This window comes from Streptomyces silvae (assembly GCF_016745505.1).
GTDB classification, from domain to species: domain Bacteria; phylum Actinomycetota; class Actinomycetes; order Streptomycetales; family Streptomycetaceae; genus Streptomyces; species Streptomyces silvae.
Genome location: NZ_JAERUC010000069.1, coordinates 1 through 56255, shown reverse-complemented (window position 1 = coordinate 56255; position 56255 = coordinate 1). Strand labels below are relative to the sequence as shown.

At 72.8% G+C, this 56255-nt stretch carries 54 protein-coding genes (1 of these 54 running past the window's edge); 28 read left to right on the top strand and 26 right to left on the bottom strand.

Features of this window, described 5'->3' with window-relative positions; translation table 11 throughout:
* Nucleotides 1–2091: the 5' portion of a sacsin N-terminal ATP-binding-like domain-containing protein gene (locus tag JKV81_RS09145; protein WP_202075368.1), read on the bottom strand. The gene continues 1089 nt to the left of window position 1, outside the view; 2091 of the gene's 3180 nt are visible here — the first part of the coding sequence; its start codon is at nt 2089–2091; the stop codon falls past the left edge of the window.
* Between the two features lie 378 nt (nt 2092–2469).
* Nucleotides 2470–3402, bottom strand: a complete 933-nt coding sequence (locus JKV81_RS09140) for a DUF3027 domain-containing protein (RefSeq protein WP_202075355.1) — start codon at nt 3400–3402, stop codon at nt 2470–2472.
* A gap of 441 nt (nt 3403–3843) precedes the next feature.
* On the opposite strand from JKV81_RS09140, the gene JKV81_RS09135 reads away from it, so the two are divergent.
* The 4 genes from JKV81_RS09135 to JKV81_RS09120 are packed head-to-tail and all read left to right on the top strand — an operon-like array spanning nt 3844 to nt 7415.
* Nucleotides 3844–5283, top strand: coding sequence for an MFS transporter (locus JKV81_RS09135; protein ID WP_124274098.1), 1440 nt, complete (start codon nt 3844–3846; stop codon nt 5281–5283).
* A gap of 27 nt (nt 5284–5310) precedes the next feature.
* The gene (locus JKV81_RS09130) at nt 5311–5793 is read left to right on the top strand and encodes a DUF2771 domain-containing protein (RefSeq protein WP_129264940.1); all 483 of its coding nucleotides are present in this window, start codon (nt 5311–5313) and stop codon (nt 5791–5793) included.
* A gap of 37 nt (nt 5794–5830) precedes the next feature.
* Entirely contained in the window at nt 5831–6544 is a 714-nt protein-coding gene (locus JKV81_RS09125) for a futalosine hydrolase (RefSeq protein ID WP_202075354.1), read from the top strand.
* A complete protein-coding gene (locus JKV81_RS09120; protein WP_129264938.1) occupies nt 6516–7415 on the top strand; it encodes a 1,4-dihydroxy-6-naphtoate synthase in 900 nt (299 codons plus the stop codon). Before JKV81_RS09125 ends, JKV81_RS09120 begins: the two co-directional genes overlap by 29 nt.
* A gap of 43 nt (nt 7416–7458) precedes the next feature.
* Here the strand turns inward: JKV81_RS09120 and JKV81_RS36665 are convergent, their stop codons facing one another.
* Nucleotides 7459–7842 carry a cold-shock protein gene (locus JKV81_RS36665; RefSeq protein ID WP_014154805.1) on the bottom strand — a complete coding sequence of 128 codons (384 nt, stop codon included), beginning with the start codon at nt 7840–7842 and terminating at the stop codon, nt 7459–7461.
* 166 nt (nt 7843–8008) lie between these two features.
* On the opposite strand from JKV81_RS36665, the gene JKV81_RS09110 reads away from it, so the two are divergent.
* On the top strand, nt 8009–8245 hold the full coding sequence (locus tag JKV81_RS09110) for a hypothetical protein (protein ID WP_129264937.1): 237 nt from the start codon (nt 8009–8011) through the stop codon (nt 8243–8245).
* 51 nt (nt 8246–8296) lie between these two features.
* Here JKV81_RS09110 and JKV81_RS09105 read toward each other — a convergent pair whose 3' ends face one another.
* Nucleotides 8297–8923 (bottom strand): HAD family hydrolase, encoded by a 627-nt coding sequence (locus JKV81_RS09105; RefSeq protein ID WP_202075353.1) that lies wholly within the window; start codon nt 8921–8923, stop codon nt 8297–8299.
* 99 nt (nt 8924–9022) lie between these two features.
* Between JKV81_RS09105 and JKV81_RS09100 the strand changes: the two genes are divergently transcribed.
* The 5 genes from JKV81_RS09100 to JKV81_RS09080 all read left to right on the top strand — a co-directional run bounded on the left by JKV81_RS09100 (nt 9023) and on the right by JKV81_RS09080 (nt 13666).
* Entirely contained in the window at nt 9023–9577 is a 555-nt protein-coding gene (locus tag JKV81_RS09100) for a hypothetical protein (protein ID WP_202075352.1), read from the top strand.
* Between the two features lie 118 nt (nt 9578–9695).
* Nucleotides 9696–10706: a FecCD family ABC transporter permease gene (locus JKV81_RS09095; protein WP_129264934.1), complete on the top strand. Its 1011-nt coding sequence runs from the start codon at nt 9696–9698 to the stop codon at nt 10704–10706.
* Nucleotides 10703–11788, top strand: a complete 1086-nt coding sequence (locus JKV81_RS09090; protein WP_124274090.1) for a FecCD family ABC transporter permease — start codon at nt 10703–10705, stop codon at nt 11786–11788. The genes JKV81_RS09095 and JKV81_RS09090 overlap by 4 nt, the downstream gene beginning before the upstream one ends.
* Complete coding sequence (locus tag JKV81_RS09085) at nt 11785–12678, top strand: ABC transporter ATP-binding protein (protein WP_129264932.1); 894 nt, start codon at nt 11785–11787, stop codon at nt 12676–12678. The genes JKV81_RS09090 and JKV81_RS09085 overlap by 4 nt, the downstream gene beginning before the upstream one ends.
* Before the next feature lies 1 nt (nt 12679).
* On the top strand, nt 12680–13666 hold the full coding sequence (locus JKV81_RS09080) for an ABC transporter substrate-binding protein (protein WP_202075351.1): 987 nt from the start codon (nt 12680–12682) through the stop codon (nt 13664–13666).
* Between the two features lie 74 nt (nt 13667–13740).
* On the opposite strand, the gene JKV81_RS09075 is transcribed toward JKV81_RS09080, so the two are convergent.
* From JKV81_RS09075 to JKV81_RS09065, 3 genes are all read right to left on the bottom strand, one after another.
* The gene (locus JKV81_RS09075) at nt 13741–14289 is read right to left on the bottom strand and encodes a TetR/AcrR family transcriptional regulator (RefSeq protein WP_099174042.1); all 549 of its coding nucleotides are present in this window, start codon (nt 14287–14289) and stop codon (nt 13741–13743) included.
* Nucleotides 14290–14301: 12 nt separating this feature from the next.
* Complete coding sequence (locus tag JKV81_RS09070; RefSeq protein WP_129264930.1) at nt 14302–14883, bottom strand: sugar O-acetyltransferase; 582 nt, start codon at nt 14881–14883, stop codon at nt 14302–14304.
* A gap of 71 nt (nt 14884–14954) precedes the next feature.
* Nucleotides 14955–16175 carry a hypothetical protein gene (locus JKV81_RS09065; protein WP_202075350.1) on the bottom strand — a complete coding sequence of 407 codons (1221 nt, stop codon included), beginning with the start codon at nt 16173–16175 and terminating at the stop codon, nt 14955–14957.
* Nucleotides 16176–16238: 63 nt separating this feature from the next.
* Here JKV81_RS09065 and JKV81_RS09060 point away from each other — a divergent pair, with 63 nt between their 5' ends.
* The gene (locus tag JKV81_RS09060; protein WP_202075349.1) at nt 16239–18710 is read left to right on the top strand and encodes a helicase C-terminal domain-containing protein; all 2472 of its coding nucleotides are present in this window, start codon (nt 16239–16241) and stop codon (nt 18708–18710) included.
* A gap of 24 nt (nt 18711–18734) precedes the next feature.
* Here JKV81_RS09060 and JKV81_RS09055 read toward each other — a convergent pair whose 3' ends face one another.
* The 3 genes from JKV81_RS09055 to JKV81_RS09045 form a co-directional block, all read right to left on the bottom strand.
* Complete coding sequence (locus JKV81_RS09055; protein WP_202075348.1) at nt 18735–19607, bottom strand: flagellar basal body-associated FliL family protein; 873 nt, start codon at nt 19605–19607, stop codon at nt 18735–18737.
* A 90-nt stretch (nt 19608–19697) separates the two neighbouring features.
* Nucleotides 19698–20471, bottom strand: a complete 774-nt coding sequence (locus JKV81_RS09050) for a uracil-DNA glycosylase (RefSeq protein ID WP_202075347.1) — start codon at nt 20469–20471, stop codon at nt 19698–19700.
* A 65-nt stretch (nt 20472–20536) separates the two neighbouring features.
* A complete protein-coding gene (locus JKV81_RS09045) occupies nt 20537–22027 on the bottom strand; it encodes an MFS transporter (protein WP_202075346.1) in 1491 nt (496 codons plus the stop codon).
* A 102-nt stretch (nt 22028–22129) separates the two neighbouring features.
* Between JKV81_RS09045 and JKV81_RS09040 the strand changes: the two genes are divergently transcribed.
* Complete coding sequence (locus tag JKV81_RS09040; RefSeq protein WP_202075345.1) at nt 22130–23020, top strand: helix-turn-helix transcriptional regulator; 891 nt, start codon at nt 22130–22132, stop codon at nt 23018–23020.
* A gap of 22 nt (nt 23021–23042) precedes the next feature.
* Here JKV81_RS09040 and JKV81_RS09035 read toward each other — a convergent pair whose 3' ends face one another.
* Genes JKV81_RS09035 through JKV81_RS09025 form a run of 3 tightly spaced genes read right to left on the bottom strand, consistent with a single transcriptional unit; the run spans nt 23043 to nt 26307 of the window.
* Entirely contained in the window at nt 23043–23762 is a 720-nt protein-coding gene (locus JKV81_RS09035) for a hypothetical protein (protein ID WP_307820505.1), read from the bottom strand.
* Nucleotides 23759–24064, bottom strand: a complete 306-nt coding sequence (locus tag JKV81_RS09030) for a hypothetical protein (RefSeq protein ID WP_129264923.1) — start codon at nt 24062–24064, stop codon at nt 23759–23761. Before JKV81_RS09030 ends, JKV81_RS09035 begins: the two co-directional genes overlap by 4 nt.
* Nucleotides 24065–24090: 26 nt before the next feature.
* Nucleotides 24091–26307 (bottom strand): glycoside hydrolase domain-containing protein, encoded by a 2217-nt coding sequence (locus JKV81_RS09025; protein ID WP_129264922.1) that lies wholly within the window; start codon nt 26305–26307, stop codon nt 24091–24093.
* Nucleotides 26308–26962: 655 nt separating this feature from the next.
* Here JKV81_RS09025 and JKV81_RS09020 point away from each other — a divergent pair.
* Both JKV81_RS09020 and JKV81_RS09015 read left to right on the top strand, forming a co-directional pair.
* Entirely contained in the window at nt 26963–27820 is an 858-nt protein-coding gene (locus JKV81_RS09020; protein WP_236055922.1) for an endonuclease/exonuclease/phosphatase family protein, read from the top strand.
* A 141-nt stretch (nt 27821–27961) separates the two neighbouring features.
* Nucleotides 27962–29605, top strand: a complete 1644-nt coding sequence (locus tag JKV81_RS09015) for a DNA repair helicase XPB (protein ID WP_099174053.1) — start codon at nt 27962–27964, stop codon at nt 29603–29605.
* Between the two features lie 43 nt (nt 29606–29648).
* Here the strand turns inward: JKV81_RS09015 and JKV81_RS09010 are convergent, their stop codons facing one another.
* Nucleotides 29649–29840, bottom strand: a complete 192-nt coding sequence (locus JKV81_RS09010; protein WP_187281922.1) for a hypothetical protein — start codon at nt 29838–29840, stop codon at nt 29649–29651.
* A gap of 127 nt (nt 29841–29967) precedes the next feature.
* Nucleotides 29968–30948 carry a zinc-dependent alcohol dehydrogenase family protein gene (locus JKV81_RS09005; protein ID WP_129264920.1) on the bottom strand — a complete coding sequence of 327 codons (981 nt, stop codon included), beginning with the start codon at nt 30946–30948 and terminating at the stop codon, nt 29968–29970.
* A gap of 115 nt (nt 30949–31063) precedes the next feature.
* Here JKV81_RS09005 and JKV81_RS09000 point away from each other — a divergent pair, with 115 nt between their 5' ends.
* From JKV81_RS09000 to JKV81_RS08990, 3 genes are all read left to right on the top strand, one after another.
* Nucleotides 31064–31432, top strand: a complete 369-nt coding sequence (locus JKV81_RS09000; protein ID WP_129264919.1) for a winged helix-turn-helix transcriptional regulator — start codon at nt 31064–31066, stop codon at nt 31430–31432.
* Between the two features lie 268 nt (nt 31433–31700).
* On the top strand, nt 31701–33758 hold the full coding sequence (locus JKV81_RS08995) for a HelD family protein (protein ID WP_202075344.1): 2058 nt from the start codon (nt 31701–31703) through the stop codon (nt 33756–33758).
* Nucleotides 33759–33933: 175 nt separating this feature from the next.
* A complete protein-coding gene (locus JKV81_RS08990; protein ID WP_202075343.1) occupies nt 33934–34923 on the top strand; it encodes a lytic polysaccharide monooxygenase auxiliary activity family 9 protein in 990 nt (329 codons plus the stop codon).
* A 34-nt stretch (nt 34924–34957) separates the two neighbouring features.
* Here JKV81_RS08990 and JKV81_RS08985 read toward each other — a convergent pair whose 3' ends face one another.
* From JKV81_RS08985 to JKV81_RS08950, 8 genes are all read right to left on the bottom strand, one after another.
* On the bottom strand, nt 34958–37198 hold the full coding sequence (locus tag JKV81_RS08985) for an MMPL family transporter (protein ID WP_202075342.1): 2241 nt from the start codon (nt 37196–37198) through the stop codon (nt 34958–34960).
* 149 nt (nt 37199–37347) lie between these two features.
* The gene (locus JKV81_RS08980) at nt 37348–38037 is read right to left on the bottom strand and encodes a copper homeostasis protein CutC (protein WP_129264915.1); all 690 of its coding nucleotides are present in this window, start codon (nt 38035–38037) and stop codon (nt 37348–37350) included.
* 176 nt (nt 38038–38213) lie between these two features.
* Entirely contained in the window at nt 38214–39638 is a 1425-nt protein-coding gene (locus JKV81_RS08975; protein ID WP_202075341.1) for a lipase family protein, read from the bottom strand.
* Nucleotides 39639–39815: 177 nt separating this feature from the next.
* Entirely contained in the window at nt 39816–40736 is a 921-nt protein-coding gene (locus tag JKV81_RS08970) for a CU044_5270 family protein (protein ID WP_202075340.1), read from the bottom strand.
* The gene (locus JKV81_RS08965; protein WP_307820504.1) at nt 40729–41379 is read right to left on the bottom strand and encodes an RNA polymerase sigma factor; all 651 of its coding nucleotides are present in this window, start codon (nt 41377–41379) and stop codon (nt 40729–40731) included. The genes JKV81_RS08970 and JKV81_RS08965 overlap by 8 nt, the downstream gene beginning before the upstream one ends.
* A gap of 129 nt (nt 41380–41508) precedes the next feature.
* Nucleotides 41509–42369, bottom strand: a complete 861-nt coding sequence (locus tag JKV81_RS08960) for a 5-oxoprolinase subunit C family protein (RefSeq protein ID WP_124274073.1) — start codon at nt 42367–42369, stop codon at nt 41509–41511.
* Nucleotides 42366–43001 carry a 5-oxoprolinase subunit B family protein gene (locus JKV81_RS08955; protein ID WP_202075366.1) on the bottom strand — a complete coding sequence of 212 codons (636 nt, stop codon included), beginning with the start codon at nt 42999–43001 and terminating at the stop codon, nt 42366–42368. The genes JKV81_RS08960 and JKV81_RS08955 overlap by 4 nt, the downstream gene beginning before the upstream one ends.
* 50 nt (nt 43002–43051) lie before the next feature.
* Complete coding sequence (locus tag JKV81_RS08950) at nt 43052–43801, bottom strand: LamB/YcsF family protein (RefSeq protein ID WP_099174063.1); 750 nt, start codon at nt 43799–43801, stop codon at nt 43052–43054.
* Nucleotides 43802–43967: 166 nt separating this feature from the next.
* Between JKV81_RS08950 and JKV81_RS08945 the strand changes: the two genes are divergently transcribed.
* The 6 genes from JKV81_RS08945 (at nt 43968) to JKV81_RS08920 (ending at nt 49788) form a co-directional block, all read left to right on the top strand.
* Nucleotides 43968–44696 carry a GntR family transcriptional regulator gene (locus JKV81_RS08945; protein WP_129264911.1) on the top strand — a complete coding sequence of 243 codons (729 nt, stop codon included), beginning with the start codon at nt 43968–43970 and terminating at the stop codon, nt 44694–44696.
* A gap of 227 nt (nt 44697–44923) precedes the next feature.
* The gene (locus JKV81_RS08940) at nt 44924–45655 is read left to right on the top strand and encodes a DUF969 domain-containing protein (RefSeq protein WP_124274071.1); all 732 of its coding nucleotides are present in this window, start codon (nt 44924–44926) and stop codon (nt 45653–45655) included.
* On the top strand, nt 45652–46620 hold the full coding sequence (locus JKV81_RS08935; RefSeq protein WP_129264910.1) for a DUF979 domain-containing protein: 969 nt from the start codon (nt 45652–45654) through the stop codon (nt 46618–46620). Before JKV81_RS08940 ends, JKV81_RS08935 begins: the two co-directional genes overlap by 4 nt.
* A gap of 63 nt (nt 46621–46683) precedes the next feature.
* On the top strand, nt 46684–47724 hold the full coding sequence (locus JKV81_RS08930; protein ID WP_202075338.1) for a DUF2891 domain-containing protein: 1041 nt from the start codon (nt 46684–46686) through the stop codon (nt 47722–47724).
* Nucleotides 47725–47802: 78 nt separating this feature from the next.
* On the top strand, nt 47803–48480 hold the full coding sequence (locus JKV81_RS08925; RefSeq protein WP_124274068.1) for an HD domain-containing protein: 678 nt from the start codon (nt 47803–47805) through the stop codon (nt 48478–48480).
* A gap of 72 nt (nt 48481–48552) precedes the next feature.
* Nucleotides 48553–49788, top strand: a complete 1236-nt coding sequence (locus JKV81_RS08920; RefSeq protein ID WP_202075365.1) for a Cmx/CmrA family chloramphenicol efflux MFS transporter — start codon at nt 48553–48555, stop codon at nt 49786–49788.
* Here the strand turns inward: JKV81_RS08920 and JKV81_RS08915 are convergent.
* Together JKV81_RS08915 and JKV81_RS08910 are read right to left on the bottom strand one after the other, a co-directional pair.
* Entirely contained in the window at nt 49739–50011 is a 273-nt protein-coding gene (locus JKV81_RS08915) for a DUF4031 domain-containing protein (protein WP_124274066.1), read from the bottom strand. The genes JKV81_RS08920 and JKV81_RS08915 overlap by 50 nt on opposite strands.
* Complete coding sequence (locus JKV81_RS08910; RefSeq protein WP_129264906.1) at nt 50008–50376, bottom strand: DUF8819 family protein; 369 nt, start codon at nt 50374–50376, stop codon at nt 50008–50010. The genes JKV81_RS08915 and JKV81_RS08910 overlap by 4 nt, the downstream gene beginning before the upstream one ends.
* Before the next feature lie 103 nt (nt 50377–50479).
* Between JKV81_RS08910 and JKV81_RS08905 the strand changes: the two genes are divergently transcribed.
* The 3 genes from JKV81_RS08905 to JKV81_RS08895 all read left to right on the top strand — a co-directional run bounded on the left by JKV81_RS08905 (nt 50480) and on the right by JKV81_RS08895 (nt 53995).
* Nucleotides 50480–51397: a MurR/RpiR family transcriptional regulator gene (locus tag JKV81_RS08905; protein WP_099174072.1), complete on the top strand. Its 918-nt coding sequence runs from the start codon at nt 50480–50482 to the stop codon at nt 51395–51397.
* A gap of 79 nt (nt 51398–51476) precedes the next feature.
* Nucleotides 51477–52445, top strand: a complete 969-nt coding sequence (gene murQ, locus JKV81_RS08900; protein ID WP_202075337.1) for an N-acetylmuramic acid 6-phosphate etherase — start codon at nt 51477–51479, stop codon at nt 52443–52445.
* Nucleotides 52446–52480: 35 nt separating this feature from the next.
* Entirely contained in the window at nt 52481–53995 is a 1515-nt protein-coding gene (locus tag JKV81_RS08895) for a PTS transporter subunit EIIC (RefSeq protein WP_129264904.1), read from the top strand.
* Nucleotides 53996–54050: 55 nt separating this feature from the next.
* Here the strand turns inward: JKV81_RS08895 and JKV81_RS08890 are convergent, their stop codons facing one another.
* Nucleotides 54051–55187, bottom strand: coding sequence for an FAD-dependent oxidoreductase (locus JKV81_RS08890; RefSeq protein ID WP_129264903.1), 1137 nt, complete (start codon nt 55185–55187; stop codon nt 54051–54053).
* Nucleotides 55188–55278: 91 nt separating this feature from the next.
* Here JKV81_RS08890 and JKV81_RS08885 point away from each other — a divergent pair, with 91 nt between their 5' ends.
* Both JKV81_RS08885 and JKV81_RS08880 read left to right on the top strand, forming a co-directional pair.
* Complete coding sequence (locus JKV81_RS08885) at nt 55279–55953, top strand: TetR/AcrR family transcriptional regulator (protein WP_129264902.1); 675 nt, start codon at nt 55279–55281, stop codon at nt 55951–55953.
* Nucleotides 55954–56040: 87 nt separating this feature from the next.
* Nucleotides 56041–56208 (top strand): DUF5670 family protein, encoded by a 168-nt coding sequence (locus JKV81_RS08880; protein WP_124274063.1) that lies wholly within the window; start codon nt 56041–56043, stop codon nt 56206–56208.
* Nucleotides 56209–56255: the final 47 nt, after the last annotated feature.

The following is a 56255-nucleotide window of genomic DNA, read 5'->3' as shown; positions in this document are numbered from 1 at the left end:
TACGAGGGCGAAGGTGGCCAGCACCCCGCAGGCGGTCAGCGGCTGTTCGCCCCAGCGCCCGGCCAGCTCCGCGTCGCACAGGGCGAGTTCACCCTCACGCATCACCTGGGCGAACGGGCTGTCCGGCAGGACGAGTTCACCGGCGGGCGCGGGCTCGCCGTCCTCGTCGGGCAGGGCGAGCGCACCCAGCCAGGGCTCGTCGCCGGGCGCGAGGTCCGCGTCGCGTACGAGCGTGAGGACGGTGTCGGCGAGCTCGTCCCCGTCCAGCGCGTCCTCGTCCCAGATCTCGCCCGCGTCCAGCGAGCCCGCGACGGCGGCCCGGACCTGCGGGGTCCGCAGCACGGCACGGGGGGTGGCCGGCAGGGCGCCCAGCTTCTCCAGCAGGGGGTGGGCGGCGTCCGGGTGGGCCACCTTCAGCCCGAGCCGGGCCAGCCGGTCCAGGACGGGCGAGGTCAGCGCGTCCGGCAGCGGCAGGAGGACCTGCCGGGGGCCGATGGTGGTGCGGGGCGGCGCGTCCGCCGGGCCCGCGAGGGGCACGGGCAGCCCGGAGAGCCGGTCGGGGTCGACGCCGGCCAGGCTGTCGTACAGCCGCCGCCACCAGTCCGGGTCACGCTCCAGTCCGGCCAGCCGGTCGATGGCCTCGGTGAGCGGGACCCGGGCGACGCCGAGCGTGCGCAGCTCGACACGGCGCTCCAGGCCCGCGGGCAGCAGACAGGGGAGGACCTCGGCGAGGACCCGTACGGTCCGGTCGCCCACGCCTTCGACCACCTCGGCCTCGACGGGCCGCAGCGCGGTCGTCCCCGGGCTGGGCGCCCCGGCGCCGTCCCAGTCGTCCCACTGCGCCGCCGCCTCGGCGGGGTCCCGGGGTGCGGCGGGCTCCAGGAACGCGACCCGGGGCAGCCGCTCCAGGATCGCGGCCCGCAGCGCGCCGTCGAGCTGTCCCTTGCCGAGCACGGCCGGCACCAGCGCGATCGTGGCGACGGACACGGGCTCCCACCCGGCGAGCAGCTCGGCGTACGCGTCGGCAGCGCGCTGCACCAGGAAGTCGGTCAGCGGCCCCGGCGCGGGGTGCCTGCGGGTGGTGTCCAGCGGCAGCGAGGCGATCAGCAGCGCCGGGACGCCGAGGGGCTCGTCGGTGGGGGTCGGCGCGTGCACGACGGGAGCCGTACGGGGGTGCTGGGGCGCCCCGTCCTCGCCGACGGGCACCGCCCAGGTCACCGACCAGTGCGGACGCAGCCGTTCCTCGACGGGCCGGTCGGCCAGCAGCGCGGGCTCCACGGGGCCGTGGGCGGCGATGGTGCGCCAGCGGTGCAGGCCGTGCGCGGAGTCGTCGACGTGCGTGTACGGGCCGTGCTGCGAGCGGCGCAACGTCCTTACGCCGTCGGGGGTTTCGATGACGACCTCGTCGAGGCCGGGCAGCGTCAGGAGCAGCGCGTCGTCGACCCCGCCGAGCAGCCTGCCCACGAGGTCCTCGGCGACGCCGTCGCGCAGTGGCAGGACGACGACGGTGTCGTACCCGTCGGGAGCGGTGCCCTCGGCGGGCAGCGGCAGCCTGAGCAGCGGTACGTGTCCGTCGCGGCGCCGCAGCTCGTCACCGAGGCCGGGGCTGCCGACGGCGGCCTGCCGCGCGAGGTCGCGGGCCTCGGCGAGGGACCAGCGGACACCGCCGTGGCGGCCGATCACCGCGGGCTCGTCGCTGACGGCGAGCACGGCGGCGAAACCGACGCCGAAGCGGCCGACGGACGTCTCGTGGCCCTCACGCTTGGCGGACGCCCGCAGGGTGCTCAGCGATTCGACGCCGGTCGCGTCGAGCGGGGCGCCGTTGTTGGCGGCGGCCAGGACGGCGGGGCTGTTGCCGTCCGCCTCGTGCAGGGTGAGGCGGAGCCGGCCGGGGACACCGGCGCGGGCGGCGGCGTCGGCGGCGTTCTGGGCGAGCTCGACGACCAGGCGGTCGCGGTAGCCGCCCAGCGCGAGGTCCTCCTCGGCGTTGGCGTCCTCACGGAAGCGGGCGGGACCCGCGCCCCAGGCGTCGAGCACGCCGCGCCGCAGTCGCGCCGTCCCGAACGGATCGGCCCCCTCGGTCGCATTCATGCTCACGCTCGCACTCCACTCTTCCGGTGACCCTGACGCCCAGTGTGCGCCCGAAGGTACCGCGACCCGGAAACCCCCCGCGCCCGGCAAATCAAGCCCGTCCGGCGCTTGAGGACAAGCGGGCCCCAGGACACGCAACGCACAGGCCCGGCAAACCAAGCCCGAACCCCGGCAAATCAAGCCCGTCCGGCGTTTGAGGACAAGCGGGTCCCAGGACACGCAACGCACGGGGCAGCAAAACCAAGCCTGTCCGGCGCTTGAGGACAAGCCGGTCCCAGGGCCGGCAGCGAACAGGCCCACAAACAATCAAGCCTCCAGGGGCCCCCGGCCCGCGATGCCCGGGCACCGCAAGCCCGGACCCCCCAGCGGCCAGGAGCGTCAGGAGTGGCCGAGGTCGTCCGTCGAGCCGTCCGTCCGGTCCGGCACCGAGCCGGAGTCGTCGGCCGGACGCAGCGAGTAGTCGTCCACCCGCATCGTGTCCAGCGCGTGCGGCGCGGGCTTCGGCGGCTTCGGCATGACCGCCGCCTCGGAGTGCCCCCCGCAGCCGTACGCCAGGGAGACCACCCGGCCGTCCGCCGGGGCGAACTCGTTCGCGCAGACCCCGAAGGCCTGCTTGAGCGAGCCCGCCATCGGCACCAGGAACGCACAGGTGACGCACGAGGCCGGCGCGGCCTGCGCCATGGGCGTCTTCGCGCCGAACTCCTCGTCCCAGCGGTCCGCCGCCAGCCGCAGCCCGTACCGGGACAGCACCCGCGCCCGCCGGGTGCCCAGCTCGTCCGCGACCGCGGCGATCGAACCGCGGCTCGTGCCCGGCCGCGTCGTCAGCTCCGCGTCCTCGGCGTCGGCGAGGGCGGCGAGCTCCTGGGACACCTCGGAGACCGGGGAGTTCGGCAGGGGCTCGTCCTCGCCCGTCCAGCCGGGCTCCAGGCGCGGGTCCTCCGCCTCGGTGGGCAGCAGGTCGCCGGGGCCCATGTCGCCGGGCCGCAGCCGCTCGCTCCAGGGCACCCACTCCGGGGCGAGGAGGGCGTCGGACCCGGGCAGCAGCACCGTTTCGTCAAGGGTGACGTTCTTGGCGCGGGAGGCCCTGGCGACCGTCACCGCCCAGCGCCAGCCCCGGTAGCCGGGCTCCTTGGACTCGAAGTAGTGCGTGACGACCCGGTCCCCCTCGGAGACCAGGGCCACGTGCTCACCCACCACTCCTGGGGCGGCAGCCTCTTCCGCGGCCGCGCGTGCGAGGTCTACCGCCTCGGCGCACAGACGGTCAGGGGCGGGGGTACGGGCCGTACGGCTTCGCGTCGTCGCAGCACTCACAGGTCTCGCTTCTCTCCATACGCCGTCTCACGAGCGCGCCAGCAGCTCCATCGATGTCCGATTTCGGCCATGACAGTTGTGGGCGGAGCGGACCTGGGGGCCGCGTCGACGTCCACACCCGTTGTGCCTGCCTCGGGCGCGCCTTCTGCCACCCATTCTGCGGGATCGCGGAGAGGCGCGCGGCCAAGAACAACCGCCGGTGGCGCGTGAGTGCACGCTACCCTCTCCGCCGCCCCGCGCCCACCTGCCCGTCCCAAACAGGACCGGAACCCGTGCGGATCGGCGGTGACCGGCCGCCGGGCGCGGCCGGTGGCCGCCCCGGCCCGGGGGTGCGTACCGGCCATTTCCCGGCCGGGTCCGACTCACCCGACGGAGCGGACGACGCCGCGCCCCGGCCCGATCATGGGTTCGTGACGGCGGGGGGTGGGGCACTATGACCACGTGGCTGCCGCCAGGTCGTCCGACGGATCCGGTCCGCTCCGCAGGGCGGGCCGGGCGATGGCCCGTGCCCTGCGGGCCCCGTTCACCGGCACCGCGCGGGGCATCAGGAAGGCGACCCACGCCCACGGGGCGGGCGAGTCCGGCCTCGGCAAGCTGATCGAGCTGCACGCGGTCAACGGCGCCGGGGACGTCATGATCACCGTGGCGCTCGCCTCGACGGTCTTCTTCTCCGTGCCGACGGACGAGGCGCGCGGGCGCGTCGCCCTCTACCTCGCCGTGACCATGGCTCCCTTCACGCTGCTCGCCCCGGTGGTCGGCCCGCTCCTGGACCGGCTGCCGCACGGCCGCCGCGCCGCGATGGCCGGCGCGATGTTCGCGCGGGCGGTGCTCGCGATCACGATGTCCGGCGCGGTGGCCACGGGCGGCCTGGAGCTCTATCCGGCGGCCCTGGGCGTCCTGGTCTGCTCGAAGGCGTACGGGGTGGTGCGCAGCGCCGTGGTGCCCCGTCTCCTGCCGCCGCGCTTCTCCCTGGTGAAGGCCAATTCGCGGGTCACCCTGGCCGGGCTGCTGGCCACCGGTGTCGCGGCGCCGATCGGGGCGGGGCTGCAGAGCATCGGGTCCCCCTGGCCGCTCTACGGCGCCTGCGCGATCTTCCTCGGCGGGACCGTCCTCGCCTTCACGCTGCCCCACAAGGTCGACTCCGCGAAGGGCGAGCGCAAGGCCCGCCTCGTCGTCCCGCACGAGGAGGCGGCGCTCCCGCCGGTCAGCACGGCGAAGGACGCGAAGGGCGGCAGGACCGGCAGCACCTGGGCCGCGAGGAGACGGAACGGGCGGGAGAAGCCGCCGGGGCTGCGGTCCGTCGGGCCGTCCGTGCTGCACGGTCTCCAGGCGAACGCCGCGCACCGCGCGCTCTCCGGCTTCCTCATCTTCTTCCTGGCGTTCCTGCTGCGCGAGCACCCCCTGGCGGGGCAGAGCGCCGCCGTCTCCCTCGGCATCGTCGGGGTCGCGGCGGGCGCCGGGAACGCGGCCGGCACGGCGGTGGGCTCCTGGCTCAGGGCGCGCGGCCCGGAGGTGATCGTCGCGACGGTGCTGGGGCTCGCCCTGGGGGTCGCCGTGCTCACCGCGGTGTTCTTCAGCACGGTGATGGTCGCCGCCCTCACCGCGGTCGCCGGGTTCACCCAGGCCCTGTCGAAGCTGTCGCTGGACGCGATGATCCAGCGCGATGTGCCGGAGGAGGTGCGTACGTCGGCCTTCGCCCGGTCCGAGACGCTGCTCCAGATGTCCTGGGTGGTGGGCGGTGCCATCGGCATCGCGCTCCCCCTCAACGGAGTACTCGGCATCTCCGTCGCCGCGGGTCTCCTCGCGCTGGGCGCCGTGGCCTCCGTACGGGGCCTCCTGGGGGCCGCGCGGCGCGGCTCACCGCACCCCCGCGTGGCATGAGCGGGTCCGACCGATAGCCTTCGGCCCATGACCGTTGCGTTCTTCTCCGGTAAGGGCCGTCGAATCGGCGTCGCTCTTGGTGCCGTGTCCGCGGGACTCCTTGTCCTGTCCGCCTGCGACAAGCCGACGCCGCTCGCCACCGTGACGGTCGGCGACAACTCGGTGAGCACCGAGGCCGCCTGCTACAACGACGGCGACGCGCTCAAGGAGTCCGAGGTCCAGGGCTGCCTGAACAAGAAGGCGGAGAAGTCCGTCAAGGTCGCGATGGACGACAAGGTCCGCTTCGGCGTCGACCCCGAGATCGCGGACCACGGCTGGACCCTCTTCATCAACGGCCAGCAGGCCGAGCAGGAGCCGTACAAGAAGACCTACCGGTCGATCCCCGGCAGCGCCTTCTTCGCCAGCCAGACGGGCGAGACCACGGCGGACAAGACGCAGGTCAGCATCGTCGAGACCAAGGGTCAGAAGCTCACGGGCGTCTGGCACTTCCAGCTCACGAAGACCTCCTGACCCTCCGACCGACCCCCTGAACCCGAGGATCTCCACCGTGCGGGTGCTCGTCGTGACCGCTGTCCCGGCCGAACGGGACGCGGTCACGCGCGCGTTCGGGGACGGGCCGCGGATACGTGAGGTGCCGGGCGCCGAGCTGCACCTGGCCGGCCCCTTCGACGTCCTCGCGGGCGGCGCGGGCCCGGCCGCGGCGGCGGCCGCCACCGCCTGCGCCCTGGCCGCCGCGTCCACCCCGTACGCAGCCGTCGTCTCGGCCGGTATCGGCGGCGGTTTCGCACCCGCCGCGCCCGTCGGCTCGCTCGTCGTGGCGAGCTCCGTCGTCGCCGCCGATCTGGGCGCCGAGACCCCGGACGGCTTCGTGCCCGTCACCGGTCTCGGCTTCGGCAGGGACACCTTCCTGCCGCCCGAGGCCCTCGTACGGGACGTGGCGGAGGCCACCGGCGCCCTGCCGGGCACCGTCCTCACCGTCTCCACCGTGACCGGCAGCGCGGCCCGCACCGCCGAGCTGCTGGCCGCACATCCCGGAGCCGTCGCCGAGGCCATGGAGGGCTTCGGCGTCGCGGAGGCCGCCGCCAGGTTCGGTGTGCCGGCGCTGGAGCTCCGGGCCGTCTCGAACGCCGTGGGGCCGCGCGACCGCGCGGCCTGGCGCATCGGGGACGCCCTGGCGGCGCTCACCGAGGCGTTCGGGAAGACCGCACCCGTAGTGGAAAGTTGGACCCGGCATGACCGAATCGACCGACACCGTGACTGACACCGCGACCGGCTCCGCCTCGCTCCCCGCGCTGCGGATCGCCTTCTCGCCGTGTCCGAACGACACCTTCGTCTTCGACGCCTGGGCGCACGGAAGGGTCCCCGGCGCGCCCGCCCTCGACGTCACCTTCGCCGACATCGACCTCACCAACGGCATGGCCGAGCGCGGCGAGCTGGATGTGCTGAAGGTGTCGTACGCCGTCCTGCCGTGGGTGCTCGACGAGTACGCGCTGCTGCCGTGCGGCGGGGCCCTGGGGCGCGGCTGCGGGCCGCTCGTCCTCACGAAGGAGCCGGGCACGGACCTGACGGGGAAGACGGTCGCCGTGCCGAGCGAGCGCTCCACGGCCTATCTGCTGTTCCGGCTGTGGGCGGCCGAGGTCGTGCCGGACGGGGTGGGCGAGATCGTCGTCATGCCGTTCGACGAGATCATGCCGGCGGTGCGCGACGGCCGGGTGGACGCCGGGCTCGTGATCCACGAGGCCCGCTTCACCTACCAGAACTACGGGCTGCACAGCCTCGCCGACATGGGCGAGCACTGGGAGTCGACCACCGGCCTGCCGATCCCGCTGGGCGCGATCATCGCGAAGCGCTCACTGGGCGAGGAGACGCTGAACCGGCTGTCGGAGTCGATCCGTACGTCGGTGCGGATGGCCTGGGACGACCCGGAGCGCTCACGCCCGTACGTCCTGGAGCACGCCCAGGAGATGGACCCGGCCGTGGCCGACCAGCACATCGGGCTGTACGTGAACGAGTTCACCGCCGACCTGGGCGAGAACGGCTACGCGGCGATCCGGGGGCTGCTGACCCGGGCGGCGGCCGAGGGCCTCGTGCCGGCGCTGGCCCCCGACGCGTTCTCCGTCACCGGGCGCTGAGGCGGGCGGGCCGGGCCGCACGGGCCCGGCCACCGGCCCCCGGTCAGACGTCGAGCTGGTCGGCGACGGCCCTGAGCAGGCCGGCGATCTTCGCACCGGCCGCCTTGTCGGGGTAGCGGCCCCGCTCCAGCAGCGGTGTGATGTTCTCCAGGACCGTCGTCAGGTCCTGCACGATCGAGGCCAGCTCGTCCGGCCTGCGCCGCTGTGCGGCGGCGACGGACGGGGTCGGGTCGAGGATCACCACGGAGAGGGCCTGGTCACCGCGCTGGCCCGCGACCACACCGAACTCGACGCGCTGACCGGGCTTGAGCGCCTCGACGCCGGCCGGGAGGACGGAGGAGTGGACGAAGACGTCGGCGCCGTCGTCGCGCGAAAGAAAGCCGAAGCCCTTTTCCGAATTGAACCATTTGACCTTACCCGTGGGCACGTCTGTCCTCGTCCTCGTACTCGTCGGTGCGCGGGAGAGCCGTGAAACGGCTCCGGATAGCAGTACAGCGGGTCTTCCGACCCGCCATGCCCCAGGCTAATGGTCCAGGGGCCGGACACAAGACGTCGCCGAACGGTTCCGCCGAGCTGGGAACTACCCTGACCGGGTGAGTACTACTCCTTCCGGCGCAGGCGACCGGCTCGTTCAGGTCGGCGCGATCGTCTTCTTCATCGGCGCACTGGCCACACTGGTCACTGTGGCCCCGTTGTTCCTGGGCACCGACCCGTTCCCGTCCGCCGCCTACGCGGTGTGCATGCTGATGGGCCTGGGCTTCCTGATCGCCGCCGCGGGGGTGGTGCGGTCGGTGTGGAAGAACTCCCCGAAGCGCGCCGCCACGAGGTAGCCGCCCGGATTCCGCCCACAGGGCCGGGCGTCGGGTGTCAGGCGTCGGGCGTCAGGCCGCCGCGAAGGTCCGCAGCCAGGCGGGGAACTCCGTGAGGTCCGGCAGGATCACATCGGCGCCGGCCGTCCGCAGCTCCGCCTCGTCGCACGGGCCGGTGGTGACCGCGACCGACAGGGCGTTCGCCGCGCGCGCCCCGCGGACGTCCCCGGTGTGGTCGCCGACGTAGATCCGCGCACCGTGCTCCAGGAGGGCTTCCGCCTTGCCCTCGGCCCAGAGCCCGCCGATCAGCACGTCCGCCTCTATGCCGAGGTGCGCGAGGTGGAGCTTGGCGTTCGGCTCGTACTTGGCGGTGACGACCATCGCCCGCCCGCCGAGCGCCTGGACGGCCTCGACGGCCTCCCGCGCGCCCGGGAGCGCGGTCGACGGGGTGATCGCGGTGTCCGGGTAGATCGCGCGGTACCGGTCGCAGGCCTCGTCGATCGCGTCGGCCGGGAACCAGTTCCGCATCTCGTCCTGGAGCGGCGGCCCGAGCCGGCTGACGACCAGATCGGTGTCGATGTACACACCCGTCTCGGCGGCCAGTACCTCGTAGGCGACCTTGATCCCGGGCCGCGAGTCGATGAGCGTCATGTCGAGGTCGAAACCGACCGTCAGGCTGGGTGAAGGCATGCGACCCATTGTGCAGGTCCCCCGAACCGGCCGGCCGGGCCGTCCACGGCGCGAACCGGACGCGTCCGCTCCCCTGCCGTGCCAAGCCCGCGCCCCCGAGGAAGGCCCTTGACCCCGTACTCCCTGGCGTTCTACGTCCATGCCGTCACCACCGGCACCGTGCTCGGCCTCCGGCCGGACGACTCCCCCGAGCGCGTCGCCTCCGTCCTGGGGCCCGGCTTCGCCGAGAGCGACTTCGGCGGCAGGGCCATGTGCCGTGACTACGGCCTGGCCGAGTTCCACTTCCACCGCGCACGGGCCCGCGACCCCTGGGAGGGGCACCACTTCACCCTCCAGGTGCACCGGCTCGCCCACCGCGCCCGCACCGTCCCGGGCGAGGAGCTCCGGGCCCGCTACGGACGGTTCGCACCGCGGCTCCGGTTCGAGAAGCTGCGGCGTCTGCTGGACCGGCGGGGCGTGCCGCTGGTGGAGGTCCCGGAGTACCCGGGCAACGCGCCGTACTACCGCACCTTCTGGCAGCCCGCCTCGCTGACGGCCGTCTCCTTCGTCGCCGTCCACGGCCCGTACAGCACGCCCGGCGCCCTGCGGCCCGGCGACGTCCACAGCTGCCGGGCGCCCGTGACCGCCCGGGAGGTGGAGCTGCGTACGGCGCGGGCGCGGTGACGAAGGGGGCGGGTGCCCTGACCCGGTCCACAGGGCACCCATAGACTTAGCCAAGCCTTACCTCGCAACATCCCGCTCCCCCGCACTCCCTGGTTCTCGCTCACCCCGATTGGTTCCGATGGCAGCCGCCGCTCCACGCCTGTCCCGACGCGCGACGGCGATCGCCGTCGCCGTCGTCGCCCTGCTGCTCGCCGTCCTGCTCAGCCTCGCCGTGGGGGCCCGGACCATCGCGCCGTCGGCGGTCCTCGACGCCCTGCTGCACGGCGGGCACTCCGACGCCGCCGAGGTGATCCGGCAGATGCGGGTGCCGCGCACCGTGATCGGGCTGATGGTCGGTGCGGCGCTCGCCCTCGCGGGCACCGTGCTCCAGGGCATCACCCGTAACCCCATCGCCGACCCGGGGATCCTCGGGATCAGCCAGGGCGCCTCGGTGGCCGTCGTCCTGGCCATCGCCTACGCCGGGGTCCACACCCTCACCGGCTATGTGTGGTTCGCGTTCGCGGGCGCCGCCGTCGCGTCCGTCGCCGTGTACGCCATCGCCGCCCGGGGCCGGGGCGGTGCGACGCCGGTGAAGCTCGCGCTGGGCGGCGCCGCGATCAACGCGCTGCTGGTGTCGGTGACGATGGCGGTGCTCACCACCAAGGCGTCGGCGCTGGACGAGTTCCGCTTCTGGCAGGTGGGATCGATCGCCGGCCGGGAGGCCCAGGTCGCCCAGCAGATCTGGCCGTTCCTGCTGATCGGCGCCGTCCTCGTGGCGTCCGTGGCGCGCGGGCTCGACGCGCTGGCGCTGGGCGACGACGTCGCGAAGGGCCTGGGGCAGAACGTGGCGGCGGTCCGCATCGTCGGCGGCATCGGCGCCACCGTGCTCACCGGCGCGGGCGTCGCGGCGGCCGGGCCGATCGCCTTCGTCGGCCTCGCGGTGCCGCACATCGCCCGCGCGATCGTCGGCGGCGACCACCGCTGGGTGCTGCCGATGGCGGCGCTCGTCGGGCCCGTGATGCTCCTGGTCTCCGATGTCGTCGGCCGGGTCCTGTTCCCGCCGGGCGAGGTCCCGGCGGGCGTGATGACGGCGCTGATCGGCGTCCCGTTCCTGGTCACCCTCGTACGCCGGAAGGCGGTGCCCGCATGAGCGCGGACACGGCAGTGCCCGTACGGACCCCGGTCCGTCCCGCCGGCTACCGGGTCGTACGGGTCGGGAAGCGGGCCCGGTTCCTGCTCCACCGGCGGGCCGCGCTCGTCGCGGTGGCCCTCGTCGTCCTGCTGGCGGCGGTCTGTGTCGCCTACCTCTGCACCGGCGAGAGCTTCGTGGCGCCCGCGGAGGCGGTGAAGGTCGTCCTCGGGCAGCCCTCCCCGGACGAGCTGGTCGTGGGCACCCTGCGGCTGCCCCGCATGGTCGTCGGGCTGCTCGTCGGCGCGGCCTTCGGGATCGCCGGGGCGCTGATCCAGACCGTCGCCCGCAACCCGCTCGCCAGCCCCGACATCATCGGCATCAGCCAGGGCGCGAGCGCGCTCACCGTCGGCGCGATGACCTTCGGCCTCACCTCGTACACCGTCCTGCCCTACCTGTCCGTCGTCGGCGGGATCGCCGCCGCCGCGCTGGTGTACGTCTTCGCGTGGCGCGGCGGGCTCCACGCGACCCGGTTCGTCCTCATCGGGATCGGCTTCGCGATCGCCCTGCGCTCGGTGACGACCCTGTTCCTGACCAAGGGCGACTACCTGGTCGCCCAGCAGGCGCAGATCTGGATGACGGGCTCGCTCAACGGCCGCGGCTGGGACGAGGCCGCCCCCATCGGCTGGGCCCTGCTCGTCCTGCTGCCCGCCGTGCTGTGGGCGGCCCGCGCGCAGCGCACCGTGTCGATGGACGACGACACCGCGACGGCGCTGGGCGTACGCCTCGGGCGCGTACGGCTGGGGCTCGTCGCCCTCGGGGTGGTCCTGGCGTCCGTGGCGACGGGCACGGCGGGGCCGGTCGACTTCGTGGCGCTGCTCGCCCCGCAGATCGCGCGGCGGATGACGCGTACGGCGCAGATCCCGCTGCTGTGCTCGGCGCTGCTCGGCGCCGTGATCGTCGTCCTCGCCGATCTGCTGGCCCGCAGGCTCTTCTCCCCCACCGAGCTGCCGGTGGGCGTGCTGACGGCGGCGGTCGGCGCCCCGTACCTGATCTGGCTGATCATCCGTGGCCACGGTGGCCGCACTGGAGGCAACGCATGACCACGACCTGTCCCACGGACGCCGACACCACGACGCCGTCCAGGCTCACGGCGCGCTTCCTGACCCTCGCCTACGAGGACCGCACCGTCGTGCACGAGCTGGACCTCGCCGTGCCCGACGGGCGCGTGACGGTGATCGTCGGCCCCAACGCCTGCGGCAAGTCGACGACGCTGCGCGCCCTGGGCCGGCTGCTGAAACCGGCCGGCGGATCGGTGCTCCTGGACGGTACGGAGCTGGCGCGCATCCCCACGCGCACCATCGCCAGGTCGGTCGGACTGCTCCCGCAGAGCCCGGTGGCGCCCGAGGCGATCACCGTCTCCGATCTGGTCGCCCGGGGCCGCCAGCCGCACCAGCGCTGGTGGCAGCAGTGGTCGGACGAGGACGAGCGCGCGGTCACGGACGCCATGGAGCGTACGGACATCACCGCGCTCGGCGACCGGCCGGTGGACGAGCTGTCCGGGGGCCAGCGGCAGCGGGTGTGGATCGCGATGGCCCTCGCGCAGGACACCGATCTGCTGCTGCTCGACGAGCCGACGACGTATCTCGACATCGCCCACCAGGTCGAGGTCCTGGACCTGGTGCGCCGGCTGGCCGCCCCGGCGGCGGACGGCACCCGGGGGCGGACCGTCGTCACCGTCCTGCACGACCTCAACCAGGCCGCCCGGTACGCCGACCACCTCGTCGCCATGAAGGCGGGGCGCATCGTCGCGGAGGGGCGCCCCGAGGACGTGGTCACCGCCGGACTCGTCCGCGAGGTCTTCGGCCTGGAGGCCGTCATCGTCCCGGACCCGGTCACGGGTTCACCGCTCGTCGTACCGGGCGCTCCCTGGTCCCCGGACCGGTCCGCCCCGTCCGCCCCGTCCCCGTCCTCCTCCGGAAAGGCTCTCTGACATGCCCACAGCTCCTGCGGCTCGTCTGCTCGTCACCGGTTCGCTGGCCCTGGCCACCGCACTGGCCCTCACCTCCTGCTCGTCCGACTCCGGCTCCGGCTCGGACTCCAACTCCGGCGGCTCGACCTCCGACGGCAGGACCCACGCGGTCGCCACCGCCATGGGCAACGTCAAGGTCCCGGTCGCCCCGAAGCGGGTCGTCGTCCTGGACACCGCCGAGCTGGACTCCGCGCTCACCCTCGGTGTCACGCCGGTCGGCGCCACGCACACCGGCACGGAGTCGGGCTACCTGAGCTACCTGCCCCAGGAGAAGGTCGCCGGCATCAAGGACGTCGGCGAGATGATGACGCCGAACCTGGAGGCCATCGCGGGGCTGAAGCCCGACCTGATCCTCACCAGCAAGATCCGCCACGGCGACAAGTACGACGAGCTGTCCAAGATCGCGCCGACGGTCATGACGGAGAACACGGGCTACCCCTGGAAGGAGAACTTCCAGGTCCACGCCAACGCGCTCGGCAAGGTCCCGGCGGCCGAGAAGGTCATCGCCGCGTACGGGAAGCACGTCGGCGAGGTCACCGAGGCGCTCGGCGGCAAGGAGAAGGCGGCGGCCACCGAGGTCAACATGGTGCGCTTCGTCGAGGGCGCGGACATCCGTGTCTACGGACTCGAGAACTACATCGCGACGATCCTCGCCGACGTCGGTCTGGGCCGGCCCGCGATCGTCGACAAGGCGAAGGACGGCTTCTCGTACGACGTCAGCCCGGAGAAGATCGACCAGGCGGACGCGGACGTGATCTTCCACTCGACGTACGGGGACGCCAAGAAGTCCAAGGAGACGCAGACGGTAGGCAGCGGCCTGTGGAAGAACATGGCCGCGGTGAAGAGCGGCAAGGTGTTCCCCGTCGAGGACGAGCTGTGGATCCAGGGCATCGGCTACACGGCGGCGGACAAGATCCTCGACGAGCTCCGGGCCGACCTGACGAAGTGAGGTAGCGGCTGAAGCCTGTGGGGCGCGGTGTCAGGTCCGCGCCCCACAGGCGGTTCGGGGAGGGCTCGTCGGCCTTACGACGGGCCCGGGGTCATGCGCAGCACCGCGAGCCGCGTCAGCTCGCGGTCCTGCGGCTCGGTGTCGAGGGCCCGGTGCAGGGCGAGCCCCTCGATCAGGGCGTCCAGCGTGCGCGCGGTGTCCGGGTCGAAGTGCTGCTCCAGCAGACGGCGGCTGCGGTTCATCCACGCGTGGGTCAGCTCGCGGTACTCGTCGCGCCGGGCGGCCAGCGTGTAGAGCTCCTGGGTGAGGACGAGCTCCCGGCGGGGGCCTTCGGAGAGCACGTGGATGAGGTCGGTGACCGCCTCACGGGCCTGCTCGGGGGTCTCGGCGCGGCCCAGGTACAGCTCGAAGACGGCCACGATGTGGTCGGCGAAGCGGGTGAAGGCCTCGCGCAACAGGTCGTCGATGCCGTCGAAGTGATACGTCATCGAGCCCAGCGGGACATCGGCACGTACGGCGATCTTGCGGTGGGAGACGCCCGCGACCCCCTCCTCGGCGATGTGGTCGAGCGTGGCGGCGAGGATGCGTTCGCGCCGCTGCGGATCCGTGCGTCCGGTGGCCATGGAGCGGCCGGCTCAGACGCTGCGGACGACGCGGGCGGGGTTGCCCACGGCGACGACGTCGGCGGGGATGTCCTTCGTGACGACGGCTCCCGCACCGATCACGGAGTTGTCGCCGATGCTCACCCCGGGGCACACGATGACGCCGCCGCCGAGCCAGACGTTGTCCCCGATGGTGATGGGGAGCGCGGCTTCGAGCTTGTCCCGGCGAGGCCCGGGCTCCACGGGGTGGGTGGGGGTGAGGAGCTGGACGTTGGGCCCGATCTGGCAGTCCTCGCCGATCGTGATGCGTGCGACGTCGAGTGCGGTGAGGTGGTAGTTGACGAAGGTCCGGGCGCCGATCGTGATGTTGCTGCCGTAGTCGACGTACAGCGGCGGGCGCAGGTCGACCCCTTCGCCCACGGAGTCCAGCAGCTCGGCCAGGACGGCCCTGGCGGCCTCGGCGTCCTCGGTGTGGGCGGCCTGGAAGCGGGCCGCGAGGCGCATCGCCCGCTGCTGGCGCTCGGCGATCTCCGGATCGTCGGCGATGTAGAGGTCGCCCGCGAGCATGCGCTCCAGGTTGGTGCGCGGATCGTTGGCGAAGTAGTCCGTCGGCATGCGTGCGATCGTACCCCGACGAGGTGTACGAACGTACGCTCCACTCTCCCGCCCGCGCGCCGGCGCCTCCCTCACCCCGCCAGCCTGCGGGACCGCCACACCAGGTACAGCGCCGACGTCACCGCCGCCACGCGCACCACCACCGGCCAGACGTCCGACATCGCGTCCCCGACCGCGCCCTCGGCGAGGGGTTCGCCCCAGCGGCCGTCCATCCGCCCCCAGAGCCAGACGAAGGCCCCGGCCACGACCACGCCCGGCAGGCCCATAGCGACCCACTTGGCCTCCGCGCGCGAGAACTTGCGCGAGCTGTACGCCAGCAGCCAGCCGCCCGCGAGCGCCAGCCACTGCCCGGACACGGCGCCGGCCACCAGCAGCGCGGCGGCCACCAGCAGCAACGGGTTCGAGAGGCGGGGCCGCACGGCCGCCACCTCGCCGTCCGCGAGGACCCGGCGGCGGCGCAGCCGCAGCTTCCACCGGGGGCGGGCCACCACGGGCGGCGCGGCCTGCTCCCCGCCCGCCGCCGGCCCCGGCTCCCCCTCCTCGTCCTCGGCCGGGACACGCGGCCCCTGGGGCTTCCGGAGGCCCGGGGCGCTCGGCAGCCCGAAGAGCTCCGGGCTCTCCAGCCCGCCCACGAAGCCGGGGACCGCCGTGCCCGGGCCCATGGCGCCCGGCATGCCCTGGTCGCCCTGCCCGTCGTCACCGAAGGGGCCCGGCTCGATCCGCCACCACTCGGGTCCGGCCTCCGAGGGGGCCTCGCCCAGGCCCGCCATGTGCGGCGCGGACGCCGACGGCCAGTCGGGGACCGGCGCACCGTCCACAGGGCGCTCGGGGGACGTGTCCGCGGACACGGATTCCGTACGGCGTGAGGGCTTCGCGGACTCCCCGGGCCCCCCGGACTCTCCGGACCTGCTGGCCTTCCCCGGCTCCCCCGGCTCCGGCGACGCGCCCTTGCGTGAAGCGGCTTTCCGGAGCACGCTCCGCCGCGCCCGCGGCACCCCGCGCGCTTCCGTGGCGCCCGCGCCCGCGTCCGCCCGGGGCTGCGGCAGAGGGACCGCGCCGTCGCCCGACTCGGCCGCCGCGGCGACGAGTTCACCCGGGGCGCCGAGCCGGCCGAGGATGCGCCGGACCACCGCGGGGGAGTCCGAGCCGTCCGTGCCGCGCTGCCGGTCGATCTCGCCCCGGAGCGTCGCGACGAGTCTCATCCGGGCGCCCGAGGACAGCTGTTGCTGCTGCGCCAGGTCACCGACCCGGCTGAGATAGTCGTAGACGAGCTGGTCGCTCTCGATCCCCACGCGAACCTTCTCCCTCCGCTGCCCTGCCCCGACGGTAGCGTTCCAGGGGCTACCGTGGGACGGATGGGGACGACCACACCACCGCGCACGCTCGCCGAAGCCCTGCGCGCCCGGGGCGACGAATCGCTGGCAGGGCTGCTGCGTGCCCGCCCCGACCTGCTCAGCCCCGTGCCGAACGACATCACCCAGCTGGCGACGCGGGCCGGCACGCGCGCCTCCGTCGTCCGTGCGCTGGAGCACCTCGACCGCTTCGCCCTCCAGACCGCGGAGGCACTGGCGGTGGCGCCGGACCCGGCACCGTACGACACGCTGCTCGCGCTTCTCACCGGCGACGGCCAGGACGACGGCGACGGGCGCGACGACGCGGGCGCCGCGATCACCGCCGCGCTGCCCACCGCCCTGACGACCCTGCGCGAACAGGCCCTGGTCTGGGGCGAGGACACCGGGCTGCACCTCGTCCGCACGGCGCGCGAGCTGCTGGCACCCTCCCCGCAGCACCCCTCCCCCACGGGACTCGGCCCGACGGTCTCCGAGGCCACGGCCGGGATGTCGCCCGGCCGGCTCCAGGAGATCCTGGCCGACGCCGGACTGCCCGCCACCCACGACCCGGTGTCCGCCGTCGCCGCCCTGGCCGGGCTCTTCACCGACCGCACCAGGATGGCCGAGCTGCTGGACACCGCCCCCGTCGAGGCGCTGTCCGTGCTCGACCGGCTGGTCTGGGGCCCGCCGTACGGGGAGGTCACCCCGAACCCCGCCCCGCCCGTGCAATGGCTGCGCGACCGCGGGCTGTTGCTGCCCGTGTCGACGCGCACGGTCGTCCTGCCGCGCGAGGCGGCGCTGCACCTGCGGGCCGGCCGCGCCCACCGCACCCCCGAGCCCGTGCCGCCGGAGCTCGTCGCGGCGGCCGAGCGGGATCCCCAGGCTGTGGACAGAGCCGCGGCCGGCCAGGGCTTCATGGCGCTGTCCACCGTCGAGGAGCTGCTGAAGCTCTGGAACGACGGCGGCCCCGCCATACTCCGTGCCGGCGGTCTGAGCGTGCGCGAGCTGAAGCGTGCCGCCGCCGCGCTCGACGTCACCGAGCCCGTCGCCGCCTTCTGGATCGAACTCGCCTACGCGGCGGGCCTGCTGGCCTCCGACGGCGAGACCGACGAACGGTACGCGCCGACGCCCGCCTCCGACGAGTGGCTCGACCTCCCCGCCCAGGACCGCTGGGCCCACCTCGCCACCGCCTGGCTCGCCGCCACCCGCACCCCGGGCCTCATCGGCGGCCAGGACGCCAAGGGGCGTGCGCTGTCCACGCTCGGCCCCGACCTGGACCGCTCGGCCGCCCCCGAGGTACGCCGCCGGGTCCTCGCCCTGTTCGCCTCGCTCCCGCCGGGCACCGCGCCCGACCCGCAGACCCTGCTCGCCCGGCTCCGCTGGGAACGGCCGCTGCGCGCCTCGGCAACGGGCGGACCGACACCCCAGGGCGACGCCTCCGACCTCCGCTCCCGGATCGCCCTGTGGACGGTCAACGACGCGGAGCTGCTCGGGATCACCGGCCGCGGGGCGCTCTCCTCCCAGGCCCGCGCCCTGCTCGACGAGGGCCCCGAGGCCGCCGCCGCCCGCCTCGCCCCGCTGATCCCGGAACCCCTGGACCATGTGCTGCTCCAGGCCGACCTGACGGCGGTCGCCCCCGGCCCGCTGGAGCGCCCGCTCGCCGACATGCTCTCGGTCCTCGCCGACGTCGAGTCCAAGGGCGGCGCGACGGTCTACCGCTTCACCCCCGGCTCCGTACGCCGCGCCCTCGACGCCGGTCGGGCCGCGACGGACCTGCACGCCTTCCTGGCCACCCACAGCCGTACGCCGGTGCCCCAGCCGCTGAGCTACCTCATCGACGACGTGGCGCGCCGCCACGGCCATCTGCGGATCGGCGCCGCCTCCGCGTACGTACGCTGCGACGACGAGGCCGTGCTCAACGAGATCCTGGCCGACAAGCGTTCCGCGACCCTGCGGCTGCGCCGGCTCGCGCCGACCGTCCTGGCCGCGCAGGCCGACCCCGGCTCGCTCCTCGAAGGGCTGCGCGAGATGGGGTACGCCCCGGCCGCCGAGTCCGCCGAGGGCGATGTCCTGATCACGCGCGCCGGCGCCCGCCGCACTCCGCCCCGTACGCCGCCCACGCCGGTCCCCGAGGGCCCGCCGGTCCCGGACGCCACACTGCTGACGGCGGCGGTCCGGGCCATCCGGGCCGGCGACACCGCCGCCAGGGCCGTGCACCGGGAGTCCGCGGACGCGGGCTCCGCCACGGCGGGCTCCCTCCCCCGGACGACCGCCGCCGAGACCCTGGCCACGGTGCAGGCGGCGGCGATGACCGGCTCGGCCGTCTGGATCGGCTACGTCAACGCGGACGGCGCGGCCAGCCAGCGGGTGATCGCCCCGGTCAAGGTGGAGGGCGGCTTCGTGACGGCGTACGACCACACGGCCGACGAGGTCAGGACGTATCCGCTGCACCGGATCACGGGCGTCGCGGAGCTCGCCGACGACCAGGCGACCTGACCCGGTCCGCCCGGTTCCGGGGCGTCACTCGGGTTCGAGGTCCCGGGCCCGCTCGAAGGTCTCCGTGCCGGTGGCGCCCTTCTTCCACTCGACGGACAGCGTGTCCCCGGTCTGCTCCAGATTGCCGATGCGGTCCTTGGACTTGACCCGGACCCCGTCCTCCTTGCAGAGCAGGGCCATCTCCAGGAAGTCGCCGCTCTCGTCCTTCTGCCACCGGCCCTCGCAGTCCAGGCCGTCGGCGGTGGTGAGGACCGCGTTGATCCGGGCGGGCTCGTCGAGGTACTCCTCGCCCAGCCCCAGCATCGTGGAGCCGGAGGTCCGCCAGACGGCCTGGAGCCCGGTCCCGGTGGGCGTGGGCGCCACCGAGGGCGAGGGTGACTCCTCGGGCGGCGTCTCCTCCGACCCGCTCGGGGCCGCGGAGACCGAGGGGGAGGCCGAGGCGCTCCCCTCGGCGACGGGCCCCTTGGGGTCGTCCTCACCGCCGGTGCCGAGCGCGAACCACACCCCGCCGCCGATCAGGACGAGCGCCACGAGAGCGGCGCCCACGATCAGCGGGGTACGGCGCTTGCCCGGGGCCGGGGGCAGCGGTGTCCCCGGCCCCTGGGGCGGCGGAGGATACGCACCGTACGGCGGAGGCTGCGGGGGCTGCTGAGGCTGCGCGTGCTGCTGGGTCGCGTAGGGGTTGTCCGCCACGGGCTGTCCCCCGTACGGATTCCCGGACCCGGCCTGCGCCGGTTCGTACGGCTGCGCGGGCGGCTGAGCGGGCGGGGGCGCGTACGGCTGGGCGGGCGGGGGCGCGTACGGCTGCGCGGGCGGGGGCGCGTACGGCTGCGCGGGTGGTTGCGCCGGCGGCCGGCCGTCGGGCTGCTGCGGTGGCCAGGGTGGCGGCTGTGACATGGCGTTCCTCCCCCGCGGCCGGCGCCCTGCCGACGCGACAACCCTTTCTACCAGCCGTTCCTGACGGCCGGTCGGCCGAGGGGAAGACCGTCACGCGGCCAGGAGCCCGCCGACGGTCGCGGCCTCCCGGAGCACGTCGACGAGCATCGGCATGGTGAGCCGCCCCGTGAACGTGTTGCGCTGGCTCGGGTGGTAGCTGCCCAGCAGGTGCAGTTCCTGCCTGCGCTCCGTGGCAGGCAGCACGACATGCGCCCCGTGGCCGAAGGCCGGACGGGGGCGCGGCAGCTGCCAGCCCGCCTCGACGAGCACCGGCAGCACCGCCTGCCAGCCGAATCCGCCGAGGACCACCACCGCGCGCAGCCCCGGGCTCAGCAGCTCCAGCTCGGCGGCCAGCCAGGGCCGGCAGGTGTCGCGCTCCCCCGGGGTGGGCTTGTTCGCCGGGGGCGCGCAGTGCACGGGCGAGGTGAGCCGTACGCCGCGCAGGGTGAGCCCGTCCTCCGCGTGGAGGGACGTCGGCTGCGAGGCGAGGCCCAGGCTGTGCAGCGCGACGAAGAGGAAGTCACCGGTCGCGTCACCGGTGAACATCCGGCCGGTCCGGTTCCCGCCGTGCGCGGCGGGCGCGAGCCCGACCACCGCCACGGTCGCGTCCGCCGGCCCGAAGCCGGGAACGGGCCGCGCCCAGTAGTCCCAGTCCCGGAAGGCCGCCCGTTTGGCCGCGGCGGTCTCCTCCCGCCAGGCCACCAGCCGGGGACAGGCCCGGCACTGCGTGACGAGGGCGTCCAGCTCGCCCAGGCCGGAGCAGCGCGGCGCGTGCCGGGCCGGAAAGTCCGGCCCGTCCGCCCCCGCCGTCCCCGCTCCGTCCATGCCTCCACGCTACGGGCCCGGCGGGTCGGCGCCGTAGCGGGACGCCGAGTCCACCATCTTGATCATCACGCGGTGGATCCCGGCTCGGGGCGCGTCGGGATCATGTCCGGCCCGCCCGCTCCGGCCCGTGCGACACGGGTGGCCAGGAAGGCGAAGGCCAGGGCCAGGACGGCCTGTACGGTCACCGCGACGGCGAAACCGTGCGGGAGCCCGGCGGCGGGACCGCCCGGCGTCGCGGAGGCCGCGGCGTGGAAGACGCCGCCCAGGAGCGCCACACCCAGACCGAGGCCGAGTTGCTGCAGCGTGGTGAAGAGTCCGCCGGCGACACCCGCCGCCCAGGTCGGTGTGCGGGACAGGACCGTGCGGAGCACCGGCCCGTACATCAGGGCCTGGGAGACACCGAGCAGGATCAGCAGGGGCTGGAGGGCGGGAGGGGGCGCTCCGTGGGTGCCGTTCACGGTGACGGCGAGGCTCAGGAGCACCGCCGTCTGCCCGAGGGCCGCACCCGTCATCGTCCAGCGTCCGGTGCGGCGTTCCACGGCCGGGAGGGCGAGGGCGGTGACGACGAACGCCGCGCCGAACCCGAGCAGCATCACGACGGCTCCCCAGGCGTCCACGCCGAACGTGCCCTGGGAGAGCGCCGAGAACTCGTACAGGAAGGCCCCGTACCCGGTAAAGAACAGCAGCGTCATGATCATGCCGTGGCGTACGGCGGGGGTGCGCAGCACGCTCGGCGGCACGACGGGCAGCGCGCCGCGGCGTTCGGCGGCGCGCTGCGAGCGGGCGAAGACGGCGAGCACCGCACCGCCCGCGGCCGGCATCGCGAGCACCGGGGCGAGGCCGCCCGCACCGGTGCCGAGCGTCAGCGGCACGACGACGAGCAGCAGGCCCGCCCCGAGGAGCGCGGCCCCGCGGAGGTCGAGCGCGAGCGGCGCCGTCGAGCGCGACTCCGGCACGGCACGAAGGGCGAGCAGGGCCGCCGCCCCCACCGCTCCGGTGATTATCTGGACGAGCCGCCAACCCCAGTGGTCACCCGCGGCCTGGGCGACGGCGCCCGCGAGGAGCTGTCCGGTGATGGTCGCGATGCCGCTGACGGCGGCGAACAGGGTGACGCCCAGCGCCCGCAGCTTCTCGGGCGCCGTGGACTGGATGGTGGACAGGACCTGCGGGGTGAACAGGCCTGCGGCGATGCCCAGTACGGCGCGCAGCACCACGAGCGTGGCCAGGTTCGGCGCGAGCGCGGCGAGGACGGAGGCCACGCCGAACGCACCGGCGCCGGCCGCGAGCAGCCGGCGCCGTCCGAACCGGTCCCCCAGCCGCCCCGCGACGACGAGGGTCGCGGCGAACGCCGTGGTGTAGGCGGACAGCACGAGCTGCCCGCCCGACGCGGTCACGCCGAGGTCCTCGGTGATCGCGGGTTCGAGCAGGTTGACCGACCCGAACGTCATGTTCACGGGCAGGTAGGCGACGAGCAGGACGGCGAGGCCGGTGCCGGTGAGGGAACGCGCCGGGTGCGGCGCCACGGGGGACGCGACGGGATCGGTGTACGTGGTCATGACCACGACCCTGCGCCTCGCGCCATCCTGGTACCAGGAGCCTGTTCATAGGGGTACCGGCACTACCTGGATCCACCGGCACCGAGGCATGACACTGGGGTGGTGACCACTTCGGCATCCGACCGCAGCGCCCTCGGCGCCTTCCTGCGCGCCCGCCGCGCCCGCGTCGCCCCCGGTGACGTGGGCCTGCCCGTGAGCGGGCGGCGCCGCACACCGGGTCTGCGGCGCGAGGAGGTCGCGCAGCTCGCCGGCGTCGGGGTCACCTGGTACACGTGGCTCGAACAGGGGCGCGCCAGGAACGCGTCCGACCAGGTGCTGGACGCGGTGGCACGCGCCCTGCGCCTGGACCCCGCCGAGCACCGGCACCTGAGGGTGCTCGCGGGCCGCGGCACGGCCCCCGAGCCGGGGCCGCCCATGGACCTGCGCCCCGAGCACACCGCCGTCCTGGCCAAGCTGCTGCCGTACCCGGCCGCCGTGCAGACCGACTGTTACGACCTGGTCGCGGCCAATCGCACCTACCGGTACCTGTTCGCCGACCTGGACGCGTACCCGGTGGAGGAGCGCAACTGCGCCTGGCTGATGTTCACCGAGCCGAGCTGGCGCAACAGCCTGGTCGACGAGGACACCGTCCTGCGTGAGATCACCGCGAAGCTCCGCAACCGCCAGCCGGAACACCGCGACGACCCCCGGTGGAACGCGCTGATCACCCGTCTGCGCCAGGAGTCGCCCGACTTCGTGCGGCACTGGGAGTCGTACGAAGTCGTGGGCGACCGCACCCAGCTGCGCCGCTACGTGTCACCGCGCGTCGGCGCCCTCGACGTCCAGTTCCAGAGCCTGTGGCTGGACCGGGCACGGGGCGAACGGATCATCGTCATGACGCCCACCGACGACGGCACCGCTCAGCGTCTGGAACGCCTCGACTCGCTGGTCGGCGCCGCCCCGGCGTGGACCGCCCGGAGCGACGCCGCCGACGGATCGGCCGCCGGGGCCTGAGGGGGTCAGCCGTGCACGCGGTTCAGCTCTTGCGCTGTTCCGCGGCGAGGCGGCCGGCGCGTTCCTGCCGGGACCGCGCCATGACGTTCACGGCACTGCCGGCGCCGAGACCCGGAGTGACTTCTCCCTTGCGGAGTCTGGTGGCCAGTCGACGGATCTGCGGATCGTCGGGGCCGCGATCGAGGTAGAACAACGACTCGTCGACCTGGGAGTCGTCACCGCCCCAACGGACTGTTCCCTCGCAGTCGGCGAGGATGTCACGCAGCACGATTTCCTGGAGCGGGAAGAAGCTTCCCCGGGCAGCGGCACCGGGGCGGATACGCACAGCCGTACCGGAGGAAAGATTCGATTCCGGTCTCTTCTTGTTCACACTGCCGATCGCCTGCCAGCCGGCCAGACCGGCACCATGAAGCTGCTCGACTTCGTAGTGAAAACGTCGGATGACATGGAGCAGAATGGTTTCCGCGTCCCCGATCCGGACGTCGAAGTCCAGTCCGGTGCCGGGCACGGGCCGGGTCCACACGGTGGAGACATGGTTCGCCTGCTCCACCAGGGGCCAGCCGTTGGCGGATGTGGGCAGGTCGGCCGGCTCACTTGCCGTCGCCTTGCCCGTCGCGGCTGTCGCCACGCCCGGAGTCAGAGAAGCCACAGCCGCCGCGGTGGTGATGACGCCGGCCTGGATCAGCACGGTTCGCCTGGAGAACCCGGATTTTTCGAGCTTCACGTCTTCGATTCCCTTCACGGGTAAATGATGATGAGTGCCGTGGTCGGCAGGAGAGTGCCCAGGACGCCGAGCAGCCAGTAGGTGCGGGGCGTGAGCGAACTTCGGCGGGCGAGCGGCCTGTTGACGGCCGACCAGAGCAGGGCGTACAGGCCGACGACGGGTACGACGATCACCAGCCAGAGCGCCATTCCGTCGTTCTCCTCGGCCGGCGGACCTGACACCCAGCTCGCCGCGAGAAACCACAGCAGCCAGAACGGGACCACTGCGGGGATACCGAGAAGCAGATTTGCCGCCAGGACTGCGGGCCACCGTCCGGTCATCTCTCCGACTTCCTTACGTGCCCGCGTCACACGGCACGCGAGAGGGCGTTGTAGTTCTCCAGAACCCTGTACAGGCCCATCAGTTCCGCTCCGTACTGCTCGGCCGCGGGGCCCGTCCCGTTGTAGCGGCCCAGCACGGCTTCGGCGACGTGGTCGTCGCTGGTGAGGTCCGGGCGCGGAATGCCGAGCAGTTCCGCGTTGAAGATCAGCGTGTAGGCGACGGAACGTATGTTGTACTCCTGGTCGTTGTGGAGTTTGTCCCACACGGTCTTCAGGTCGTCCTTGTCGTCGTAGTCCATGCCCGTTCCGCTGATGATGCCTTCGCCGATGCAGTAGTTGCGGGCCATGATGGCTGTCTTGGCGAAGATCTGTCCCCAGCCGGTACTGCAGTCATCCTTCTGACCGGCTTGGACAGCCGCGTCGGCGACGAAGTCGAGGGGATTGAGCTTGCGCAGTTCCCACATCACCGGAGCCTGGATCAGGGCCTTGCGAATCTTCAGCGTCCGGGCCAGTGAGGTGAAGAGCGCGTCCGTGTCGACGACCGCGTCGTAGGCCTCGGTGGTGGAGATTCCCCCGAGGGTTGCCCAGTCCGTGTCCGTCCAGCCGTCCCCTCCGGTCTCGGCGACACCGATCGACTTCAGGTAGGTCTGGACGTCGGTCAGCATCGAGGCACGGTAGGCGTCCGTGTCGAGGTCCGTGTCGATGCCGTAGAACGGGATGGGGGCGGCGAAGTCCCCCTGGCCGGTGTCGCGGCCCGAGGCGATGTTGTTGTCGATCTCGATGGATCCACTGCCCGAACCCACGGTGATGGTGGATATCTGGTCGAAGGACCACTTGGAGGGCAGCGGGTAACCGAGGTTGCCGGAGAATCCGCTGGACATGTCGGAGACCATGCACACGGACGCGTAGCCCGCGTCGACCACACGCTGGCACACGTTACGCGCGCCGTAGATGCCCACGTGGTACTGGGAGTTCTCGTTGATGGTCCGGGCGACGGCGCGGAAGTGCGGGATGACGTACGAGGTGACCTCGCCGTCCATCGCGTCGTAGTCGACCGCGAAGTAGATGACGGTGCCGGCCTTGAACCCGTGGAAGCGGGCCCAGTTGATGGCCTCGACGGCGTCTCTGGTGCCCTGGGGGGTGCTGAAGTAGTCGGCGGAGCGGCTCCACGTCTGATAGATCGGGTAGCAGCGCAGCCCGGCTTCCTTGATGTCGTACAGCTCGCCCGTCTGGATCTGCTTCTCGGGGAGGTCCCCGTCGGGGTACGGGTTGTAGAGGTAGCGGCCGACATACGCGTAACCGGCGGCCTTGAGCGCCGCGCCCTTCTCCGGAGTGATCCGGGTGACGCCGTCACAGGCCGTGCCCTTGCGTGACTGGTCCCCGTAGGAAACGAGCAGGGACGCCCAGGTGGAGAAGTCGCCTGCCCCCGTGACGGGAAGACGGGAGAACTCCTGGAAACCCACCACGGCCTGGCGCACCGCTTCGGTGAAGCTCCCGAACGCCACGGCGTTCTTGTTCAGCACCATGGCCGCGGTGAAGAGCCGTGCCCACACACCGGTCGCGTTGACGGAGGTCGAGACGGTGTGGGACTTCAGGCCGGACTGGGTTCCCGGGCCGAAGACACCGTTCGCCACGCCGTCCGCCATGCCGAGTTCGTACTGGATGGCGAACAGCATCGACTTGGCGACATCGCGGGAGTGGTAACCGTCACAGGGGATGATGTAGAAGTCCTTGCGCAGGACGTACTGGCCGTTGAGCCACTGCTGGATCGCACGGACGGTGTCCGACCCGCCACCGACGGTGGTGTACGCGTCCATGTTGAACAGACCCTTGGCCGTCTTCGGCCACAAGGCGCTGCCCGGGTAGGTGCCGTCCACGCCCATGTTCCGGTGCAGCTCGGCGACTGACGCCTGCACGCGGTCGTTGTACGTACCGTCGATCTCGCCGCCGTCGTAGCCCTTGCAGTACAGGGCGGACTGGATGATCCGGCAGAAGTTGGCCGACGGGATGTTCGTTTCGTCGATCTTGCCGTACGTGGAGGCGATGGCGGCCATCGTCGCCGGCCCGAAGGCGTCCGACAGCGCGGTGATGCCCATCTCGTACTGCAGCGCTCGGGTCAGGGCGTACATGACCGGCCAGCCGGTCTTTCCGTCCTCCGCAAGCTTGGAAATACCGAGTGTCGCACCGTTTCCATAGGTCGTGTTGATGAACCTCTGGGCGCGAAGCACCATCTCGTCAGCCATGTTGCCCTCTCGTCTTGTGTTGAGTGGAGCTCACCGGCCGGGACGCTCCGGGTAACAGCCGTCCCAGGTCGCCGCCCACGGCGCCGCGCAGGGCTCCGGGGCCGGACGGCGTAACGGCGCGCAGGTGAACGGGGTGACCCGGGCGAGGGGCAGGAGCGACCTGGGCCGCCGCCCCCACGCGTGTGGAGATCAGCATCGTGACGCGCTCCTCCTGCGGAGGCCCCAGGCATGTTCGGCCGACGTCCTGGCCGCGATGACCGGCGTTCGGGACACGGCACCGTCGATGCTGCCCATGAAGGACGAACAGGCCCTGCCGTCGGGAGCGGGACGGACCTTCGAATACACGCCCGCCGCCTCGACGCCGTTGTGCCGGTGAGACCTCAGTACATACAAGAGGGTCATCATTTTCAAGGGCGTGTGAAGGTATCTTGCAGGCCTCGACCGAAAGATCACGATCATCTCGCCGGGCACGGCTCCGGAGCGAGGACGAATGACGAACACGCGTACCGACAAACGGAGTTACCCGGGCCGGCGGCGGTCACTCCGCCGGCGCGGAAGAGCATGGGCACTGCTGGGCTGTGGCGTCCTGGCTGCCGCACCCGCCACTCTGCTCGTCGTTCGGCTGGCGGGACTCGACGCGGGAACGCTGTTCGCGATGCCCATGGTGCTCTTTCCCTGGTCGACCGTGCTCGGTGTGCTGGTGCTGGGAGCGATGGCCGCTGTTCCCGCTCTGCGGTTGCGGTGGGCCCTGGCCGTGCTCACGACCGTGGTGGTCGCCCACGGAGCGCTGCTGGCACCACGCTTCGTACCTGCGCGCCAGCACGTGCCGGCAGGATCGGCCGAGTTGCGTGTCGCCACCGTCAACACCGACGGCGGCCGCGCCGACGCCCGTGCGCTGGTGGAGTTGATCCGCACCGAGCGGATCGATGTGCTCGCCGTGGAGCAGATGCCGTCGGCAGGTGTGGACGCGCTCGACGAGGCGGGCCTGGGTGCGCTGATGCCCTACCGGGAGCTCCACCCCGAGTACGACTCCTCCCTCTACTCACGGCACCCGCTGTCCGACGGCGGCACGACGGATGTCGACACCGCCTGGCCCCAGACCACCGCCGAGGTCACGGTGGGCGGACACACGGTGCAGCTCGTGGCCGTCCACACCTACTACCCGCTCGGGGACACGAAGCGCTGGTCACGGGATATGGCCGCCCTGACCTCCGTGGCCCGGCGCAGCGGCCCGGACACCGTGTTCCTGGGTGACTTCAACGCCTCCCTCGATCACAGCCCCATGCGGAAGCTGCTCTCGGCCGGCCTCACGGACACCCATGCCGAACTCGGCCGTGGATGGGCCCGCACGTGGCCCGTCGGCCACGCCCTCGTCCCGCCCCTGGTCCAGCTGGATCACGTCCTGCACGGCTCCGGCCTGGCGGGGGTCTCCGTCGGCGAGCACACCGTGCCGGGTACGGACCATCGGGCGGTCGTCGCGGTGCTGGCGCTGCTGCCGGCGAACCAGCGGTAGCCCCGGCCGCGCGGCCGGCGACGATCTCGGGTGGTGAGGTGCGGGCAGCGCAGCGCCCCGCTCAGGCCCCCGATGCGGCACACTGGACGTTTGGCTGTTCGCACCCGGGCGGCCACCCCCCGTAGGAAAGGGCCGCCGCGCGTGACCGGACCCCTCATCGTCCAGAGCGACAAGACGCTGCTCCTCGAAGTCGACCACGACCAGGCCGAGGCCTGCCGTCGTGCCATCGCCCCCTTCGCCGAGCTGGAGCGTGCTCCCGAGCACATCCACACCTACCGGGTGACCCCGCTCGGCCTGTGGAACGCCCGCGCCGCGGGGCACGACGCCGAGCAGGTCGTCGACGCGCTCGTGGAGTACTCGCGCTACCCCGTGCCGCACGCGCTCCTCGTCGACATCGCCGAGACGATGGCGCGGTACGGCCGCCTCACCCTGTCCAAGCACCCCGTCCACGGGCTGGTGCTGACGTCCAACGACCGGCCGGTGCTGGAGGAGATCCTCCGCTCGAAGAAGGTCCAGCCGCTGGTCGGGGCGCGTCTCGACCCGGACACCGTGGCCGTGCACCCCTCCGAGCGCGGCCAGATCAAGCAGACCCTGCTGAAGCTGGGCTGGCCGGCCGAGGACCTCGCCGGTTACGTCGACGGCGAGGCGCACCCGATCGACCTCGCCCAGGACGGCTGGGCGCTCCGCCCGTACCAGAAGCAGGCCGTCGAGGGGTTCTGGCACGGCGGCTCGGGTGTCGTCGTCCTGCCCTGCGGCGCGGGAAAGACGCTGGTCGGGGCGGGTGCCATGGCCGAGGCCAAGGCGACCACGCTGATCCTGGTCACCAACACCGTCTCCGCCCGGCAGTGGAAGCACGAGCTGGTGAAGCGGACCTCGCTGACCGAGGACGAGATCGGCGAGTACAGCGGTACGCGCAAGGAGATCCGGCCGGTCACCATCGCCACGTACCAGGTGCTGACCACCCGCCGTAAGGGGATCTACCCGCACCTGGAGCTGTTCGACTCCCGGGACTGGGGGCTCGTGATCTACGACGAGGTGCACCTGCTGCCCGCGCCCGTCTTCAAGTTCACCGCCGACCTCCAGGCCCGCCGGCGCCTCGGGCTCACCGCGACGCTGGTGCGCGAGGACGGCCGCGAGTCGGACGTGTTCTCGCTCATCGGGCCCAAGCGGTTCGACGCCCCGTGGAAGGAGATCGAGGCGCAGGGCTACATCGCGCCCGCCGACTGCGTCGAGGTCCGCGTCAACCTCACGGACTCGGAGCGGCTGGCCTACGCGACCGCCGAGGCCGAGGAGAAGTACCGGTTCTGCGCGACGACGGCGACGAAGCGGAAGGTCACCGAGGCGCTCGTACGCAAGCACCAGGGCGAGCAGACCCTCGTCATCGGGCAGTACATCGACCAGCTGGACGAGCTCGGCGAGCACCTGGACGCCCCGGTGATCAAGGGCGAGACGAGCAACGCGCAGCGGGAGAAGCTGTTCGAGGCGTTCCGTCAGGGCGAGATCAGCGTGCTGGTCGTGTCGAAGGTCGCGAACTTCTCGATCGACCTGCCGGAGGCGACAGTCGCCATCCAGGTCTCGGGGACCTTCGGCTCACGCCAGGAGGAGGCACAGCGGCTGGGCCGGGTGCTGCGGCCGAAGGCGGACGGGCACGAGGCGCGGTTCTACTCGGTGGTCGCGCGCGACACGATCGACCAGGACTTCGCGGCGCACCGCCAGCGGTTCCTGGCCGAGCAGGGCTACGCGTACCGGATCGTCGACGCGGACGAGCTGCTGACGGAGAGCTGACAAGGGAAGCGGACAAAGGCGGGGCGGGCCGGCCCCGGCGGGCTCAGCGGTGGCGGCGGACGACGCCCGCCTCCTCCGCGTACTCGCCGAGGACGGCCACCCCGAACGCGGTGCGGGCGAAGACGGACACGGCGCGTACCGCGTTTCCCACGCGGTGGCTGCGGGGGTGACCGGTGGCCGCGGTCGCGCCGTGCGCGGGGCCGGTCCTGCGGGGGTTCAGGTAAACGGTGCTCATGTATTCCATGGTGCTCCGCCCGCCCGGGCCCCGGCATCGGCCGACCGGCCTAAGTGTGCGGGGCTGCGAGTCGGCCGAAAGGGGGACCCCTCCCCTACGGGACGGACGCCCGCCGCGCCTTCCTCGATCAGACGGTGACGACGATCTTGCCGACCTGATGGCCCTCCTCCAGGTACGCGTGCGCGGCGACGATGTCGTCGAGGCCGAACACCCGGTCGACGGTGGGCCGTAGCGCCCCCGTGCGCAGACCGGCCTCCAGGAACGCGGCGATGCGGCGGACCACCGTGGGGTCCAGCGTGTGCTCGAAGCTCGCGTAACCGATGATCGTCAGCGGCCAGTTCATCGGGAACGACGCGGGCCGGGGGTCCAGCCAGCCCGCGGTGACCAGGGTCCCGCCGGGCTTGGCCGCCTTGGCCAGGTCCGCCAGGCCGGGTCCCATGACGGTGTCGAGGATGATGTCGGCGCCGGCCCCGCCCGTGTGCCGGTGGGCTGCCTCGGACACGTCGTCCCGGTCGGTGGCGATGACGGCTTCCGCGCCGGCGGCGAGCAGGGCGTCCTTCTTCGCGCCGCTGCGGGTGACCGCCAGGGGCACGGCGCCGAGCTGGCGGGCGACCTGGATCGCGGCCAGCCCCACGGCGCTGGATGCGGCGGTGATCAGGACGTGGTCACCGGGCCGGGTCGCGGCCTTCTCGACGAGCGCGCCGTAGGCGGTGGAGTACGCCACCCAGAGGGCCGCGGCCGCGGTGGCGTCGAGGCCGGCGGGCCGCGGGACGACGGATGCGGCCGGCACGGTGGTGTATTCGGCGTAGGTCCCGTTGAGGTCCATCGCGGGCACGGCGGTGATGATGACCGCGTCGCCGGCCGCGATCCCCTCGACGCCGGGGCCCACGGCGTCGACGGTGCCGGTTCCCTCGCAGCCCAGGCGGGCGTGCGGCAGCCGGACCGGCCCGGGGTAGTGGCCGGCGCGCATCATCTGGTCGAGCCGGTTGACGCCGGCGGCCTCGATCCTGATCCGCACCTCGCCGGTGCCGGGCTCGTCGAGCGGTTCATCGACGAGGTGCAGGACGTCCGGGGCTCCGGTCCTGTCGAACACGACGACTCGTGGCATGGGTGTGACCCGTCCTTCTCTCGGTGGGTGGCTGGGTGCGGCTCCGGGGGCCGGTTCCGCCCGCACACCAACGAAATTACTGAGCGGCCAGGTACCTCCTGGTACCTTCCCTTCCATGAGCCACCCGGCCGGAGACGTCTTCCTCGCCGACTGCCCGGCCCGGCTGGCGATCGAGATCATCGCCGACAAGTGGGCCGTCGTCGTGGTCTTCGCGCTCAGCCGCCGGCCGTGCCGGCACGGCGAACTCGTCGGGCTCATCGGCGGCATCTCCCGCAAGGTCCTCACCCAGACACTGCGCAAGCTCCAGGGCTACGGCCTCGTCGAGCGCCATGTGTACGAGGACGCGCGGGTCGAGTACAGCCTGACCGAGCTCGGCCGGACGCTCGTGGTGCCCATCGCGGCCCTGACGGAGTGGGCGGACCGGCACGGCGAGGCCGTCGTCGACTTCCAGGAGTCGCAGCGGGACGGGTCCGGCGGCCGGTAGCCGGCACCGGACGGCGCGGGCCGGGAACAATTCGTTCGCTCCCGGCCACGGCGGTCGATACAATCGCCGGTCTGCCCGCCTCCCGCACCGTGGTACCGGCCAGCCCTTCGAGCGGCCGGCAGCCGGGGGAGCGCCGCCGACCGGACGGAAACCGGCCGACAAACGCCGCACGCGCACCCCGCGTGCGCATCCGTGTGTGAACGTCCCCGAGCGGACCGGGCGGTGAGCCCTGTCCGCCGTCCTGCGTCGAAAAGCCGGAGGCAACACCGTGCCCGCGCACGAAGAGTCAAGCAATCCACTGGTCAGGGAGCGGGCGCACCTCGCCGCCTCCCGTGCCGCCCTGCGCGCCATGCGCGAGGACGTGCAGGCACTCGACATCCGCGACGTCACCGCGAACTGGGTCAACGCCGCGGTCCTCCAGTCGCAGATCGACGACCGCATCAAGGCGCTCGCCGACCTCAGCCACACCCCGCTGTTCTTCGGCCGCCTCGACTATCTGCACGTGGTCGGCGCCGAGAAGGCGGAGGGCAGCGAGGGGGAGCGGTTCTACATCGGGCGCCGCCACGTCCACGACGCCCACGGCGACCCGATGGTCATCGACTGGCGCGCGCCGGTCTCCCAGCCCTTCTACCAGGCGTCCAGGAACAACCCGCTGGACGTCGACCACCGCCGCCGCTTCGGCTACACCGGCGGCGAGCTGACCGCGTACGAGGACGAGTACCTCACCGACCCGTCGGAGACCGAGCAGACCAGCAAGCTCCTCCAGGCCGAGATCGAGCGGCCCCGCGTGGGCCCCATGCGCGACATCGTGGCGACGATCCAGCCGGAGCAGGACGAGATCGTCCGCAGCGATCTGGGCGGCACGGTCTGCGTCCAGGGAGGCCCGGGCACCGGGAAGACGGCCGTCGGCCTGCACCGTGTCGCCTACCTCCTGTACGCGCACCGGGAGCGCCTGGCCCGCACCGGGACGCTCGTCGTCGGCCCGAACCGGTCGTTCCTCCACTACATCGAGCAGGTCCTGCCCGCGCTCGGCGAGCTGGAGGTGCAGCAGGCCACCGTGGAGGACCTGGTGGCGGCGCGGGTCGAGGTGCGCGGTACGGACGAGTCCGCCGCCGCGGTGATCAAGGGCGACGCCCGGATGGCGGAGGTCCTGCGGCGGGCGATCCGTTCGCATGTGACGCCCCCGGTGGAGCCGGTCGTGGTGGTGCGCGGCTCCCGCCGCTGGCGGGTCCCGGCGTACGAGGTCGAGGAGATGACCGCCGAGCTCCTGGCCCGTGACATGCGGTACGGGGCCGCCCACGAGGCCCTGCCGCAGCGCATCGCCCACGCCGTTCTCGTACGGATGGAGGAGGCGGGCGAGGCCCCCGACGACCGGGTGCAGAACGCGGTGGCCCGTAACCCCGCGGTGAAGGCGGCCGTGAAGGCGGTCTGGCCGGCGGTGGACCCGGCGAAGCTGGTGCTGCGGCTGCTGACGGACGCGGAGTTCCTGGCCGCGCACGCGGAGGGGATCCTCGGCGACGACGAGCAGAAGCAGATCCTGATGGCGAAGCCCGCCCGCAGCGTGAAGGCGGCGCGGTGGACGGCGGCGGACGCGGTCCTGATCGACGAGGCGGCCGATCTGGTGGCACGGACGCACTCGCTGGGCCATGTCGTGATCGACGAGGCGCAGGACCTGTCGCCGATGCAGTACCGCGCGGTGGGCCGCCGCTGTTCGACCGGTTCGGCGACGGTGCTGGGCGACCTGGCGCAGGGGACGACGCCGTGGTCGACGGGCAGCTGGGAGCAGGCGCTGTTCCATCTGGGCAAGGCGGACGCGGTGGTGGAGGAGCTCACGGCCGGTTTCCGTGTGCCGCGCGAGGTGATCGCGTACGCCTCCCGGCTGCTCCCCGCGATCTCGCCCGGTCTCACCCCGGTGGAGTCGGTGCGTGAGGCGCCCGGCTCCCTCGCGGTGCGTGAGGTGGCGGCGGCAGAGCTGGAGGCGGCGGTGGTCGCGGCGTGCGAGGAGTCGCTGCACCACGAGGGCTCGATCGGCCTGATCGCCGCCGACGCCCGGATCCCGGCCCTGGCGGCGGCGCTCGCGGCGGCGGGTCACGCCTGCCTCTCCCCGGGCGAGGAGACGACCGCCGCGTCGAGGCTGACGCTGGTCCCGGCCTCGCTGGCCAAGGGCCTGGAGTACGACTACGTGGTGCTGGACGAACCGGCGGCCGTGGTCGACGGAGAGCCCGACGAGCGCACCGGCCTGCGCCGTCTGTACGTGGCCCTGACCCGTGCGGTCTCGGGCCTGATCGTGCTGCACGCGGCGGACCTCCCGGAGCAGCTGGCCTAGGCTCGCAGGACGCCGGGATCCCCCGGAGTGACCGGCCAAGTCCAGCCACTCCGGGGGAAGTTGTGGTTCCCCGTGCACGGAGCGTTTACAGACCTCCCGACGCGCGCTACGTTTTTGGGAGCGCTCCCACACCACCTTCGCACTCTCCTTCATCCCCCCAGAGGAGATCAACCTCATGGCTATGCGAACCACCCTCCGGAGCAGGACGACGACGCGCCGCGCACCCCGCGTGCTGAGCCTCCTGGGCGCGGGCCTCCTGGGCCTCACCCTGGCCTGCCTGCCCTCCCCCGCGTCGGCCCACGGCGTCGCCATGGAGCCGGGCTCACGCAGCTACCTGTGCTACAAGGACATGATCGCGAGCGGGAACCAGACCCCGTCCAACCCGGCGTGCGCCGCCGCGGTCGCGCAGACCGGCACCACCCCGCTGTACAACTGGTTCGGCGTCCTGGACTCCAACGGCGGTGGCCGGACCAAGGGTTACATCCCGGACGGCGAGCTGTGCAGCGGCGGCCACAACGGCCCGTACAACTTCTCCTCGTACAACGCGGCCCGCAGCGACTGGCCGACGACGCATCTGACCGCGGGCTCCACGATCCAGGTGAAGTACAGCAACTGGGCCGCCCACCCGGGGAAGTTCGACGTCTACCTCACCAAGGACGGCTGGACGCCGGACCAGCCGCTGGCCTGGGACGACCTGACGCTCACCCAGACCGTGAACAACCCGCCGCAGTCGGGTGGGGCGGGCTCGGACGGGGGCAACTACTACTGGGACCTCCAGCTCCCGCAGGGCAGGACAGGCAAGCACATGCTGTTCATCCACTGGATCCGCTCGGACAGCCAGGAGAACTTCTACTCCTGCTCCGACATCGCCTTCGACGGCGGCAACGGCGAGGTCACCGGCATGAAGGGCGGTCAGCTCTCGGCGGCCGAGCTGGCGGAGAAGGCGGAGAAGGCCGGGATCACGGCGGACCCGGTCCACGCGGAGCACGCCGAGCACACGGCGGCGGCCGGTGAGGCCGGTCTGGTGGCTTCCGCCGAGGACTCCTCGACCGGCTATCTGCCCGCCGCGACGGCCCTCTCCCTGACGGGCGCCGCCCTGGTGTTCGGCGCGGGTGCGGTGGCGCAGAGCCGGCGCCGGCGCCGTGAGGCCGGACGGAACGGCTGACGGCAGTGCCACGGAGGGGCGCCGGGGCCGGGGTTCATCTCCCGGCCCCGGCGTCCCCCTCCGCGTCGAGGTGCGGCAGGATCCGGTCCAGCCACCGCGGGGTCCACCAGGCGGCGCGGCCGAGCAGCGTCATCACGGCGGGCACCAGCAGCAGCCGTACGACGGTGGCGTCGATGAGCACACTCGCCGCGAGGCCGAGCCCGAGCATCTTGACGACGATGTTGTCGCTGATGAGGAAGGCGGCGAAGACGCTAACCATGATCAGTGCGGCGCAGGTGATGACCCGGGCGGTGATCTCCAGCGCGTGGGCGACGCTCGCCCGGGGGTCCCGGGTGCGCAGCCACGCCTCGTGGATCCGGGACAGCAGGAAGATCTCGTAGTCCATGCTCAGGCCGAAGACGATGGCGAACATCATCATCGGCACGTAGCTCTCGATCGGTACGTCGCCGGACACGCCCAGGGCGGGCCCGCCCCAGCCCCACTGGAAGACCGCCACGACGACCCCGTACGAGGCGGCGATCGACAGCACGTTGAGCACGGCCGCCTTGACGGCGACGAGCACGCCCCGGAAGACGGCCAGGATCACCAGGAGGGCGAGGCCGACGACGACGGCGATGATCAGGGGCAGTCTGCTGGAGACGATGTCGAGGAAGTCCACCTGCGCGGCGGTCGTGCCGGTGACGTAACCGTGGGCGCCGGTGCCGGAGACCGCGTCGGGCAGCACGTCGTCCTTCAGGTGGTTGACCAGACTCGTGGTCCTGCCGTCCTGCGGTGCGGCGACGGAGTACGCGGTGGCCGTGAGGACGTCGCCGTCCGAGGTGGCGGTGAGCGGGGTGATGTACGAGGCGTCCGGCACCTTCGTCAGGGACTGCTGGGCCTGCGTCAGCAGCGCGGACCGGTCGCTCCCCGGGACCCCGCTCTGGTCGATCACGAGCGTCAGCGGACCGTTCGATCCGGGCCCGAACACCGAGGACATCAGGTCGTACGCGCGCCGGTCGGTGAACGACCTGGGGTCGGCGCCGTCCCCGATGTGGCCGAGCTGCATGAAGAAGGCCGGGAAGGAGAGGACCGCCAGGACGACCACCCCGCCGGCCAGGAACCACCAGGGGCGGCGCTCCACCCGTCGCGCGTAGCGGTGCCAGGGGCCGTGCGCGTCCTGCCCGGGCCCGGCGTCCGTCTCGGCGACCGGCTTGCGGACGTGGATGCGGTCGACGCGCCTGCCGATGAGCCCCAGCACGGCCGGTACGAGGGTGAGGGCGCCCAGCACGGCCGTGACGACGGTGACGGCTGCGGCCAGGCCCAGTTTGCCGATGAAGCCGATGCCGGAGACCCACAGCCCGCAGAGGGCGATGATCACGGTGCAGCCGGAGAGCAGCACGGCCCGTCCGCTGGTGGCCGTGGCGGAGCCGGCGGCGGACACCGGGTCCCTGCCGTCCATGAGGTTCTGGCGGTGCCGGGTGACCAGGAACAGGGCGTAGTCGATGCCGACGCCGAGCCCGATCATCGTGGCCAGGGTCGGTGACACGGTGGCGAAGGTCGTCGCGGCGGCCAGCAGCCCCAGCAGGGCCAGTCCGCAGACGACGCAGATCAGGGCCGTGACCAGCGGCAGCAGGGCGGCCACCAGGCTGCCGAAGCCGATCAGCAGCACGAGGACGGCCACCCCGAAACCGATGGCCTCACTGGTGCGGTCGTTCGCCTCGGGCCGGGCGAGCTCGCCGAGCGGGCCGCCGTACTCGACGTCCGCGCCGGCCGCCCGCAGCGGCTGGACGGCGGAGTCCACCCCGTGGAGGTAGCCGGACCCCAGGGTGGAGGGCTGCACGCCGAAGCGGACGGTGATGTACGCCGTCCTCCCGTCGCTGGAGAGCGGCCCCACGTCCGGGCCGCCGCTGCTGCTCTGCGCCGTCAGCGGGTTCTGGACGGAGAGCACGTCGGGGAGTTTCTGGAGGCTGCCGACGGCCGTCGACATCTGGCTGCTCAGACCGCTGAGGGACGCGTCCGCGTCGTGCACCACCACCTGGCTGCTGTAGCCGCCCGCCGAGGGTGCGTGTGCCTCCAGGACGTCGAGGCCCTTCTGCGACTGGGTTCCCGGGACGGAGAAGTCGTCCGAGTAGTCACCGCCGAACGCGTGCTGGGCGACCTGGAGGGCGACGAGCGCGGCCAGCCACAGGACGAGGACGATCACGAAGTGCCGGGCGCACCACTCCCCGGTCGCACGCAGGGCACCGCCCCGGGCCGGCCCCGCGCCGGAGCCATGGGTGGACTGGTGCAGTGGCATGGGGACTCCGGGTCGTGGCCGGGCACCTGGGACACTCAGCATTCAAAGCCGGTCCCACCGCCACGGCACCCCGGAGTGGGGGAACGGGTGACCCCCGCCGGAGCGGGGTCACCACCTGCTGCTCCTCGACGTCGGCCGGTTCGGGGCCGTCAGCTGTCGAGCACCGTGCGCCATTCCCGTACGGCTGCGGCGTCCACCGGGCCGCTCCAGCCGTTCGGCCGGGCCGCCCCTCCGATGTGGAAGGCCCCGATGCCCGCGGCGCGCAGCCGTGGCAGGTGGTCCAGGCGCAGGCCGCCGCCCACCATGATCCGCGGTTCGTAGCCGGGCAGTTCCGCGCGCGCCGCTTCGTCGAGCAGCGTGTCCATGCCCGCGTCGACGCCGTCCGGCGAGCCGGCCGTGAGGAAGGTGTCGAGGCCGGGCAGGTCGGCGAGGTGCTTGCGCAGGACGTCACGGTCGGTCGCGCGGTCGATGGCGCGGTGGAAGGTCCACGGGCAGCCGTTCAGCTCGGCGACGATCCGCTCGACGGCCACCAGGTCGGCGTGGCCGTCCTGGTCGAGGAAGCCCAGGACGAACTCCTCGGCCCCGGCGGCGCGTAGCGCGCGGGCCTTCTCGACGAGGACGTCGATGTCACCGGCGGCGAATCCGTCCGCGATCCTGAGCATGACCCGCAGCGGGATCCGTACGGCGTCCCGGATCTCCTCGAAGGTGGCGAGCGGGGGCGTCAGTCCGTCGGCCGCCATGTCGGTGACCAGTTCGAGGCGGTCCGCACCGCCCGCCTGCGCCGCGACCGCGTCCTCCGCGTCGAGAGCGATCACCTCCAGGAGTGCACGGTTGCTCATGGTGTTCCCATCCTTCGGAGCGGCTGCGGACTACAGGTCTAGTCCAATAACCAGACTACGGGTCGGTCACCCGGGGCGCAGCTCCCCCTCGCAACGCATGCGTGAAGATACGCGAGGCCGCGGCGGCATCCGGGGAACGGACGCGCCGCGGCCTCAGGGGTCACGGGACGGGAGGGTCAGGGCTGGACCGGCATCGACCAGCAGTTGGAGGTGGTCTTCTTGCCGGCGAGCCGGTCGGTCAGCCAGGAGATGGCGCTGCCCTGGTCGGTGAGGAGCGGGGCGAGGTGGTTGGTGAGGAGCTTGTCGCCGAGGTTGGGCAGCAGGACGGCCTCGTACGTGATGTCGCCGCCCTTGCGGCACCAGTCCACCGCGAGCTGCCTGGCCTGCTTGTGACCGACGATGTCGTCCTGCACCCCGGTCGCCAGCCGCACCGGGGCGGTCGGCTTCAGGTTGCCTATGCGCTGCTGGGCGAGGATCGCCTGGAGCTTTGGTTCGGCCGCGATGATGTCGGCGATCGGCTTGCCGCTCGCGGTCCACTTCTTGCTGTTGGTGAAGCCGTAGCCGAGGATCGCGTCGCCCACGCACATGGTCGAGGTGTCCTTCAGCGCGGCCTTGCCCACGTCGTTCGTGTTCGCCTCGACGACCGCCTCCAGGGACGGGTCGGACTGGGCGAAGCCGTTGATCGACCAGCCCAGCGCGCCGGCCAGGGCGCTGCCGTCGATGCCCTTCATGACCTCGGTGAGGTCGGCGGGCGGGGCCCCCGCGTAGGTGCCAGCCAGATTGACGTCGGGTGCGTACGAGGACTGAAGCTCGGCGGCCGAGGCGCTGGCGCCGCCGCCCTGGCTGTAGCCGTAGAGGCCGACCCGCGAGGCGGAGGTGACCGAGGCGCCCGTGACGGAGCGGGCGGCGCGGGCCGCGTCCAGGAGCGCGTGGCCCTCGTCGACGCGGTTGACGTAGGTGTGGAGCCGGTCGGTCGTGCCGAGGCCGGCGTAGTCGGTGACGACGACGGCGGCACCGGCGGCGAGGAAGCGGTAGACCGCGAGGTTGTCGTACCCGATGGAGACCGTGCCCTCGCCAATGGTCAGCGGGTTCTGGAGCGAGAGCGAGGGGGCGCACTGGTCGCCCTGGCCCATGGTCCCCGAGGCCAGCGCCACCAGGGGGCGGGGCCCGCCGCCCTTCCACGCGGCGGCCGGTTCGATGTACGCGCCGGTGACGGCGACGGGGCCGCCGCCCGCGTCGGTGGACTTGTACATCAGCCGTGTCGCGGTGCCGGGCAGCCGGCGGCCGTCCAGGCCGGGGAGGCTCAGCCCGAGGGGCAGCGGCTCCGTACGGACGAGGGATCCGTCGGCGGAGGGCAGCTGCGCCGGCGGGTTGTAGAAGGCGGGGATGGTCACCCCTCGGGAGACCACCGGCTCCGGTCCGGCGGAGGCACTGTCGGCGGCCGACGCCGGTACGACGGCGGCGCCCAGGCAGGCGACGGCGGCACCCAGACCGGTGACAGCGGTCAGCAGGCGCCCCGTGCGGCGTCCCGGCCGACGGGGTTCCGGAAGGTGGGGGGTGTTCACGGTCGAGCTCGAACGGGTGATCTTGCGCGGACTCACGGCTCACTCCTCGCTCTGCTCCGATGAAGGTCAGCGCAAGCTAGCACCGCGGGGTTACCTCAGGTAACTCGTCGGTAAGTTACGCTTCGGTAACGTGCCGGAAGCGCGTACGGAAAGGGCATGCGGGGGCGTGCGGGGGAAGCAGGCCCGGCCCCCCGACCGGGCCTGCCCCCGGTCCTAGTGGGGCCGTTGCCCGATCTCGTCCACGACGCCGGACTTCACGAGGCCCTTGACCTCGGTGTACTTCGCGCCGCCCTTGAGCTCCCCGCCCACCGGCTTCGCCCCCCTGACGCCCTCCATGCGCATGCCGAGGTAGGCGTACGTACTCCGTTCGAAGACGGGGCCGAACGACATCCCTGGATACGAGACACCGATGCCGTGCCGGCCGAGGGCGTCCACCTCGTCGGCGTCCAGCACGATGCCGGGCAGCAGCGCGAGGGCCTCGAACGCGGCGGCCTGCAGCCCCGGCGGCATGACGCGCGGACCGCGCATCAGCAGGCAGAGGTCCATGTAGGCCGCGTCCCCCCGGGAGCCGCTCGCGTCGAACAGGGCGAGCAGCTTCTCCGGGTCGGTCGGCAGCTCGGCCAGCTTGGCGTACTCGGTGGGCGGCCACCGGACGCTGTGCGCCGACGGCGGCTCGTCCTTGGTCCGCCCGTCGTAGACGTACCGGGAGAGCCGGGAGCCGTCCACGGAGATCCAGTACTCGTCGGTGTGCGTCGTCCGCTTCCCGCCCTTGAGCGGGATCCGCGTGGAGACCTCCTTGGCGTAGAGGTACTGGTCGCCGCGCGGCACCGGCACTCCGCCGCCCTCGGCGCGGGTCCGGTCGGCCGCCCGGCGCAGCACCTGGGCCGCGGAGAGCGTGGTCATCCGCGGTGCGGGCCGGTCGTCCGAGGCGACGACGACGGCGGCCACCGCGGCGGCCGCCGTCGCGGCGAAGCCCGCCCGCAGGACCAGCCGCCGGGGCACGGCACGGGAGGGCGTCCGGCGGGTCTCCTCGGCCATGGCGCGGGCCAGCCGGGCGCGGCCCGCGGCGCGGGCCTCCCCGGTGAGCGCGGGCACCTCGGCCTCCAGCTCCCGCAGCGCGCTGAGGTCATCCATGGCCGGGCTCCTCGTGGTCGTCGTGCGGGCGGGTGGGGTCGGAACCGCCCAGCGCCTCGCGCAGCTTCTTCCGGGCCCGGTGCAGCCGCGACCGTACGGTGCCCACGGGGACGCCCAGCGCCTCGGCCGCCTCCGCGTAGTCCAGGTCGCCCCAGGCGACCACCAGCAGCACGTCCCGGTAGCGGGCGGGCAACGCGGCCAGTGCGCCCGCGAGTTCGGCCCGGACACCCTCGGCGCTGACCCGGGCGGCCACCCGGTCCGCCAGCGGCTCGGCGTCCCCGCCCGGGGCGGTGGACGCGGCGCGTGACAGCGCCCGCAGCCGCCGGGCCTCGGCGCGGCGGTGCCCTCCCACGAGGTTGGTGACGATGCCGTAGAGCCAGGGCCGCGCCTGCGGCCTCGACAGGTCGTACCTACGACGCTGCTGGAAGGCGATCACGAAGGTCTCGGCCATCAGGTCGTCGGCCGCCTCGGTGCCGAGCCGCCTGGCCGCGTACCGGTGGATGTCGTCGGCGTACCGGTCGAACAGCACGGAGAAGGCGTCCGGATCCTCCAGGGAACGCCGCACGACCGAGGCGTCGGACTCGGTGTGCTCGTCGGCGGCGACGGGGACCTCCCGTGCTTCGAACCCCGGCGGGGCGCTCACCGGTCGGCTCCTGGGCTCATGGGCATCCCTTGCTGAGGCGGGCTCGGTCACCTCCTGTTGGCCGATGCCCGCATCCGGGTTCCCGTTCCTCCCATTGTCCGTACGGGGCGTCATCCCCCGTACGGCGCGTCACGCCTCCACGAAGCGCACCGGTGTCCCCGGGGCCGCCTGCGCCGCGCCCGCCAGCGCGGCTTCCGCGACCACACCCACGACGGGGTAACCCCCGGTCGTCGGATGGTCGTTGAGGAACACCACCGGAAGCCCGTCCGGCGGCACCTGGACCGCGCCCAGCACCATGCCCTCGCTGGGCAGTTCACCGTCCCGGACGCGCCGCAGGGCGGGCCCCTCCGTACGCAGCCCGATGCGGTTGCTGCGCTCCGAGACCCGGTACCCGGCGGTGGTGAGCGTGCGCAGCGCCTCCTCGGTGAACCAGCCGTCGCGCGGGCCCCGGTGGAGCGGCAGCACCAGCTCGGCGGGCGCACCCGGCCAGGGCACGGTGTCGGCGCGGGGTGCCCCGCCCGGCCGGCCCAGCGGCAGGCGGTCCCCGTCGCGCAGGACGGGCGGGCCGAGCCCCGAGAGCAGGTCGGCGGACCGGCTGCCGAGCACCGGCTCGGGCTCCAGGCCGCCCGCGAACGCCAGATAGCCGCGCAGCCCGTGCACCGCGGGCCCGGCCTCCAGCACCGCGCCCGGGGGCACCCGCACGGGCGCGCCCCAGGCGGCCGGGCGGCCGTCCACGGTGACCCGGCAGCCCGCCCCGCCGACGACGGCGTACACCGGCCGGGTGCCGGTCACGCGGACCGCGCACCCGGTGAGCGTGGTCTCCAGCACGGCCGCTTCGGGGGCGTTGCCGACGAGCCGGTTGGCCAGCCGCCGGGCCGGTTCGTCCAGCGCCCCGGCGCGGGGTACGCCGAGGTGCGCCCAGCCGGTACGGCCCGCGTCCTGCACGGTGGTCAGGGCGCCGGCCCGGACCACTTCGATCGCCGGGCTCATCCGGTCACCCCCGTCGGTACGAAGCGCACGCGCGCCCCGGGGCCGAGCAGCGCGGCGGGTTCGCGTCCCGGGTCCCAGAGCGCGTCCGGTCCGGGCATCCGGCCGATGATCTGCCAGCCGCCGGGCGAGGTACGCGGATAGACCCCGGTGTACGGCCCGGCGAGGGCCAGCGCCCCGGCCGGCACCCGGGTCCGGGGCGTGGCCCGGCGCTCCACGCTCAGGTGCGCGGGCAGACCGGTGAGATAGGCGAAGCCGGGCGCGAACCCGCAGAAGGCCACCCGGAATTCCGCACGGGCGTGGATGCGCGGCACCTCGTCGACGGCGACGCCCCACGCCTCGGCCACATCGGCGAGGTCCGGGCCGTCGTAGACGACGGGTATCTCGACGGCCTCCCCCGCGCCCCGGCTCAGCGGCGGCACGGTCCACGACGGCATCCGCCCGGCGAGCGTCCGGTCCTCCACCCCGTCGAGCAGCACCGTGCGGGCGCCGGGGACGATCTCGCGTACGGCGGGGAGTTCACCGGCGGCCCGGCGGCGGAGCAGCTCCGCGTGGAAGGCCTCCGCGTCCTCGCCGGAGTCCAGTTCCACGAGCAGGGCGCGGGGGCCCGCCTCCAGGACCCGGATGCCGCGCACCCGGTCGGTGACCGCTCGCGCGGCGCTGTCGGCGTCCGCCCGGCCGGCGCTCACGCGAACGCCCGCACGCTGACGCCCGCCTCTTCCAGCGCCGTCCGCACCCGCAGGGCGAGCGCGGCGGCACCGGGGGTGTCCCCGTGGACGCACAGCGACCGGGCGGCGACCGCTATCCGGCTGCCGTCCACCCCGGTCACGGCGCCGTCGACGGCCATGCCGACACTGCGGCGTACGACCTCGTCCGCGTCGTGCACCACGGCGCCGGTCTCGCCCCGTGGCACGAGCGTGCCGTGCGGGGTGTACGCGCGATCGGCGAAGGCCTCCTCGACGGCGGTCAGGCCGGCGGCCTCCGCGTGGGCGAGCAGCCGCGACCCGGGCAGCCCGAGCACCGCGGGCCGGCCGCCCGCGAGCAGCACGCCCGCGACGACGGCGGCGGCCTGCTCCTCGTCCCGGACGACCCGGTTGTAGAGCGCGCCGTGCGGTTTCACGTACGAGACGGTGGACCCCGCCGCCTCCGCGAAGACCCGCAGGGCGCCGATCTGGTAGGCGATCTCGGCGGTGAGCTCGGCCGCCGGTACGTCCATGGCGCGCCGCCCGAACCCGGCCAGGTCGCGGTAGGAGACCTGGGCCCCGATGCGTACGCCGCGCTCCGCCGCCGCGTCGCAGACCCGCCGCATCACGGAGGCGTCGCCCGCATGGAAGCCGCAGGCCACGTTGGCGCTGGTGACACAGGTCAGCAGCGCCTCGTCCTCGGTGAGGGTCCAGCGCCCGAACCCTTCGCCCAGGTCCGCGTTGAGGTCCATCGTCCGTACCGGGCGCGTCACACTCATCAGATCCGTCACGGGCGCACGCTAGCGATTGTTCAACAATCTGACAAGAGCCCGCCCGCCGCCTGAGACCCCGTACGGTTCACTGAAACACTGGACACAACTGAACACAGCTGACGGAACACCAGGCAAGGGGCGGGGCATGGCGGGGACGACGGCCGGCGGGACGAACGGCGGCGGCGCACCGGATCTCTCGGAACTGGCGACGCACAGCGCCTCCCTGAAGCGCTCCGGCACGGCCGAGCGGGTCGCCGTCGTCCTGCGGGACCGGATCACCGAGGGGTACTTCCCGCCGGGCAGCCGGCTGTCCGAGGAGAGCATCAGCGGCGCACTGGCCGTGTCCCGCAACACCCTGCGCGAGGCGTTCCGCCTGCTGTCGCACGAGCGCCTGCTGGAGCACCGGCTCAACCGGGGCGTCTTCGTCCGCATCCTGGCCGTGGACGACCTGATCGACATCTACCGGGTGCGGCTCCTCGTCGAGTGCGCGGCCCTGCGCGCCCTGGGTGAGCCGCCGTTCGACCTGACGGCGGTCGAGGCGGCGGTCTCGACGGGCGAACAGGCCGCGCTGCGGGACGACTGGGCCGCCTGCTCCACCGCCAACATCCGCTTCCACCAGGCGCTGGCCGGCCTGGCGGACAGCCCCCGCACCGACGAGCTGATGCGCAACGTCCTCGCCGAACTGCGGCTCGCCTTCCATGTGATGGCCGACCCCCGCCGCTTCCACGAGCCCTATCTCACCCGGAACCGGGAGATCACGGACAGACTGACCAAGGGGGACGCGGCCGGCGCGGAGCGGATGCTCGCCTTCTACCTGGAGGACTCCAGGCGCCAGCTGGCGGAGGCGTACGCACAGCGGCTCACCGAGCGCTGACCCCGATCGTTCCCTGATCTCCCCGTCGCCCGCAGGCCCGCATTCCGCCCCGAATGCAGGCACATCCGGACAAGCAATCCCTCACCCCACTCTTCGGAACTGCCGATTCCGATCCATGTAGCTCACACTCTTGTGGGATTGTTGAACAAGACCCTAAGGTCTCGCGTACCAACCCCGTCTGGTCAGGACCGTGCACCGCCACGTCCTGCGCGGAAGAAGGCCGACGCGTGATCGTTCTCCTCGGCGTGCTCGTGGTGATCCTCGGATTCGCCACCCGCCGCAATCCCCTCCTCGTCGTGGGTGTCGCAGGCATCGTCACGGGGCTGCTCGGCAAGATGTCCCCGCAGGAGGTGCTGGCCTCCTTCGGGGAGAGCTTCGCCTCCGCGCGTTCCGTGACGGTCTTCGTCATCACGCTGCCCGTCATCGGGCTCCTGGAGCGCTACGGGCTCCAGGAGCAGGCCCGTACGCTCATCGGCAGGCTGGGCAAGCTGACCACCGGCCGTTTCCTGACGCTCTACCTGCTGATCCGGCAGCTCACCGCCGCCGTCGGCCTCACCAGCATCGGCGGCCCCGCGCAGAGCGTGCGGCCGCTGATCGCCCCGATGGCCGAGGCCGCCGCCGAGACCAAGGCGGGCGGTCCCCTACCGCAGAAGCTGCGCGAGAAGGTCCGCTCGCACGCGTCCGGTGCCGACACCATCGGTGTGTTCTTCGGTGAGGACTGCTTCCTCGCCATCGGGTCGATCCTGCTGATCACCGGCTTCGTGAACTCCACGTACGACCAGCACCTCGAACCCCTGCACCTGGCGATGTGGGCGATCCCCTCCGCGATCTGCGCCTTCCTGATCCACGGGGCCCGCCTCCTCAACCTGGACCGGCAGCTGGAGCGCGAACTCGCCGTCGCCGCAGCCGAGAACGACCTGACGGCACACGCCGGGCTCCGGACGGAGGACGCCAAGTGATCAAGTCCGAGTACTTCTTCTGGCTGGTCGGCGCGGTGTTCCTCGTCATGGCCGCGCAGATGGCCGTGGACCGCACCAACCCCAAGCGCTTCGGCTCCGCCGGCTTCTGGGGTCTGCTGGGCGCCGCGTTCTTCTACTCCACCGGGGTCGTCGACAAGTCCCTGCCCGCCGAACCCCTGGGCGTCGTCGTCCTGGTCCTCATCGTCCTGGGCGGCTTCGGCCTCACCGGCAAGGGCGCCCCGCACACCCCGCCCCGTGAGAAGCGCGTCGCCTCGGCCGCCCGCTTCGGCAACAAGCTGTTCCTCCCGGCGCTCACCATCCCCGTGGTCGCGATGATCTGCGCGACGCTCGTGAAGAGCTGGAAGATCGGTGGCGAACCGGTCCTGGAGCCGGGGTCCGAGACCATTCTCGGCCTGGGCGTCGGTGCGATCGCCGCCCTGGTCGTGGGCATGCTGCTCCTGCGCGAGCGGAAGCTCTCCGTGCCGCTGCACTCCGGCCGCAACATGCTCGAATCGATGGGCTGGGCGCTGCTCCTGCCCCAGCTCCTCTCCGTGCTCGGCTCGATCTTCCAGACCGCCGGTGTCGGCGAGCAGGTCGGCAGGATCACCGAGGCCGTGCTCCCGGACGGCCAGCGGCTCGTGGCCGTGGCCGTCTACTGCTGCGGCATGGCGCTGTTCACCATCGTCATGGGCAACGCCTTCGCCGCGTTCCCCGTGATGACCGCCGCGATCGGCTGGCCCGTCCTCATCGAGCAGATGAACGGCAACGCGCCCGCCGTCCTCGCGATCGGCATGCTCTGCGGCTTCTGCGGCACGCTCGTCACGCCGATGGCCGCCAACTTCAACCTGGTCCCCGCGGCGCTCCTCGAACTCAAGGACCAGTACGGCCCGATCAAGGCCCAGCTCCCCACGGCCGCGGCCCTGCTGGTCTGCAACGTCGCGATCATGGCCCTCTTCGCCTTCTGACCCGCCCGACTCCTCCCGCCGCGCTGTGCCTTCCGACCCGAACCACCCCCTGGAGTGACCCCGATGTCCCCCGCGCTCCCCGCCGCGTACGCCGTCCCCTTCGCGGAGCTGGCCCTCGCCAACGTCGTACGCGAATACCCCAACGCGCCCGCCCACCTCTACGCCGGACCCGAGGAGCTGGTCGCGCCCCGCACGCTGCACCCCGCGTTCTACGGGGGCTACGACTGGCACTCCACGGTGCACATGCACTGGCTGCTCGTCCGCATCGTGCGCCGCTTCTCCACCACCGGCGATCTTCCGGCGACCCTCACCACCCGGATCCGCGAGGTCCTCGACAGCCATCTGACCCCGGAGAACATCGCCGTCGAGGCGTCCTACCTGCGCGGCCGGCCGCACTTCGAGCGCCCCTACGGCTGGGCGTGGCTGATCGCGCTCGCCGGTGAGTGCCGGACCCTCGGCACGCCCGACGGCGACCGCTGGGCCGACGCGCTGGCCTCCGGTGTGGCAGCGGTCGGCGACCTGCTCGGCGGCTGGCTGCCCAAGGCGACCTATCCGGTGCGGCACGGCGTCCACAACAACAGCGCGTTCGGCCTCGGCCTGATCCTGGACGCGGGCCCGGCGGCCGGGCTGCCGGCGGCGGTCCTGGACGCGGCGGCGGACCGGCTGCGGACCTGGTTCACGGACGACCACGACGCGCCCGCCCACTGGGAGCCCTCCGGCCAGGACTTCCTCTCCCCCGCGCTGGCCGAGGCGGACGCGATGCGGCGGGTGCTGCCGGTCGCGGAGTTCCGTACCTGGATCGCCGGCTTCCTGCCGGACCTGGTCTCCGCCACGCCCGACTCCACGCTGCTCGAACCGCCGGTGGTCTCCGACCACGCCGACCCCCAGATCGGCCATCTGCTCGGCCTCACCCTGAGCCGGGCCGCCGCCCTGCGCTCGATCGCCGGCGCGCTCCCGGACGGCCCGGGCCGCACCGCGCTGCTGGCCTCCGCGGAGGCCCACCTCGCGCGCGGTCTGCCGACGGTGTCCTCCGGGGACTTCTCCTCCGACCACTGGCTGGCGACGTACGCGGCCCTGGCCCTGGACACGGCGCCCGGCCACTGAGCGACGCGTCCCGGCCCCGCCGCGAGCGGGGCCGGGGCGCACGCCGTGCGCGCGGGGCGTACGTCCTACTCTCGGCCTATGAGCGACAGCGCCCCCGACACGGCCCCCGCCCCGTCCGACGACACCTCCGCGCTCCGTGGCCGCTGGAGCGAGGCCCTGAGCGCCGCGCGCGGCGGGGCGGGCCCCGACCCGCTGCCCTACGCGGACAACCTCCTGGAACGCTGGGCCGAACCCCAGCGGCGCTACCACACCACCGCCCACCTCACGCAGGTCCTGGACCGCGTCGACACGCTGGCCGGCCACGCCGCCGACCCGGACCTGGTGCGCCTCGCCGTCTGGTTCCACGACGCGGTCTACCGCCCCGACCGCTCCGAGAACGAGGAGCGCAGCGCCGCCCTCGCCGAACGCGCCCTGCCCGAGGCCGGTGTCCCCGACGCGGCGACGGCGGAGGTCGCCCGGCTGGTCCGGCTCACCGTCACGCACGACCCGGCGGACGGCGACACCAACGGCGAGGTGCTGTGCGACGCGGACCTCGCGATCCTCGCGGCGGCCCCCAAGGAGTACGCGGCGTACGCGGCCCAGGTGCGCGAGGAGTACGGCTTCGTCCCCGACGAGGCGTTCCGCGAGGGGCGGGCCGCCGTCCTGCGGCAGCTGCTGGAGCTGCCCCGGCTCTTCCGCACCCCGCACGGGGCTGCGCAATGGGAACCCAGGGCGCGGCAGAACCTGACCACGGAACTGGAGCTGCTCACCCACTGAGACAGGGGAATGACAGGGACTACGGCGCTGTTGGCCACTGTCATGCCCGACTCTGTTTCCAGCCGCTCCCGCATGCCGATGGCCGTGTACATCCTCGGCCTCTCCGTCTTCGCCCTCGGTACCAGCGAGTTCATGCTGTCCGGGCTGCTGCCGCCCATCGCCGAGGACATGGACGTCTCCATACCGAAGGCCGGACTCCTCATATCCGCCTTCGCGATCGGCATGGTGGTCGGCGCCCCGCTGCTCGCCGTCGCCACACTGCGGCTGCCACGGCGTACGACGCTGATCGCGCTCATCTCGGTCTTCGGACTGGGCCAGGTCGCGGGCGCGCTGGCCCCGACGTACGACGTGCTGTTCGTGTCCCGGGTGGTGAGCGCGCTGGCGTGCGCCGGCTTCTGGGCGGTCGGCGCGGCGGTCGCCATCGCGATGGTTCCGGTGAACGCGCGGGCCAGGGCGATGGCCGTGATGATCGGCGGGCTGTCGATCGCCAATGTGCTGGGGGTGCCGCTGGGCGCCTTCCTCGGGGAGAGCTTCGGCTGGCGTTCGGCGTTCTGGGCGGTGGGCGCCGCGTCCGCCGTGGCCCTGGTCGGTGTCGTCACCCGCATCCCGCGCATCCCGCTGCCGGACGAGAAGCCGCAGCTCAAGCGGGAAGTGGCGATCTACAGGGACCGGCAGGTCTGGCTGTCCATCGTGATCACGGCCCTCGCGGCGGGCGGTGTGTTCTGCGCGTTCAGCTATCTCGCGCCGCTGCTGACGGACGTGGCCGGGCTCAGCTCGGGCTGGGTGCCGTGGGTGCTCGCGCTGTTCGGCGTCGGCGCGCTCATCGGTACGACGATCGGCGGCCGGGTCGCGGACGCGCACCTCTTCGGTGTGCTGCTGAGCGGCATCAGCGCCTCGACGGTCTTCCTGGTGGCCCTGGCCCTCTTCGCGTCGAACCAGGTCGCCGTCGTCGTCCTGGCGTTCCTGCTGGGCCTGTCGGCGTTCTACACGGCCCCGGCGCTCAACGCCCGGATGTTCAACGTCGCGGGGGTGGCCCCGACGCTGGCGGGGGCGACGACCACGGCCGCGTTCAACCTGGGCAACACGAGCGGGCCCTGGCTGGGCGGTGCGGTCATCGACGCGGACTTCGGCTTCCGGGCCACGGCCTGGGCGGGTGCCGGGATGCTGCTGCTCGGCCTGGTGGCCGTGACGGTGTCGCTGCGGCTGGGCGGCGGAGGCACGCCGTCCCGGCGCGTCGCCGCGAGCACTCCGGCCCACCTCATCCCGGAGCAGGCCGCCCCTTCGGCCGCCGCAGCCCCGCGTCCGTGAGCCGGCGCACGATCTCCTTCGACCCGACCTCCCGCGCCCCGGCGCGCACCGCGTCGGCGTAACGCGCCTCGGGCACGTCGTAGTGGTCGCGCTCGAAGGCGCGGGGCGGGCAGCCGATCGTGGCGGCGAAGGCGTGCAGCTCCTCGAACGACGCATCGCTGACCAGGTGCGACCACATGCGGCCGTGCCCCGGCCAGGTCGGCGGGTCGATGTAGACGGTCACCGGCCGAACACCTCGGCGAGCGACCCGACCCGGGCGACGGACACCGTGGCCTTGGTGCAGACCCAGTGCGGGTCGGGTCCGAGCTCCGGCTCGACGTCCAGCGCGTGCGGCCCTTCCTCCGTGCACACCGGGCACAGCGGCCAGCGCCCGTACTCTTCGAGAAGAGCGTCCTGGACGTCCTGCGCCACGAGCCCCGTGACGAAGGACACGCCCTCGGGCCACTGCTCGACCCACCACCGCCGGTGGGCCACCGCGTCCTCGACCATCGAGACGATGCCGGCCTCGGCCACGTCGCCCGCGACGAGGTCGGCCATCACCAGCGCACGCGCGGTGTGCAGCTCCTGTTCCAGGTTGTTCAACTCCATGGCCCCATTGTCCCCCGGCCGTCCACCGGCCCGGCCTTGATCCTTCAGAGGTAGGGACCAAAGGGGGGTTGACGGGATTCGTCGGTGAAAATATCTTTCAAATGTGACCCATGACGTGAAGGAAAGTTTCAACGCGGACTCCCCGCCCGCCCCCGCGGCGCTCGCGGCCAAGGTGCGGACGCTCGCTCCGTCCATGACCCGTTCCATGCAGCGGGTCGCCGAAGCGGTCGCGGGGGACCCCGCGGGGTGTGCCGCCCTCACCGTCACCGGTCTCGCCGAGCTCACGGGCACGAGCGAGGCGACCGTGGTCCGCACCGCCCGCCTCCTCGGCTACCCGGGCTACCGCGACCTGCGCCTCGCGCTCGCCGGCCTCGCCGCCCACCAGCAGTCCGGCCGGGCGCCCGCCGTCACCGCCGACATCGCGGTCGACGACCCCATCGCGGACGTCGTCACGAAGCTGGCCTACGACGAGCAGCAGACCCTCGCCGACACCGCCGCCGGTCTCGACACGGTGCAGCTCGGCGCCGCCGTGGCCGCCGCCGCCACCGCCCGCCGCATCGACATCTACGGCGTCGGCGCGTCCTCCCTCGTCGGCCAGGACCTGGCGCAGAAGCTCCTCCGCATCGGCCTGATAGCCCACGCCCACATGGACCCGCACCTCGCCGTGACCAACGCGGTGCAGCTCCGCTCCGGCGACGTGGCCATCGCGATCACCCACTCCGGCTCCACGGGCGACGTCATAGAGCCGCTGCGCGTCGCCTTCGACCGGGGCGCGACGACGGTCGCGATCACCGGCCGCCCGGACGGCCCGGTCTCGCAGTACGCCGATCATGTGCTGACCACGTCCACGGCCCGGGAGAGCGAGCTGCGGCCCGCCGCCATGTCGAGCCGCACGAGCCAGCTCCTCGTCGTCGACTGCCTCTTCATAGGGGTCGCCCAGCGGACGTACGAGACGGCCGCCCCCGCCCTGTCCGCCTCGTACGAGGCGCTCGCCCACCGCCACACCCCGCGCAGCCGCTGACCACGGCCACCCGCACCCGCACCCGCACCCGCACCCGCACCCGCGAACCGTACGAGCACGAGAAAGCAGAGCGCTGTCCATGACCTCCACCACCGACGCGAACGCCGACGAAGCCGCCCCCGGCGGCTACGGCGAACTCCGCGCCCAGCTCGCCACCCTCACCACCGAGGCGTTCCGGCCGGAGCTCGCCGAGATCGACCAGCTGCCGACGCGGGAGATCGCCCGCATCATGAACGGCGAGGATGCCACGGTCCCCGCCGCCGTGGCCGAGAAGCTCCCGCAGATCGCCACCGCGATCGACGCCACCGCCGAGCGCATGGCGCGCGGCGGCCGGCTGGTCTACGCGGGCGCCGGCACCGCCGGCCGTCTCGGTGTGCTCGACGCCAGCGAGTGCCCGCCCACCTTCAACACCGACCCGTCCGAGGTCATCGGCCTGATCGCGGGCGGCCCCTCCGCCATGGTCAAGGCCGTCGAGGGCGCCGAGGACAGCAAGGAGCTGGCCGCCGCCGACCTCGACGCCCTGGGTCTCACCGCCGACGACACGGTGGTCGGGATCTCCGCCTCCGGCCGCACGCCGTACGCCATCGGTGCCGTCGAGCACGCCCGTGCCAAGGGCGCGCTCACCCTGGGCCTCTCCTGCAACGCGGACTCGGCGCTCGCCGCCGCCGCCGAGCACGGCCTGGAGATCGTCGTCGGCCCCGAGCTGCTCACCGGCTCCACCCGCCTCAAGGCGGGCACGGCCCAGAAGCTCGTCCTGAACATGATCTCGACGATCACGATGATCCGGCTCGGCAAGACGTACGGGAATCTGATGGTCGACGTGCGCGCTTCCAACGAGAAGCTGCGCGCCCGCTCCCGCCGGATCGTCTCGCTCGCCACCGGAGCCGGTGACGAGGAGATCGAGGCCGCGCTCGCCGCCACCGACGGCGAGGTGAAGAACGCCATCCTCACCATCCTCGGCGGGGTCGACGGCCCCACCGCCGCCACCCTCCTGGCCGACTCCGACGGTCACCTCCGCGCCGCCCTCGCGGCCGTCCGCACCACCTGACGCACCACTCCCCGCACAGCAAGGCACCACGCACCATGGCTACTGAAGACAAGAACCGCGCCACTGCCGCCGCGATCCTGCCGCTTGTCGGTGGCGCCGCGAACGTCAGCTCGATCGCCCACTGCATGACCCGGCTCCGGCTGGGCCTGCACGACCGTTCCCTCGTCGACGACGACGCCCTCAAGGCCCTCCCCGCCGTGATGGGCGTGGTCGACGACGACACGTACCAGATCGTCCTCGGCCCGGGCACGGTCGCCCGGGTCACCCCCGAGTTCGAGCAGCTGGTCGAGGAGGGCCGGACGTCCGAGGACCCCGCGCCCGTCCACACGGCCGAGGAGCTGGCCGACAAGGGTGCGGCCCTCAAGGCGCAGCAGAAGGCGAAGAACGCCACCCCGTTCAAGCTGTTCCTGCGCAAGATCGCGAACATCTTCGTCCCGCTGATCCCCGCCCTGATCGGCTGTGGCATCATCGCCGGCCTCAACGGCCTCCTGGTGAACCTGGGCTGGCTGACCTCGGTCACCCCGGCCCTGGCGGCGATGGCCTCCGGCTTCATGGCGCTGATCGCGGTCTTCGTCGGCTACAACACGGCGAAGGAGTTCGGCGGTACGCCGATCCTCGGCGGAGCGGTGGCGGCGATCATCGTCTTCCCGGGTGTCGCGAACATCGACGCCTTCGGCCAGACCCTCGCCCCGGGCCAGGGCGGCGTCCTCGGCGCCCTCGGTGCGGCGGTCCTCGCGGTGTACGTCGAGAAGTGGTGCCGCCGCTGGGTGCCGGAGGCCCTGGACGTCCTGGTCACCCCGACCCTGACGGTCCTGATCTCCGGCCTCGTCACGATCTTCGGCCTGATGTACGTGGCCGGTGAGGTCTCCTCCGCCATCGGTACGTTCGCGGACTGGCTGCTCTCCACGGGCGGCGCGGGCGCGGGCTTCCTGCTCGGCGGCTTCTTCCTGCCCCTGGTGATGCTGGGCCTGCACCAGGCCCTGATCCCGATCCACACGACGCTGATCGAGCAGCAGGGCTTCACGGTCCTGCTCCCGATCCTCGCGATGGCCGGAGCCGGCCAGGTCGGCGCGGCCGCCGCGGTCTACCTCCGTCTCCCGCGCAACGAGTCGATCCGCAAGACCATCAGGTCCGCGATGCCGGCCGGTCTGCTCGGTGTCGGCGAGCCCCTGATCTACGGCGTCTCGCTCCCGCTGGGCCGCCCGTTCATCACGGCCTGTGTGGGCGGCGCGTTCGGCGGCGGCTTCGTGGGCCTGTTCAACCAGCTCGGCGACTCGGTCGGCTCCACGGCCATCGGCCCGTCCGGCTGGGCCCTGTTCCCGCTCCTGGACGGCAACCACGGCCTGGGCTCCACGATCGCGATCTACGCGGGCGGGCTGCTCGTCGGCTATGTCGCGGGCTTCGTGGCGACGTACTTCTTCGGCTTCAGCAAGGCGCTGCTGACGGAGTTCAACGTCTCCCAGGAGCCTGCCGCCTCCCCGGTCGCGGCCACCGGTGGCCGTACCACCTCGGACGGCGACTCCCCGGCGAAGGAACCCGCCGGGGTCTGACCACCCGGCCCCTGGCCCACTCCCTCCACCGAGCCGCCCGGTCCTTCCGGGCGGCTCAGTGCTGTCCGCCGGTGAAGAAGTCGATGAAGCTGGTGGGGGCGTTGTCGCCGAGGCAGATGTCGATGATCTCGGAGGCGTCCTCGTAGAAGCGGGCACTGCGCGGGAACATGGCCTGCTCGTAGGCGGCGAGGGCCGCCTCGGTGTCCCCGGGGTGGGCGGCGATGGCCTTGCCGAGCTCGGCGCCGTCGTACATGGCGAGGTTGGCGCCGTCGCCCGAGGGCGGCATGAGGTGCGCGGCGTCGCCGATGAGCGTCACCCCGGGGACGCGGTCCCAGCGGTGCCCGTCGGGGAGGGTGTGGATCATGCGGGCGACGGGGGCTGTCTCGCCGTCGGTGATGAGGGCGGTGAGCTCGGGCGCCCAGCCTTCGAACTCGGCGGCGATCCGGGCGCCCGCGGCCGCCGGGTCGGTGAAGTCGGTGTCGGCGATCCACTCGGCGGAACGGTTCAGCTCGACGTAGGTGTGCAGGACGTTCCCCGCCTCGCGGTGGGCCACGATGCCCTTGCCGGGAGCGAGCGCGTACATGGCGCCCTCGCCGACGGCGGCGGCCGTGGCGGCGTGGCGCCGGTCCACGTCGTGGAGGTAGGTCTCCACGAAGGTCGTGCCGATGTACGAGGGCTTGGCGTCCGAGAGCAGCGGCCGGACCCTGGACCAGGCGCCGTCGGCGCCGACCAGGAGGCCGGTGGTGACGGTGGCGCCGTCGGTGAAGGTCACCTCGTGGCGGCCGTCGCCGAGGGGGCGGACGCCGGAGACCTTGCGGCCCCACCGCACGGTCCCCTCGGGCAGGGAGTCGAGCAGGATCTGCCGCAGGTCGCCGCGCAGGACCTCGGGGCGGGTCATCGAGCCCTCGCCGGGGATGTCCAGCAGCAGCTTGCCGTCCTGGTCGAGTACGCGTGCGGCGTCGGCGCCGGCGTGGATGATCGCGAGGAACTCCTCGGTGAGGCCGGCGTCCGCGAGGGCCCGCTGGCCGTCCTCCTCGTGGATGTCGAGCTGGCCGCCCTGGGTGCGGGCGGCGGCCGAGGGGTCGGACTCGTAGACGGTCGCGGCGATGCCGTGGACGTGGAGGACCCGGGCGAGGGTCAGGCCGCCGAGGCCGGCGCCGATGATCGTGACGGGGGTCGTGGAGGTTGTCATGGGGTTCCTTCCGGGACGCACGGGGAGCTTCTGGAACGTTGTTCCATGCCTCTAGATTGGAACAGCGTTCCAGTCGTGTCAAACTGTCCCCATGGCGACCAGACCGCAGCAGTCCCCCCGGCGTACCGACGCGCTCTCCAAGGAGCGCATCGTCGAAGCCGCGATCGAGATGCTCGACGCGGGCGGGGAGAAGGCGCTGACCTTCCGAGGCCTGGCGGCGCGCCTGGCCACCGGGAGCGGGGCGATCTACTGGCACGTCGCCAACAAGGACGAGCTGCTCGCGGCGGCCACCGACGACGTCATCTCCCGCGTGGTGACGGACGTGGCCGGGGACGCGGAGCCGAGGGACGCGATCAGGGCCATGGCCCTGGGCGTGTTCGACGCGATCGACATGCACCCGTGGGCAGGCGTCCAGCTCTCCCGCAGGCCCTGGCTGGTGGCGCTGCCCCAGCTCTTCGAGGGGTTCGGCAGCCAGCTGGAGGCGCTCGGCGTTCCCGAACGCGTGCTGTTCGACTCCACGTCCGCACTCGTGGGCCATGTGCTCGGCGCCGCCGGGCAGAACGCCGCGAACGGCCGCCTCTACGCCGAGGGCACGGATCGTGCGGCCGTCCTCGGTTCGGTCGCCGAGGAGTGGGCGCGGCTCGACCCCGCGCGGTTCCCCTTCGTGCACCGGGTGGCGGCACAACTGCCCGAGCACGACGACCGCGAGCAGTTCCTGACCGGCGTCGACCTCTTCGTCACGGGCATCGTGACCGCCCGCGCGTAGGCCCTCACCAGGCACGGAAATTAAGTTTCCGATCAGATGTGTAGAGGAAATGGTTCAGGGCACCAGCTGTTTCGGAGGTTGATAACAATGGTTCCCCTGCTTCTCGTTCTTCTGCTCGCCCTGATCCTTTTCGGTGCCGGTTTCGCACTCAAGGCACTCTGGTGGATCGCCGTGATCGTGCTGATCGTCTGGCTCGTCGGGTTCTTCGCCCGGTCGAGTTCCGGCGGCAAGCGTGGCCGGTGGTATCGCTGGTAGACCACTCCTACCAGCACTGATGCGGGCGGCTCAGGACCCCATGGTCC

Excerpts from the sequence above, each read along its gene's own strand:
- JKV81_RS09000 (WP_129264919.1), top strand. The coding sequence starts at position 31,064 with ATGAGCCACCCGGCCGGAGACGTCTTCCTCGCCGACTGCCCGGCCCGG.
- JKV81_RS08880 (WP_124274063.1), top strand. The coding sequence starts at position 56,041 with ATGGTTCCCCTGCTTCTCGTTCTTCTGCTCGCCCTGATCCTTTTCGGT.
- JKV81_RS08980 (WP_129264915.1), bottom strand. The coding sequence starts at position 38,037 with ATGAGCAACCGTGCACTCCTGGAGGTGATCGCTCTCGACGCGGAGGAC.
- JKV81_RS09010 (WP_187281922.1), bottom strand. The coding sequence starts at position 29,840 with ATGAGCACCGTTTACCTGAACCCCCGCAGGACCGGCCCCGCGCACGGC.
- JKV81_RS09085 (WP_129264932.1), top strand. The coding sequence starts at position 11,785 with ATGACCACGACCTGTCCCACGGACGCCGACACCACGACGCCGTCCAGG.
- JKV81_RS08990 (WP_202075343.1), top strand. The coding sequence starts at position 33,934 with ATGGCTATGCGAACCACCCTCCGGAGCAGGACGACGACGCGCCGCGCA.
- JKV81_RS08950 (WP_099174063.1), bottom strand. The coding sequence starts at position 43,801 with ATGGACCTCAACGCGGACCTGGGCGAAGGGTTCGGGCGCTGGACCCTC.
- JKV81_RS09050 (WP_202075347.1), bottom strand. The coding sequence starts at position 20,471 with ATGGACGGAGCGGGGACGGCGGGGGCGGACGGGCCGGACTTTCCGGCC.
- JKV81_RS09045 (WP_202075346.1), bottom strand. The coding sequence starts at position 22,027 with ATGACCACGTACACCGATCCCGTCGCGTCCCCCGTGGCGCCGCACCCG.
- JKV81_RS09055 (WP_202075348.1), bottom strand. The coding sequence starts at position 19,607 with ATGTCACAGCCGCCACCCTGGCCACCGCAGCAGCCCGACGGCCGGCCG.
- JKV81_RS09090 (WP_124274090.1), top strand. The coding sequence starts at position 10,703 with ATGAGCGCGGACACGGCAGTGCCCGTACGGACCCCGGTCCGTCCCGCC.
- JKV81_RS08920 (WP_202075365.1), top strand. The coding sequence starts at position 48,553 with ATGCCGATGGCCGTGTACATCCTCGGCCTCTCCGTCTTCGCCCTCGGT.
- JKV81_RS08945 (WP_129264911.1), top strand. The coding sequence starts at position 43,968 with ATGGCGGGGACGACGGCCGGCGGGACGAACGGCGGCGGCGCACCGGAT.
- JKV81_RS09030 (WP_129264923.1), bottom strand. The coding sequence starts at position 24,064 with ATGACCGGACGGTGGCCCGCAGTCCTGGCGGCAAATCTGCTTCTCGGT.
- JKV81_RS09095 (WP_129264934.1), top strand. The coding sequence starts at position 9,696 with ATGGCAGCCGCCGCTCCACGCCTGTCCCGACGCGCGACGGCGATCGCC.
- JKV81_RS09130 (WP_129264940.1), top strand. The coding sequence starts at position 5,311 with ATGACCGTTGCGTTCTTCTCCGGTAAGGGCCGTCGAATCGGCGTCGCT.
- JKV81_RS09060 (WP_202075349.1), top strand. The coding sequence starts at position 16,239 with ATGGGGACGACCACACCACCGCGCACGCTCGCCGAAGCCCTGCGCGCC.
- JKV81_RS09105 (WP_202075353.1), bottom strand. The coding sequence starts at position 8,923 with ATGGGTCGCATGCCTTCACCCAGCCTGACGGTCGGTTTCGACCTCGAC.
- JKV81_RS09075 (WP_099174042.1), bottom strand. The coding sequence starts at position 14,289 with ATGGCCACCGGACGCACGGATCCGCAGCGGCGCGAACGCATCCTCGCC.
- JKV81_RS08985 (WP_202075342.1), bottom strand. The coding sequence starts at position 37,198 with ATGCCACTGCACCAGTCCACCCATGGCTCCGGCGCGGGGCCGGCCCGG.
- JKV81_RS08890 (WP_129264903.1), bottom strand. The coding sequence starts at position 55,187 with ATGACAACCTCCACGACCCCCGTCACGATCATCGGCGCCGGCCTCGGC.
- JKV81_RS09005 (WP_129264920.1), bottom strand. The coding sequence starts at position 30,948 with ATGCCACGAGTCGTCGTGTTCGACAGGACCGGAGCCCCGGACGTCCTG.
- JKV81_RS09120 (WP_129264938.1), top strand. The coding sequence starts at position 6,516 with ATGACCGAATCGACCGACACCGTGACTGACACCGCGACCGGCTCCGCC.
- JKV81_RS09070 (WP_129264930.1), bottom strand. The coding sequence starts at position 14,883 with ATGCCGACGGACTACTTCGCCAACGATCCGCGCACCAACCTGGAGCGC.
- JKV81_RS09080 (WP_202075351.1), top strand. The coding sequence starts at position 12,680 with ATGCCCACAGCTCCTGCGGCTCGTCTGCTCGTCACCGGTTCGCTGGCC.
- JKV81_RS08895 (WP_129264904.1), top strand. The coding sequence starts at position 52,481 with ATGGCTACTGAAGACAAGAACCGCGCCACTGCCGCCGCGATCCTGCCG.
- JKV81_RS09025 (WP_129264922.1), bottom strand. The coding sequence starts at position 26,307 with ATGGCTGACGAGATGGTGCTTCGCGCCCAGAGGTTCATCAACACGACC.
- JKV81_RS08925 (WP_124274068.1), top strand. The coding sequence starts at position 47,803 with ATGAGCGACAGCGCCCCCGACACGGCCCCCGCCCCGTCCGACGACACC.
- JKV81_RS09020 (WP_236055922.1), top strand. The coding sequence starts at position 26,963 with ATGCCCATGGTGCTCTTTCCCTGGTCGACCGTGCTCGGTGTGCTGGTG.
- JKV81_RS08970 (WP_202075340.1), bottom strand. The coding sequence starts at position 40,736 with ATGGATGACCTCAGCGCGCTGCGGGAGCTGGAGGCCGAGGTGCCCGCG.
- murQ (WP_202075337.1), top strand. The coding sequence starts at position 51,477 with ATGACCTCCACCACCGACGCGAACGCCGACGAAGCCGCCCCCGGCGGC.
- JKV81_RS08930 (WP_202075338.1), top strand. The coding sequence starts at position 46,684 with ATGTCCCCCGCGCTCCCCGCCGCGTACGCCGTCCCCTTCGCGGAGCTG.
- JKV81_RS08910 (WP_129264906.1), bottom strand. The coding sequence starts at position 50,376 with ATGGAGTTGAACAACCTGGAACAGGAGCTGCACACCGCGCGTGCGCTG.
- JKV81_RS08960 (WP_124274073.1), bottom strand. The coding sequence starts at position 42,369 with ATGAGCCCGGCGATCGAAGTGGTCCGGGCCGGCGCCCTGACCACCGTG.
- JKV81_RS08885 (WP_129264902.1), top strand. The coding sequence starts at position 55,279 with ATGGCGACCAGACCGCAGCAGTCCCCCCGGCGTACCGACGCGCTCTCC.